This window comes from Yeosuana sp. (assembly GCF_057126245.1).
Genome location: NZ_DBNGMQ010000041.1, coordinates 1 through 47876 on the forward strand (window position 1 = coordinate 1; position 47876 = coordinate 47876).

The following is a 47876-nucleotide window of genomic DNA, read 5'->3' on the forward strand; positions in this document are numbered from 1 at the left end:
TGTTTTTTTGCTTCCTTAATAGCGTCTGCCATTTGTTTTTTACGACTTCCCATAGCTTACTACTTTTTACCTTTATTTTTAGCACCTGCATGTCCACGGAATGAACGTGTTGGTGAAAATTCTCCTAATTTATGACCTACCATATTCTCAGTAACATATACTGGTACGAATTGACGGCCATTATGTACTGCTATTGTTTGTCCAACAAAATCTGGAGTAATCATACTGGCTCTTGACCAAGTCTTGATAACCGTCTTTTTGTTAGCTTCTACGTTTGCGGCTACCTTTTTCTCTAATTTATAATGAACGTAAGGTCCTTTTTTTAATGATCTTGCCATGTCTTATTTCTTTCTACGTTCTACAATATATTTATTACTTGACTTAGTCTTCGAACGGGTTCTGTAACCTTTAGCAGGTATACCGTTTCTAGAACGAGGATGTCCACCTGAAGATTTACCTTCACCACCACCCATCGGGTGATCTACTGGATTCATTACAACTGGTCTAGTCCGTGGTCTTCTTCCTAACCATCTTGTTCTACCTGCTTTACCACCAACTAATAATTGATGATCTGAGTTTGATACCACACCGATAGTAGCCATACAGTCAGCAAGAATCAATCTTGTTTCACCTGAAGGTAATTTAACGGTTGCAAATTTACCATCTCTTGCCATTAACTGAGCAAATGCTCCAGCACTACGAGCCATAACAGCTCCTTGTCCTGGGCGTAACTCTACGCAAGAGACAATAGTTCCTAATGGAATTTCACTTAAAGGCATTGCGTTTCCAATTTCTGGAGCAATACCTTCTTTACCAGATACTACATTTTGTCCAACCTGAAGTCCATTCTGAGCAATAATGTATCTTTTTTCACCATCTTGATAATTCAATAATGCGATAAAAGCGGTTCTGTTTGGATCGTATTGAATTGAAGCAATTTCACCAGGAATACCTGCTTTGTCTCTTTTAAAATCGATAATACGATACTTTTTCTTATGACCCCCACCTATATAGCGCATGGTCATTTTTCCTTGACTGTTTCTACCACCAGACCTTTTGTTCGGAACGAGTAAACTCTTTTCCGGCTTATCAGTAGTAATGGCGTCATAACCATTTACTACTCTAAATCGCTGTCCTGGTGTGATTGGTTTTAATTTTCTTACTGACATCTGTCTTTAATTACATGTTACTGTATAAATCAATCATTTCACCTTCCGCCAGTTGTACAATTGCCTTTTTAACAGCATTTGTTTTACCATGTTGAATACCTGTTTTTGTAAACTTAGTACTTCTATCTGGACGGACATTTATAGTACGAACTTTTTCAACAGAAACCCCATAAGCAGCCTCAACCGCTTTTTTAATTTCTACCTTGTTCGCCTTGGTATTCACTGCGAATGTATAGCAGTTTCTTAACTCGCTATCTGCTGTCGCTTTTTCTGTGATTATAGGTTTAATTAAGATACTCATGGTTTCTATTTACTTAAGTTTGTTTCAATTCCTGCTAAAGCTCCTTCTAAAAGCACTATTTGATTTGCATTTAAAATCTTATAAGTACTTAATTCTGAATTAGTTATAACTTCAGAGCTTTTTAAATTGCGCGATGACAAATATACATTATTATTTGACCCACCCAACACAAACAAAGATTTTTTGTTTTCTAGGTTTAAAGCCTTTAAAACTGCTGTAAAGTTTTTAGTTTTAACAGTATCGAAATTAAAGTCTTCCAATACCACAATTGATTGCTCTCCTGCTTTGATACTTAAAGCCGATTTACGTGCCAATCGCTTCACATTTTTATTAAGTTTAAAGCTGTAATTTCTTGGTCTAGGACCGAACATACGACCACCACCTTTAAATATACCAGACTTAATACTACCTGCTCTAGCCGTACCAGTTCCTTTTTGCTTTTTAATCTTACGAGTACTTCCAGAAATCTCAGCTCTCTCTTTCGATTTGTGAGTCCCTTGACGTTGGTTTGCTAAATATTGTTTAACATCCAAATATACTGCGTGATTATTAGGCTCAATAGCAAACACATCTTTAGAAAGGTCTGCCTTCCTACCTGTGTCTTTTCCGTTTAAATCTAAAACTGCTACTTTCATTATTTTCTAATAATTACATAAGAATTTTTATGCCCAGGTACACAACCTTTAACAACAAGTAGGTTCTTTTCAGCAACTACTTTTAAAACTCTTAAATTTTCAACTTGTACTTTTTCTCCACCCATTCTACCTGCCATTCGCATTCCTTTGAATACTCTTGATGGGTAAGAAGAAGCTCCTACTGAACCAGGTGCTCTTAAACGGTTATGCTGACCATGAGTCGCTTGACCCACACCACCAAAACCATGACGTTTTACAACGCCTTGAAAACCTTTTCCTTTTGATATACCTGATATATCAACAAATTCACCTTCTACAAAGTGCTCAACAGTGATAGCATCACCTAACTTGTACTCCTCCTCAAAACCTTTGAATTCTACGATTTTGCGTTTTACAGAAGTTCCTGCTTTTTTTGCGTGACCTAGATCAGCTTTAGTAGCACTTTTTTCTGTCGCGTCATCGAAACCTAATTGAACAGCTTCATAACCGTCAATTTCTTCAGTTCTGACTTGGGTAACGATACATGGTCCAGCTTCGATTACTGTACATGGCATATTTTTACCATTTTCATCGAAGATGCTGGTCATACCGATTTTTTTTCCAATTAACCCAGACATAATTATTTATTTAATTTATTACTTATTTATTTAAAAAAATTCAGGGTCAAAATACCTTCAACCCTGAATGTATTTTTACCGTTTTTCCTTCGCTCGCAGCTTAGGACATGTTTTCAAGGAAACCTCCTTGAGTTATTACTTATACTTTAATCTCTACTTCAACACCACTTGGCAATTCAAGTTTCATCAAAGCATCTATTGTTTTTGATGAAGAGCTGTAAATATCAAGTAATCTCTTGTATGAACTTAATTGAAATTGTTCTCTAGACTTTTTATTAACGTGAGGAGAACGTAATACAGTGAAAATTTTCTTATGTGTTGGTAAAGGAATTGGACCCGTTACAACAGCACCTGTACTTTTTACAGTTTTTACAATCTTATCTGCTGATTTATCAACTAAGTTATGATCGTAAGACTTTAATTTTATTCTGATTTTTTGACTCATTTCCTTAAATTTTAAGCTTCAATGCCTTTAGCTGCTTTTATTACTTCTTCAGATATATTTGAGGGTGTTTCAGCATAGTGTGAAAATTCCATAGTTGATGTTGCTCTACCAGAAGATAATGTTCTTAATGTTGTTACATAACCAAACATTTCTGATAATGGCACGGTAGCTTTTACAGTTTTCGCACCAGCTCTATCACCCATATCACTTACTTGTCCTCGACGACGGTTTAAGTCGCCTACAATATCACCCATATTTTCTTCAGGTGTAATTACTTCCAATTTCATAATTGGCTCCATAATTACAGCTTTTGCAGCTTTTGCAGCAGCTTTAAAACCTAATTTTGCAGCTAATTCAAATGATAGTTGATCCGAATCCACATCATGATAAGATCCATCATTTAATGTTACTTTCATAGCATCAACTTCGTATCCTGCTAATGGACCATTTACCATTGCCATTTTGAATCCTTTCTCAATTGAAGGGATAAATTCTTTAGGAACGTTACCACCTTTAATCGCAGATACAAATTCTAAACCTACTTTTCCTTCTTCTGCTGGCTCAAGTGTAAATACAATATCTGCAAATTTACCGCGACCACCAGATTGTTTCTTGTAAACTTCTCTATGATCAGCTTTACGCGTAATAGCCTCCTTATATTCTACTTGTGGTTGACCTTGGTTTACCTCAACTTTAAATTCACGTTTAAGACGATCAACAATAATATCTAAGTGAAGCTCACCCATTCCAGAAATAATAGTCTGCCCAGAAGCTTCATCAGTTCTCACAGTAAATGTTGGATCTTCTTCGGCAAGTTTAGATAAAGCCATTCCTAATTTATCAACATCAGCTTTTGTCTTAGGTTCAACCGCAATACCAATTACTGGATCTGGGAAATTCATAGACTCCAAAACAATAGGATGTTTTTCGTCAGACATGGTATCACCAGTCTTAATATCTTTAAATCCAACTGCTGCTCCAATATCTCCAGCCTCAATAAAATCGATAGCATTTTGTTTATTAGAGTGCATTTGGTAGATACGAGAAATACGTTCTTTTTTACCTGAACGATTGTTCAAAATATAAGAACCAGCATCTAAACGACCAGAATACGCTCTAAAGAAAGCTAAACGACCTACAAAAGGATCTGTTGCAATTTTAAAAGCTAAAGCTGCAAAAGGCTCTTTCACATCTGGCTTACGAAGTTCTTCTTTTTCAGTATCTGGATTAATTCCTATAATACCTTCTTTATCCATCGGAGAAGGCAAATAACGACATACAGCATCTAATAAAAACTGAACACCTTTATTTTTAAATGCAGAACCACAAATCATTGGAATGATAGACATATCCATTACAGCAGCTCTAAGTGCAGCATGCACTTCATCTTCTGTAATAGAATCTTCATCTTCCATATATTTTTCTAACAGATTCTCATCATAAGCGGCAACTTCTTCAATAAGTTTACCTCTCAATTCAGCAGCTTCTGCTTTTAATTCCTCAGGAATATCAATAACATCAAATGTAGCACCTTGTGTTTCATCATGCCAAATAATAGCACGGTTTTTCACTAAGTCAACGATACCTTTAAAATCTATCTCATCACCAATGTTCATAACAATTGGCACAGCGTTAGATCCTAACATATCTTTTACCTGTTGGCATACAGCCATAAAGTTCGCACCTTGACGGTCCATTTTATTTACGAAACCAATTCTTGGTACTTTATAGTTATCGGCTAGTCTCCAGTTAGTTTCAGATTGAGGCTCAACACCATCAACCGCACTAAACAAGAATACCAACCCATCTAATACACGCAATGAACGGTTTACTTCAACCGTAAAATCCACGTGACCAGGGGTGTCTATAATATTAAAATGATAGCTATTTGAATCATCAGTAGGCAAACCATTTTCTCTTGGGAATATCCACTCGCAGGTTGTAGCAGCAGACGTAATAGTAATACCACGCTCTTGCTCTTGCTCCATCCAGTCCATAGTTGCAGCACCATCATGCACTTCACCTATTTTATGAGAAACTCCCGTATAATAAAGTACACGCTCTGTTGTTGTTGTTTTACCAGCATCAATATGAGCTGCAATTCCTATATTTCTAGTTAATTTTAAATCTCTTGCCATTTCCTATTAAAATCTAAAGTGAGAGAATGCTTTATTTGCCTCTGCCATTTTATGAGTATCCACTCTTTTCTTAACAGCTGCTCCTTCTTCTTTAGCTGCTGCTAAAATTTCTGAAGCTAAACGTTGTGCCATAGATTTTTCGTTTCTTTTACGAGAATAGCCAATTAGCCATTTCATTGCAGTTGAAACTTTTCTGTCTGGACGAATTTGCATTGGTATTTGGAATGTTGCACCACCAACACGACGACTACGCACTTCTACGTGAGGCATCACATTCGACAACGCATCTTTCCAAGTTTCTAATGCTGTTTTTTCTTCGTCTGTTTTTTTGTCTTCTACAATATCAATTGCATCATAGAATACTTTAAAAGCTACAGACTTTTTACCATCCCACATCATCATATTAACGAAACGAGTTACTAACTGATCGTTAAAACGAGGATCCGGTAAAAGCGGTCTCTTTTTTGCTGCTCTTTTTCTCATGTCTTCTTCTTAAAGTTTTAAATTACTTCTTAGGGCGTTTAGCACCATACTTAGATCTACGTTGTGTTCTACCTGCAACACCTGCTGTGTCTAAAGCTCCACGAACGATGTGATATCTAACTCCTGGCAAATCTTTTACCCTTCCACCTCTAACCAATACTATCGAGTGCTCTTGTAGATTGTGTCCTTCTCCTGGAATGTACGCGTTTACTTCATTACCATTTGTCAACCTTACCCTTGCAACTTTACGCATTGCTGAATTTGGTTTTTTTGGTGTTGTTGTATAAACACGAGTACATACTCCACGTCTTTGAGGACAAGAATCTAAAGCAGCCGATTTACTCTTCTTGGTTATTTTGGCTCTTCCTGTTCTTACTAATTGTGAAATTGTTGGCATATATCTTATATGTTTTTTAAAATACCTCTTATTAGAGGGCTGCAAATGTAGAAATAAAAAAGTATTTTTCAAACCCTAAAAGATTAATTTTCAACAGAATTTAAAAATTAGCTCCCGCGATATATAAATAGTCTCGTATTTACGTTAGTTTTACTAAGCTTTATCCCATAATTTCAGCTGTGAAGAAAACATCATTTTTTATACTTACTTTTTACTTTGCTCTATTTTCTGAAGGAATATGTCAAAATTTAAACCTTAAAATTTATGGCAATACGGATGTTGAAAGCCAAATTATTGACTCCATAGGTTACAAAAAAAATCATGTCGATTACTACCTGCTGTCTTCTGAAATAGATACAATTCAAAAAAAACTATTTAAAGCTGGTTATATTGAAAATGAAGTTTCTAAAATTGAAAAGGAAAGTGACTCCATGTTCTCGGCAATAATTCAATTAAAAAAGAAATATGACAACATATATATATACTATACAAAAAATAGTTTTGATACCACACTACTTAATATAGTTACAAATAAGGTCTTTCCCCATTATTTTGAATTACCTATCGCTCGCATTGAAAGCTCTTTACGCTTTTTAAATACGCGAATAGCTAATAATGGATATCCATTTTCAAAATTAAGCTTGTCAAATATCAGAATTGAGAAAAATGACATTATAAAAGCCGATTTAACTTTGGTGTCTGAAAAAGAAAAAAGAAATATTAATACTATTAGACTAAAAGGGTATGATAAGTTTCCTAAATCGTATTTAAACCATTATTTAAAAATTAAACAGAACCAAGTCTTTAATTTAAGCACTATCAAACAAAAGGCACAACAATTAAATAACTTAAGGTTTGCCAAACAAATAAAATCTCCAGAAGTTTTATTTACAAAAGATTCTACCATATTATATATGTATATAGAAAAATCAAAAAGCAATACCTTCGATGGTTTTTTAGGTTTTGGCACTAACGAACAAACTAATAAGTTAGATTTTAATGGTTATTTAACTCTAAACCTTATTAATAATTTAAATTTCGGCGAGTCTTTTAGTTTAGAATATAAAAGCACTCAAAACAGTCAGAAATTTTTTAAGGCAGATATAAAAATGCCCTACTTTTTAAAAACGCCTATTGGTATAGACTTACAACTCTATCTTTTTAAACAAGATTCTTCATTTAATACCGTAAATCAATCTGTAAAGATTAATTATCAAATCAATTCAAAACACACCATATATACGGGTATCAAATCTACAGAATCAAATAATTTATTAAAGCTTGGTTCAAGCACTGCCATTTCTGATTATAAATCAAACTATTTTTCATTAGGGTATCAATTTACAAATCCTCAATATGACAATTTACTTTTCCCAATAAATTCTAAGTTGTATTTAGAATCTAATTTAGGAAGAAGGAAGAATTCAGATTCATCAGAAAAACAAACACTTTTAAGCATTGAAAGCTTTAAAATTTTTAATCTTAACGATAAAAATAGTATTTATTTAAACGTAAGCGGGTCAAGTTTGCTTTCTGACAGCTTTTTTGAAAATGAACTCTTTAGGTTTGGAGGCATTAACTCCGTAAGAGGGTTTCAGGAAAATAGTATAACAGCGTCGTCTTACGGATTTATTAATTCCGAATACAGATACCAACTAAACCCTAATATATATATACATTCTATTATCGATGTTGCTTCTTTTGAAAATAAAATCACAAATATCAAAGAGAAATTATTTGCCTACGGTTTTGGTTTTGGTATTTTATCTAATGCAGGTTTATTAAAGCTAAATTACGCCAACGGAAAAACAAATAATCAAAATTTTAAATTCTCAAATTCTCAGCTTCATCTTAGTTTTACCTCTAATTTCTAGCGATTTAAATTACAAATCTGATTTTTTTTCAAGGGAAAGGTAAATTTTAACCTAAAATTATTGTTTAATTAACTTTTTATTATGATTTTTGGCATTGACTAATTCAAATAATTATAAAATGAAAACAAAGTTTAGTGGAATTCTAACGCTATTCCTAGCGTTTGTTGTGCAATTAACGTTTGCACAAGAAAAAACTATTTCAGGTATCGTATCAGATAATTCTGGTTTACCATTACCTGGGGTTAACATTGTAGTAAAAGGAACAACTAACGGTACACAATCAGATTTTGATGGAAATTATTCCATTAAAGCAAGTGCAGGTAGCGTTCTTGTTTTTAGCTACATTGGGCAAAAAACCCAAAACATAACAGTAGGAGCGTCCAATACTATTAACGTAGTCCTTTTGGAAGATGCTGCGGTTTTAGATGAAGTAGTAGTTACAGCTCTTGGTATTAGCCGACAAAAGAAATCGCTTACTTACCAAGCAGAAAAGGTAGATAACGATCGCTTAATTGTAGTTGCGCCTACTAGAGCATCTAGCGCACTAGCTGGTAAAGTTGCAGGACTTCAAATTAACGTTCAGAGTAACGGTGTAAATCCAAGTACTCAAATCTTATTAAGAGGTTTACGTTCAATAAGTCAAAACAACTCGGCTTTAATTGTAATAGATGGAGCTATAGCATCTCAAGGTGCTTTTGATGATTTAAACCCAAATGATATTGAGAGTTTAAACGTACTTAAGGGGGCAACAGCTGCCGCTCTTTACGGGTCTCAAGCAGGTAACGGGGCTATTATTGTTGAAACAAAAAGAGGTAAAACTGGTGAGTCTTTTAAAGTAGGTCTTACATCAGCCACAACCATGGAACAAGTTGCTTATATGCCTAGATTCCAAACTGAGTATGGTACAGGATGGCAAGGTGCTTATGACCCTGTTGAAAACACAAACTGGGGACCTCGTTTTGACGGTACGTTAAGACAAATTGGACCTACATTCCCAGAAGGTTATCCATTATCAACGCAAATGGTACCTTATGCTCCAGTAAAAGATAACTTATTAAATTTCTTTGATACTGGTTTTACTTTCCAAAACACACTTTACGCTACTGCTGGTAGTGAAAATAGTAGTTTATATATCTCTGTAGGTGATCAAAAAACAAGTGGTATTGTTCCAGATGACAGGTACAAAAGAAATACATTAAGAGTTAATGCTTCAAAAAAATTAGGTGATTTATCATTGAGTTTTTCATCTAACTATTTAAGAGATAGTCAAAATGTTGTTGGTGGATCAATTGGAGATCAAAACCGACCACTTTATTGGTTTATCTTAAATACGTCTGCAAACATTCCGTTATCTAGTTATAGAGATTGGGATAACCCAGAAAGTTATGCGTATTCAGACAATTATTATAATGCTTATTACCAAAATCCATATTGGGCCATTGGTACTAACAGAAATATAAGTAGATCAAGCAGATTAACTGCAAACATTACTGCTACATACGATATTACTGACAATGTAAACTTCACTACTCGTTTGGGTATCAACACCGGAAATGGTTTTGGAAAAAACTGGAGAGCAGCTCAAACTTATGATTCTGCGTTACAACCAGCACACTCAGATGTGTCATCTTTTGTAACAGACAGAGAAAACTCTTATACCACCTACACGACAGAGGGTATATTTCAAGGTAAGTTTGATTTCTCATCTGATATTACTTTACAGGCTGTTGCAGGTGCAGTAAACACTACTCAAGTATCAAGATCTAGCGCTATAGCTGTAGTTAACTTAAGTATTCCTGATTTTTACGATGTTTCGAACGGAACAGGACAACCTAACGTTGGTGTCAATGAATCAGAAAAAAGAACGTATGGTTTCTTTACGGATTTAAACTTTGGTTTTAAAGAGTTTATATATTTAAACTTCTCAGGAAGGTATGATTTCACTTCTACACTTCCAACTGGAGATAACAGTTATTTCTACCCTGCATTTGGTGCAAACGTGATTTTAACGGAGGCAATTCCTGATCTTAAAAGTGACTTTTTATCGTTCTTGAAAGTTACTGGAAGTAATTCAACAGTATATAATGATTTAGGTCCATATGCAACCAACGAAACTTTTGGTCAATCTGGAGGATTCCCGTTTGGTTCATTAAACGGATTTGCTCAAACGGGTACAGCTGTTGATGCAGGTCTTACAAAAGAAAAAATTAACACAACAGAATTTGGTTTAAACGCCAGATTTTTAAAAAACCGTATTACTTTAGATGCAGCGTACTTTATAACTAAATCTACCGATTTAATTACTTTTACTACACCATCTATTACTTCTGGAGCAAATGCATTCCTTACAAATATTGGTGAAATAGAAGGTACAGGATATGAAATCTCTTTAGGAGGTACTGTATTAAAAACTGATGATTTCTCTTGGGATCTTCAAGTTAACTATACTCATAACGAGCAAACGGTTAATGAAATATCTGAAGGTGTAAATGAAGTAACTGTTACAAGTAATGGTGAAGTTGGAATTTTTGCTACTGTAGGTGAAAATTTCCCACTAATGAAAGCGACCTCATATGTTAGAGATCCTGAAGGAAGAATTGTTGTTGATGGTACTAGTGGTAACCCTTTAGTTGGTGAACTTAAAAACATGGGAACAACAACTCCAGACTATATCATTGGTTTATTCTCTACTATTAATTATAAGGGCTTTAGTTTAACTGCTACTATGGATTATAGAACCGGACATGTTTATTATGAGCAAGGTTCAGATGCCATGGAATTTACTGGTAGATCAATTGAGTCGGTTTCTGCAAACAGACAAGATTTTGTTTTACCTAATTCTGTAATTGAATCCAGTCCTGGGGTATTTGTTCCAAATACAAACGTGCCGATAACAGATGGTAGACAAGACTATTGGACAAATACTTACAATGAGATTAAAGAAAATTATGTTAAAGATGCTACCGCATTCAAAATTAGAGAACTTGCATTAAACTATAGATTCTCTCAAGAATTTCTAGGAAAATCTGCTGTGAAAGCATTAACCGTTGGATTTATAGGTAGAAACCTGTTTACCTGGTTACCTGCTGAAAACAGTTTCTCTGATCCAGAATTTAACAACAGTAACAGTAATGCTATTGGTATTGGTGGTTATTTTCAATCTCCTCCAACTAAATCTTACGGTTTAAGTGTTAACATTGAGTTTTAATTAAAAAAAAGAATTAGAAATGAAAAATATTTTTATAACAGTCAAAATACTAGTAGTCTTTGTATTACTAGGATCTTGTAGCGAAAATTATTTGGATGTAAATACAGACCCAAATAATCCGGTAACAGTTAGCCCAAACCTAATTTTACCAGTGGCTTTAAATTATACGGCCATTATTGAAGAACGTGACCGTGGGCAAAATCACTTAGGAAATATGTTCATGGGTGCATGGAGTCAATCTGATGGATTCTCTTGGTACAATGATGAATTCCTTTATTTAGTAACACCTTCTTTTTATCAACAAATTTTCGACTATACTTACGGAAATGTTTTAAAACAATATAAAGGTTTAGAAACTCTTGAAGGCGAACAATATGGTTACTATAAAGCCATTTCGAAAATAATGCAAGCCATGCATTTTCAAATATTAGTTGATACTTATGGCGATGTGCCATATTCTGAAGCATTATTAAGGGGAGAAAATCCTACTCCAAAATATGACGATGCTCTTGAAATTTATGAAGCTTTAATCGTTCAATTAACAGAGGCTATTGACTTAATTAATGCTGCTGATGATTTCGCCGGATCTGTAGTTCCTGGTAATGATGATGGCATATTTAACGGAGATATGGATGATTGGAAAAAATTTGCCAATACTCTTAAATTAAGAATATTAGTTCGTCAATCTGATATGTCTGGCAGATCTGGTTACATTCAATCAGAGTTTGATGCTATTGCTGCAGAGGGATCTGGGTTTATGAATAGCGATGTTACCATTAATATTGGGTATAACCAAACAGCTAATCAACAAAATCGTAAATGGAATGATTTTGGGCAAGATGTTGCAGGAAGCAACAGACTTACTAACGATGCCACTTGTGCTACACCTTATATATTAAATAAATTAGCTTCTACTAATGATGGTCGATTAGATTTCTTATTTGAGGAGCCAGAAAGTGGTCACTTAGGAGTAATTCAAGGCCTTCAAGATTACGATGTTCCAGTTGTAGATCAATATATTCCTGCTAATGTTTCAAACATCGGACCTGGGATATTAAAGTCTCCTGAACAAAGTTCAGTAATCTATACGGCTGCAGAATCTTATTTTAACAGAGCAGAAGCAGCTTTAAAGGGTTATATTTCAAGTGATCCACAAACCATGTATGAAGCTGGTATTCAAGCATCATTCGACTATTTAGGTGCAGGCGATGCAACTACGTATTACAACCAAAACATTGCTAATGTAAGATGGTCTAGTTCTTCGGATAAACAAGAAGCTATTATAAACCAGAAATATTTAGGGCTTTTAGGTATAAATGCATTACAAAGTTGGTTTGATTATAACCGTACTGGTTTCCCTTCGGATGTTCCAGTATCCATACTATCGCCAAAACCTGATAGACCTGTAAGGTTATATTATCCATCAAGTGAAATCACTTCAAATGGATTAAATTTACCTACTCAACCAGACGCATTTACAAGTAAAATATTTTGGGCAAATTAAAAAAAAAAATTATGAAAAATTATTTTAATAAACTAGTTATTTTCGGGTTCGCTCTGATTATGACTTCTTGTCTTGTTGATGACGAGACGAGATCAGATTTAAACGATCAAGGTCCTCTATTGGCTGGGTTCACTTCAACTAGCCAAACTATCTCAGGAATTTCTAATGGCGATACGTATCCCAATGAAATTAAAATGGAAGTGAAAGGACCAGCAATTGAAGAGTTTCAAGGTGACGTTGCTGTTACAGTAGCTGTAAACACAGCATTGTCTACAGCAATTGAAGGAACACACTTTAGCTTTCCTTCAAAAACAATTACTTTATCTAGATCAAGTAATTACACTGGTAAATTACCTGTCACGTTACTTACAGAAGGTATTGTTGCACCTTTAGATGTAAGCCCAGTACTCTATTTAGATGTAGTTAGTGCTGATGGATCTAATGTAGTTAATAACGGAAAACAAATTAAAATTACGTTTAACTATTTATGTTTCTCGAACCTTGCAGGTACTTATGATGTAGAAATGCACTATATAAATACAGGCGCTGGTATAGATAGATTTATTTATGGTGAAGATGAAATTGTAGAAACTGCACCAGGCGAATACAGAGCACAAAGAGTCGCATATTGGGAGCTTGAAGGTGGCCCAGGCGCTATAGGTGGAACAAATGGATATACGTTCTATGATGTATGTAATGCCATTACAATACCAGCTCAGAATTTAGTGGAATTGTATTCAAATATCGTTGAAGGAGTTATTGGTAATAGCTTTGTTAATCCGGAAACAGGTGTTATTTATTTTGAATATACTGTTTGCTTTGGTGGTGCTTGTAGAGAATTCTTTGTATTCTATACACCTAAATAATTAATTAATATAATACACATATGAAAAATATAAAATTCTTAATATATTCGGCCATAGTAACGTTATTCTTTTTTGGTTGTGACGTTGAATCAGCGAAACAGGATGCTGAGCCGATAGCTGGGACGGACAATTATCCAATCCCATCATTTACAATTACTACTGGCCCTACAACCATTAATGAGTTCGATGAGCCTGAGTTTACTTATACCGTAACATTAGATAGAGCTACAAAACAAAATATTGATTTTAGCTTTGTGCAAACTGGAGGTACAGCAACGCTGCATGATGACTACGACGTAGTTAATGCGACTATTCCTGCTTATGAAACGACTGCAACGATGACTGTAATGATTCATAATGACACTGAAGTTGAAGGTGATGAAACGTTATCTTTAACTATTGAAAGTGGTCCATCATTGGCAAACAAATATCTTGTGAGCCCTTCAGCATCTTATCCAACACTTGATCTTACAATTATAGATTGGGAATTTTGTATCTTTACGTTAGAAACTTCTGATACTTATGGAGATGGATGGAACGGTGGTTATATAGAATTCATCATGGACGGTGTTTCTTCAGAATATAGCGCAGACGATGATGTAGCTGATGTTTATGAAATAGCAGTTACTGATGGCGCAGATTTTTCATTCACGTATGTTTCTGGCGGGGGTGGATTCTGTGGTGGTCCAGGATATGAATGTGAGAACTACTTCAAATTAACTACTCCTGACGGAACAGTTTATGAAGAAGGTTCAACGGACTATTCAGCAGCACCAACAGAAGGTGTTATTGTCGCGGGGACTAACAATTGCCCCTAATATTTTAAATACCTTATTAATACTATAATATGTTAAAAAAGCCACCTTTATTGGTGGCTTTTTTTTATAAACACTACATAATGAAACGCTATTTAATTATACTCATGCAATTTTTGTGTCTAAGTATATTTTCACAAAATACGGTAGGAGTTATTTCGTCAAGTTTAGAGGCTTATAATGGTTATACGTTATTTTATCCATACTTTTCATCATCAACATATCTCATTAATAACTGTGGGCAAATAGTTCATCAATGGCAAAGTGCGTATACCCCGGCAGCCTCCTGCTACCTTCTTGAAAACGGAAATTTACTGCGAACAGGAAAAATTCCTAATTCTTCCATAACGTTCGGTGGTGTTGGAGGTAAAATTGAACTATTTGATTGGGATGGTAATTTGCTTTGGGAATATACATATTCGACCTCTGAATACACACAGCATCATGACATTTTCCCAATGCCAAACGGAAATATTTTAATGCTTGCCGTATCAACGATTAACAGTGTTGATGCCATCGAAATGGGAAGAGATCCTTCAGCAATATTAGAAGGAAAAATATATAACGAACAAATTGTAGAATTACAACCAGTTGGAACCAACCAAGCAAATATAGTTTGGGAATGGAATATACAAGATCACTTAATTCAAGATTTTGATGTATCAAAAAATAATTATGGCATTATTAAAGATCACCCCGAACTTTTAGATATAAATTTTCTAAATAATAATCCCGGAAATGCTAATTGGCTTCACGCCAATTCCATTCATTATAATGCTATTTTAGATCAAATTGTATTAAGCTCTCGACTATTAAGTGAAATTTATATTATCGATCACTCCACGACTACTTCTGAAGCTGCGTCTCACTCAGGTGGTCTGTATGGAAAAGGCGGGGACTTTCTATATAGATGGGGAAACCCCATATCTCATGATTTTGGAAATGAAGCTGATTGTAATTTATTTGATCAACACTATCCGCATTGGATTCCTGATGGATTGAACGATGCTGGAAAGTTAATGATTTTTAATAATGCCGTTACCCCGAGAAGCTCTGCGGTCGATATTATTACGCCAACAACTACAGCGCCTGGTGTTTATACGTTTGACCCAATTTTAGGCTTTGGTCCTTCTGTTTCAGACTGGACTTATGAAGCCCCTAATCCAACAGATTTCTTTTCATCTATTCTTTCCAGTGCACAAAGGTTACCCAATGGCAACACGCTTATATGTGATGGTGACTCTGGATATTTGTTTGAACTTGATCAATCTAACAATATTGTTTGGGAATATGTTAATCCTGACGACGTTAATGGCATCCTATCGCAAGGTGAAATACCTGTTGCTAATTTTCTATTTCGTGCAAAAAAATATGCGCCTGATTTTGCAGCTTTTACCGGAAGAGATTTAACATCTGGAAATCAAATTGAATTAAACCCTAATTCAGATGCTTGTACAACTTTAGGTATTACAGACCTTGCTTTTTCAGATATTAAAATATTTCCTAACCCGTCATCAAATGTCTTTAATATTAACACGACCCTTTCTATTAACAAAATTGAGTTGTATGACTCCTTAGGACAATTGGTAAGGGAGCAAGAAAACACGACCCGTATTGAAGCTCACCACTTAAAAAGCGGCATGTACTTTTTAAAAATTTATTCTGAAAACGCATATGTCTATAAAAAAATTATTAAAAATTAATAATGTCATTTAAAAACCACTCCTTTTAAGAGTGGTTTTTTTATACCTTTACCACATGCAAGAACAAACTCAAATATTTGGAATTAGAGCTATTATAGAAGCTATTAGTTCCAATGAAACCATAGATAAAGTTTTTTTACAAAAAGGGTTAAAAGGTGAACTTTTTACTGAATTAGAAAGCTTGTTAAGAAAAAATGCCATCAATTCATCGTATGTACCGGTTGAAAAACTTAACCGTTTAACCAAAGGAAATCATCAGGGCGCCGTTGCTCAGATTTCACCCATTGAGTTTCATGATATAGAACAACTGGTTTTAAGTGTGATAGAATCTGGCAAAACACCCTTATTCCTTTTGCTAGATCAATTAAGTGATGTTAGAAATTTTGGTGCCATTATTAGAACGGCAGAATGTACGGGCGTAGACGGTATTATTATACAAAAAAAAGGAGGGGCTCCTGTTAATGGCGATACTATTAAAACCAGTGCAGGCGCCGTTTTTAAAGTTCCTATCTGTAAAGTTGATCATATTAAAGATGCCGTTTTTTATATGCAGGCCTCTGGAATTAGAGTTATTGCTGCCACTGAAAAAACAGATAATACATTGTATGACGTATCTTTTAAAGAACCATGTGCTATTATTATGGGTTCTGAAGGCCGAGGTATTAATCCATCCATTTTAAAAGTAGTTGACGATAAAGCGAAACTACCTTTACTTGGAGAGATAGAATCTTTAAATGTTTCCGTTGCTTGTGGTGCCTTTTTATATGAAGTACTTAGGCAACGCCTTTAATCTTTATTCTCTTTGTAATTGTATTTTATTGTAGGCTCCTGCTCCTGCTCTATCTCGGGTTCTCGATGCTCAATAAAATTTCCGTTTTCATCAAAATGCCTTAAAAAAGGATCGTCTTGTTCATTATAATAGTCTTCTTCCCAAATATATTTTTTAGGTTTTGGTATTTTTCTTTTAAAAAATAAGGCAAAAAAGAACCCAGTTATTAATCCTGCTAAATGGCCTTCCCAAGAGATGTTTCCATCTACTGGAAAAATATACCAAATCATGCTTCCGTAAAGAAAAACAACTAATAGCGATAAGGCTATTAACCTATAATATTTCGTAAAAACCCCTTTAAAAAAAATAAAACTTATTAATACATAAATTAATCCGCTGGCACCAATATGGTATGATGGTCTGGCTATACACCAGGTTAAAAATCCGGATATTAAAATCCCGAAAAAGATAATTTTCCAGGCAATTGGCCTATAAAAATAGAACAAAGCCATAGATAGGACCAATAACGGAATGCTATTATGATAAATATGTTGAATATCCCCATGTATAAATGGGCTAAAAATAATACCCCTTAATCCTTTTATCTCTTGTGGATAAATACCGAATTTTGAAAAATTAAACCCAAAACGTACTTCAAACCAGAAGACTATCCATATAAACAGCACAAAAAATAATGGATATGCCACGACTCCCAAGCTGAAATTAAAATGATGATGACTTTTCATGGAAACTAAGATAACAAATAGTAATCCAACTGCGCTCTTAATGCTAAATTGGCAGATATCCCTGCGTGAGTGATTAAAGCGGTATCCTTTTATGAGACACGAATAAAAGATATAGCGGAAAGCACGACCCTTTTTAGGGGCACGCCAAAAAAAAGGCAAAAACATCTTCTTTATGAGAATCTTAAAAGTGAAAAAATTACATTAATTTTACTACTATGAATGAACCTTTAGCGGAACGATTACGACCTAAAACGCTTGATGACTATGTAAGCCAAACCCACTTGGTTGGCAAGAATGGCGCCTTAACGCAGCAAATAAAACAAGGTCTTATTCCGTCTATGATTTTTTGGGGACCACCTGGCACAGGAAAAACAACACTTGCCAATATTATCGCCACCGAATCTGGCAGACCTTTTTACACCTTAAGTGCTATAAATTCGGGCGTTAAAGATATACGAGATGTTATTGATAAGGCAAAGCAAAGTGGTGGATTATTTACCACTAAAAACCCCATTTTGTTTATTGATGAAATTCATCGTTTTAGTAAATCTCAACAAGATTCTTTATTACAGGCTGTTGAAAAAGGTTGGATTACACTTATTGGAGCAACCACAGAGAATCCGAGTTTTGAGGTTATTCCTGCACTTTTATCGCGCTGTCAGGTTTATATACTAAATGCCTTTGATAAAACCGATTTAGAGACCCTTTTAAGGCGTGCAATCAAACAGGACACCTGTTTGTCTGAAAAAAAAATAAAACTTAAAGAGATTAATGCCCTGTTAAAACTTTCTGGCGGCGATGCCCGAAAACTTCTGAACATTTTTGAACTTATTGTAAATTCTGAGGATACAGAAAACATTGTTATTACGGATGACGTTGTTTTAAAAAAAATACAAAACAATACGGTTAGGTATGACAAAACAGGTGAACAGCATTATGATATTGTTTCGGCATTTATCAAGTCCATTAGAGGAAGTGACCCCAACGCTGCTGTTTACTGGCTAGCCAGAATGATTGAAGGTGGTGAGGATGTAAAATTTATTGCAAGACGATTGCTTATCTTAGCCAGTGAGGATATTGGTAATGCCAACCCAACAGCTTTGGTGATTGCCAATAATACATTTCAGGCCGTTACTACCATTGGGTATCCCGAATCAAGAATTATTTTAAGTCAGTGCGCCACCTATTTAGCGTGTTCTGCTAAAAGTAATGCGTCATACATGGCTATAAATAAAGCCCAACAATTGGTTAAAGATACAGGTGATTTATCGGTGCCACTAGATATAAGAAATGCCCCAACAAAATTAATGAAAGAGCTTGGTTATGGTGACCAATACAAGTATTCTCATGATTATGAAAATAATTTTGCAAATCAAGAATTTTTGCCTGATATCATTAAAGGTTCTAAATTATATGATCCAGGAAAAAATTCGAGAGAACAAGCACATCGGGAGTTTTTAAAACAACGCTGGAAGGATAAATATGATTATTAGAGTGCTTTTAAAACTTAATGTTTAAAACATCTTGTTTTAGATAACCGTCTTCATAGTATTCTAAAATCCATTGGTCTCCCTTTTTTTGAATGGTTGCATTTAAATTTTCTACTAAAAACACATTTTCTAAACCTGTTTTTTTAATTCTGTAAACGACTTTCGGAGAACTATCAACTAACTGGTATCCGTTTTCTATTGCTTGTGCATATAAAATATTTGAAATACTTTCGGTTGAAGGAGTAACTACTTTCTTAGGTTCAATTACTGGAGGCTCAACCTTATCTCCTTTTTTAACTTCAGTTTGAACAACTTTAGCTGCTTTTTCTTCTTTTAAGGTTTGTATTTCTTCTTTTAATTTCTGAATCTTAAGTTCAGATTGTTCTTTTACTTTTGCTACTGGCACTTCTTCTTGAACCATAACATTCGCTTTTGGCGAAAATTTATAGTTAAGAGGCGCAAATGATTTAAACGCATTTCTCAATGCTTCATTATAAGCTTTTTGGTATTCTTTTTCTCTACTTTCTCCTTCTTTTGTTTTAAAAACGACCCTATCATTACAATCTTTTAATTCTACAATAAGCTTCGTCTTGAAAAGTCCTCCATCTTTATAAACATCAGATCTTAATGCCAAACATCGATCCTTTAGTAAGTCATTAGGATAATTATCGCCTTCCATTAATGGCAAAAAGCTATACTTTTCAAATAAAAAAACTGTCAACTCATTCAATCTATATTGATTTTCTGAATTTAAAAAATTATACTTTTTAGGAACAATAATATATTTATAATTGTTCAAATTGTTTTGTGAATATAGCCCTGTTACCATAAGAAATGCCAAGGACAGTAAAAAAAATCTAATCTTCATTATTTTTAAATATATAGTTTAACCCTATTTGTAAAGATACACTTTGTGCATTATATACATTATTATATTGAAAAAAATTATCCGCCATTACATACATATTAAACCCCTTAAGATTTGCAGAAATACCTAAACCGAGGTTATAAAACGAGTAAGAATCTAAAGTATAAGAAATTTTAGCTTGTAAGCCATTAAATACCCTTCTATAATAATAAGTTGTTATAGCCAGCTGCGGTTGTTTTGGTCTGTTTATTAAAAATAACTGTCCGCCTACAGCATTTAAATAGCCTACATCTTCTTTAAGGCAGTTACATTCCGTTTCCTTTTTTTTACCAAAAGCATAATTTACAGAAGCATTCAATTTTATAGGTCTCCAGGTTGTGTATTTGGTATTTACGGTATCCGGTTGAAATAAATCTTCAAAATCGTCTTCAATGTCACTCCAGTATTCGTCTGCTGTTTGATTTGTTTCTGTTTCTGGAAAAATAGGGTTAACACCTTCAAAAATCAGATCCCCTTTAACCTTATAAGTTTCTACATCCTTTTTATGAGAAATAAAACCGATATCAAGCAAACTGGCATCTATTGTTAATTGCTTATTGATTTGTTTGGTAAATCCGATATCAAAACCCAAACCCAAATTACCTCCTAACAAGACTCTTTTTTTAAAAGCATCTGTTATTTCTGATGATTCTAAGGCATCGTCGCTGGTTAGAGAGGCTATTCCTGAAGTTCGAACTTCTAAATCTAAATTAAAATAATGATCAAAAAAATTGTTTTGACCCTCAAGCGTATAAAACGATCCTTTATTTTTAGTTGAAGATATATTCATGATACTTGAATAAATTTTTCCTCTAAAACCAATAGTTAAGTCATCTGTTACTTTTTTATTTATGCCAACATGTAATACTGATATTAATTCGGCACTGGCATTGAAATCTCCCGCATTAAAAACTCTTCCTAGGTTATTATAATTTCCTTCGAGGGCTAAAATGCTATAATCTTCAGGAAAGTAAGCTATCATATCAAACTCTTGATATAATCCGAAACTGATGTATTTATCCTTTTCAAAACGATTTCCGTAAGCAAAACCACCTGAAAATATTTCAGTTTGCTCATTTAAAGTGAAAAAATCATTCTTATCCATACTATAAACTGCCTTGCGAAGTTTAGCGTTAAAATCAATACCATTATCTGCAAATAAATCATATACCGTTGCTCCTGAAGACCCAGCATGAAAATGAATATGAGATAATAACGGAATCCCAACATATCCCTTATTCTTAACTATTCCGCCCGGGTTTTGCAAAAGCGACTGCGGAATTTCTGAGAAACCATAGAGTAATTGCTTGTTTTGAGAAAACAAGCTCGCTGAAATAAGACAACACATATAAAAGAAGACTTTTTTCACAGAAAATTATCAATTGTGAAGTAGAACAATCCTTTTGATTTTAAAGTAATGTCTCCCAATGTATTATCATCAATTGGTTCTCCTGACTGCAAGGTTATTGTAAAAACAAGTTTTACAGTACGCTTTAAGGCTACTAAATCATCATCTTCAAAAACCACCAATTGCTCTGTAATAATATCTTGATTATTGATTGATTGGGGCGCTAAAAGCATTATGGAATATTGTGTGTCATCATTACTGTCAATAAAATCTATGTCTAGTTGAAATGCTCTATTTATAGAGTTTATACTTTCAAAAGTAAATGCTGCCTTAGTTAAATCATCAACGGTCAATTTATTATTAAAAATGTCTAAAAGAACAAAATCTTGAGACACAGAAATTTCTCCATTATTATAAAAATTTGTTGCTGGTGCGTTAAAATAAATAATACTTGACTCTAAAACAGGATTAATTTCTAAATCATCTATTTGATTAAAATCAACATCTTTAGTACAAGACATTGATAAAACAAAGAGGCAAATTGAAAGGTTTTTATATGTTAAAAGATTTTTCATCATCATTCTATTTAACGAAAATATTGCCACTATCGTATGATTTATAAATACTTCTTTAGATCGATTAAACTGTCTATTTCCCTTACATTTTCATTATTCACATGGCTATTTACATTAAAAAAAATCGCATCCATACCTATATTACAAGCACCAAGAATATCTGCTTCATAATTATCGCCTATCATTATACTTTGACCTACTTGAGTTTTGGCAATATTTATCGCATAGTTAAAAATTTCAGGATTCGGTTTCTTTACGCCCACTTGCTCTGAGTTGGTTACGGTATTAAAATAGTGCTCAATATTTGAATGCTTCAATTTCTTTTGCTGAACTTCTTCAAAACCATTTGTAATGATATGAAGCTTGTAATTTACATGTAAGTAGTTTAAAACATCAATGGTATGATCAAACAGATGATTAAAAGTTGATAGATGGGTAATATAATCCTCTGAAAGTTTATATATAATGTCTTTGTCTATGGTTTTATGAATGGCTAAAAAAGCATCATTTAATCTTCCAAATCGTAAAGATGCTTTATCTATCTTCTCTTCACGATAAAGTTTCCAATAGTTTAGATTTATTGGTTCATAATGCGATAAAAAATGAGTCATATCGACATCAATATTATTAAGCTTAAAAATCTTTTTAAAAGTGAGCGCTGAATTTTTATCAAAATCCCATAAGGTATGATCTAAATCAAAAAAAACATCGGTTATATTTTCAATTTTCATCTATATATTTATTTTTTTTATTGGTAAGATAGTATTTACCAACCATTATTTGAGTTGATAACCACTTAATTGTTATCACTTATTTCATTTGCAGAATCTAATATTATATTGAACAATTCTTTAAAACCTTTCCATCTAGGAGAATCACTAAAGGTATAATTATGAAAAACTGGAATAAATTCACCATCTACGTTCTTTACTTCATTAATAATTTGCATTAAAACCTGTTTTTTATCTAATTGTGATTTGGTTTTTAATAAAGCGTAATCCATCAAATGATAAGACCATATTTTTAATGGTGTTTGCGTTTCGTAATCTAAATCATAAAATAAAAAGGGTGTACAGGTTCCTGCTCTAAATCCGATTTGATTCACGTATCCCATGGTATAATCTTCCTGTATTTCAAGTTCAATTAGGTTTCTGTAAGATTCTGGTAAATTAAGTTTTGAAAAGGATTGTCTTGAGGCCTTTAAAGACGTGTTTATAATGCTTTCCATTCTTATTTTTTCCTTTTTCAAAATCGCAGGATTATGAAGCGCAAAGTAGGATGCTTTTAAACCTACACTGCAATAATCTGCCACTTGCTTTATGAGCGAAACGAATTTCTTTTTATTAGGATTAATTCCTTTATCATATGTTGAATAATCTCCTATCAAGAAAAAGAATAAGAACTTATGCTTGGTTTGTTTTTGTTTATTAATAATATATTTAAACGTATCATAAGGATCATGATTAAAACCAAAAAGCACCATAAATCTATAATATAATCTTCTTAGTTTAAATTTTGACATATCCTTTAAGATGCCTCCAAAGGTTCTTAAAATTCCTTTTAACTTAAAACTATATGCTGCTGGCACATCAATAATAGGTTTAATACTATAAACTCTTCTTGGAAAATTAAATTTAGGATATTGTTTTTCTAATAAATTTCTAAACTTATATGCCCAAATATCAACAACGGGTTGATGTAAGAACCCATATTTAAAACCAATACTCTCCGTTGCCGAAAACCTACCAAATTCGTCATTTACGTGTGGTAAATACTCCTCATATCTTGATAATAAATAAAAAGAGGCGGCAAAAATATCATAAGGAACTGCACTTTTATCACCATTATAAAAAAAACACTTAGTGTTTTCCCAGTCATGAATATTAATTTCTACATCCGATAGGCCTTGTTCAAATAAAATCTCATGGCTTTTTACAAAAAACTCATTACCAAGTTGTTGTTTTGTGTAGGACATTTTTAAGCTGTCATGAGCTATAAACTCTTCAATACCAGTAGTAAATGAAACCTCAATACCCAAAACTCTGGTACATATGTGTTTAAATACATATCTTAACCTTGGTGTGATTTTATGTGTATAGACTAAAAGCATTTATATAATATTTTCATCGGCAAAACTAAAGTATGCCTTTTCGGTTACAATAATGTGATCTAATACTTTTATATCTAAACTTTCAGAAGCTAGCTTTAGTTTACTAGTAATTTGCTTGTCCGCTTCACTCGGTTTTAAAGTCCCAGACGGGTGGTTGTGCGTAAGTATTAAACCTGTTGCTCCTACTTCTAACGCCTGCTTTAATACAAGTCTTACATCAACTAAGGTACCCGTTATTCCACCTTTACTTAATTGACTTTTAAGAATCACTTTATTGGAGTTATTTAAATAAATAATCCAAAATTCTTCATGTTGCAATTCTCCAATAACAGGTTGCATCAATTCAAAAACAGAAACACTCGATGTTATTTTCTTGTTCTCTAAAGCATCTTCGCCTCTGCGCCTTCGCCCTAATTCTAAAGCGGCTGCAATGGTTATTGCTTTTGCTTCTCCTATGCCTTTAAAGGTCATTAGCTGTTTTATGGAGAGCTTTCCTAATGCACTTAAATTATTATCTACACTTTGTAAAATGCGCTTACACAAATCTACAGCACTTTCATCTCTGTTTCCCGAACTAATTAAAATAGCAACCAATTCTGCATCACTTAAAGCCGCCTTGCCTTTATAAAGCATCTTCTCTCTTGGTTGGTCATCTTGAGACCAGTTTTTAATAGAGAATGAGGTAGATTTTTCTTGCATTTGATAAAGATAAATATTGTAATTTTATAAATCAACAATCATTAATTTAAAATAGCTAACAAGTTGAATTATCCGCCAAAACAACATCAGGATGACAATAAAGATCATATGATAGAAGTGATAAAAACCTATCCATTAGCTACTCTAATTTCAGTAAATAACAACCAACCCTATATAACACATTTACCTTTAATTTACAGAGAAGAAGACGGAAAACTCATTGGACACATTGACAAATTCAACCCACATGCTAAATTACTGAAAGATGAATATCCTATAAACATTATTTTTTCAGGACCGCAGTGTTATATTTCTCCCAGTATTTACAACACAACACAGTTACCAACCTGGAATTATATTAAAGTGCACTTAAAGGGTAGCGTAAAAGCGATTGAAAGTAAAGAAGCGTTGAAAGATTCGCTCATTATCATGACGGCCTTTTTAGAACATCCAGAACATAAATATGTTTTAGAACCAGATAACCCAAGAATGGAAGGTGCTTTAGAATACATAAAAATGTTTGAGATAACTATTTTAGATTGGGAAGGAAAATTCAAGCTGTCTCAAGATAAAAAACCACAAGACATTACAAACGCCAGAGAAGAACTTAAAAGAGCAAATCAAGCTAGTATTTCAAGGTTTTTAGATAGTGTGTTTTAGTTGGAAATAACTTGATTATTAAACACTTAAAAATACAGAAAAATGACGTCATTCAGTAAACACATTCTTATTGCTTTTTCTATTATTCTTTTGATACCATTAAAGAATTTTAGTCAAAATACACAGCACAAAACCTCTTCAAAAGAACGATTAATAGAAGCCGCCAAAGATATTATGGCCACTGCTACGACGTGTGCATTAATCACCGTAAATGATAATCGTCCTATGGTTAGAGTCATGGATCCTTTTCCACCGGAAAGCGATTTCACGGTTTGGTTTGGTACTAATCCAAAAAGCAGAAAAGTAAATCAGATTAAAAAGAATCCCAAGGTAACGTTATACTATTTAGAGAAAGATGCATCGGGTTATGTTGTTATACACGGAATAGCGCAATTAGTTAACGATCAAGCAGAAAAAGAAAAACGATGGAAAGATGAATGGGAAGTATTTTACCCTGATAAATCAGAAAGTTATTTATTGATAAAAGTTTCTCCTGAATGGATGGAAGTTATAAGCTACAAACATGATATTATTGGAGATACTGCAACCTGGAAACCACCTTTTTTAGTATTTGATTCAAAAGATTAAGACGCATTAATTATTTTCAGTTTTAAGTGATACTTAAAACTATCTAATTTGATTTTTTAACATCATTAGATACATGTTTTCCACTTTGACTCTTGCCCAAGGTGTACGCCGTAAAAATTTTAAACTGGACTTTACTGAAGGGTTTTCTGTGAAACACTTTATTTTTATGGTATAACCCATATATTCCCAGCCATAGTGAGACTCTAGGTCTGTAATGATTTTTTCTAAGGTGATACCGTGGAGCGGATTATTAGGTTGAGATTCCATGCACAAGACGTTTAATTTTTAACGCTTTTTCAAAATGATCTAATTTTTCGGTCATAATCCACCACTCTGCTACTTCCATCAACAATTCTGGATGTTTATTCTTATTTGAAAAAAACGCATAAAAAGAAACTCCCACTTCGTCTCCTTTTGCTTCTATTTTTTTATCACAAACTTCTAAAATTCTATCTCTAAGACTTTTTAGCATATCATTTTAACTTCGTCGTTTGTTACGTTTTGGTCTTCTGGAATTATTGCTACCTGTTCGTTTTGAATTTGAATGATTACTAGGTTTATTTCTTCCCGATCGTTGTTGTTTTTTCTCAGGCTCAGTAGAAGCATTTGGGTCTGGCTCAAAACCTTCTATTATTTCAACAGGAAGTTTAATCCCTACTAATTTTTCAATATCGCGTAAATACGTAGTTTCATCGGCACTGACTAAAGAAATAGCTTCACCACTGGCACCTGCTCTTCCTGTTCTACCAATTCTGTGAACATAATCCTCAGAAATATTAGGCAATTCAAAATTAATAACATGTGGTAATAACGGAATATCTAGTCCACGTGCTGCAATATCTGTAGCAACTAAAACCCGTACACTTCCGTTTTTAAATCCAGATAATGCTTTGGTTCTGGCTCCTTGACTTTTGTTTCCATGTATAGCTGCTGCTGAAATATTGGCCGTAACCATTTTTTTACAAAGCTTATTAGCACCATGTTTAGTGCGAGTAAAAACCAACACTTGTTTCCAATTACCCTCTGAAATTAACTTAATGATGAGTCCTGTTTTTAAACTCTTAGCAACGCGATATACTTTTTGGCCAATAGCATCAACCGTTATATTTTCTGGAGTTGCCTCAACTTGAACAGGATGATTTAATATGCCATGAGCCAACTTTCTTATTTCTTTTGAAAATGTAGCCGAAAACATTAAATTCTGTCTTCGTTCGGGCATCATTTTTATCACGCGCTCTATGTCACGGAGAAACCCCATGTCTAGCATACGATCGGCTTCATCTAAAACAAAAATTTCAACACGTTTTAAAGATAACAATCCTTGATTTTGTAAATCAAGCAATCGACCTGGAGTTGCTACCAAAATATCAACACCTTGCCTTATAGTTGCTGCTTGTGGTTTTTGATTTACACCACCAAAAATAACCGCAGACCTGAGATTTAAAAACTCACTGTACTCTTTCACATTGGCATAAACCTGAGCCGCCAATTCGCGTGTTGGTGTTAAAATTAAAGCACGAATAGGTCTGAATTTTTCTTTAGGGTTTTCAGAAAGTATATGTAAAAGTGGTAAGGTAAAACCTGCTGTTTTTCCCGTTCCTGTTTGCGCTGACGCTAAAACATCTTTTCCTTGTAAAATAGGTGGAATCGCTTTTTCTTGAATTGGTGTAGGTGTATCGTATCCTTTTTTGCTAATCGCTTTTAGCAAGGCTTGAGATAAGCCTAATGAATTAAATGACATATAAATAGTTTGTAAATGACCATCTATTTATTAGCGCCATTTTATTTTAAGTTGCAAAGATACGCTTATTTATTTCGATACTAAATAAAGATTGTCTAATATGATAAAACAATATATTTATTTAAAAAACTCTCGATACTGTATCTCTCTAAAATCATAAGTATTGAAGTTAGGATTTTTGTTTTTTAAGTGTTTGTAAAAGGGGGTTTTACTAATAGAAATATTGGCTGCTCCTGAACTTGAAGTTAAGGATACTGTTTTTATAATCCTAGAAGGTATTTCTTCAGTTTTAGCAGATTTCTGCGTTCTACTCGGAATAACAAATTCGTGTAATCGAGGTACTTCGTTTGACACCAATTTCATTTTAATGCCATAAGATTTAATATGTTTCCTAAAAAAATATTCGGGTCCATTTTTACTATTACCGCCAGTAAACAAGAGTGTATCAATATTTGGAAATTTGTTCAAGTAACCCACCAAATCTCTTAATTTTACATTATGCATCCCTAAATCTGAAGCATCTAGTTTTTCGCGTTCACAACTTTCAACAATGTCACAAACGCCCATTTTATGAGTGATTAAAAATTCTTTTCGTTGATCTATAGCCTCGTTAGAATTATCATAACGTAGATTCAATTTATGAATTTTGTCTAAATAAAGCCATAACGAATTGTAATAACTTCCGTAGCAAAAATCAACATCTCTTTCTAAAAGTTCGCCTGTTGAGAACCTTGGTGGTGGAAGCGTCCCAACAATTAATTTTGTTGTATTTTCTTTAATAAAAGGTTTGTATGGATGCTGGTGTTTAAACACGTTTTACTAGGATTTTTCTTAATCTTTTTGTACTTTATACATTCTAAAATTTACAACATTATGGGTAAAGGAGATAAAAAAACAAAACGCGGAAAAATTCATAGAGGAACTTATGGTACAAGAAGACCTCGCATAAAAAAAAGACGCTCTGCTGAAAATAAAATAGATATCGATAACAAGGCAAAAGCTAAATAATGCTAATCGTTGAATCAATTAAAAAACTATAGACTATTTCTAAGTTTTTCAACTTCAACAATAGTTTTTCTATATATTTTCTTATTTTGATTTGTCATGTACTGAGCCTCCTTATGTATTTCGTCTAAAATATCTTTCCCCTCTTGTGTTTTATTTATTTTTATTAAAAACTGCGCCAAAACAAAACGCTCATCATAAAAAGAAAAACGAATATCTATTTCTTTTAAATTGGCTTCAGCTTCTTCCAATTTTCCAATTTTTTCTAAAGCCAAACCATATAAAAATTGAGATCTGGTTTTTTTAAATTCTGAATGATCTATAATTTTTTCAGCATACACAATAACATTTTCATAATCTTCTAAAGCAAAATATGATTTTATAAGTTGTTCAATAACATAAAAATCATTTTGGAAATTCCCCTCAAGCGCACTTAAGTAATGTAAAATAGCCTTGTCATAATTTTCAATTTCCGCATACGCATCAGCTAAATTTATTCTATTTTGATACGTTTCAGAGAACTGTAATTTGGCTTCCAAATCTTTTATCCTCTTAGTTGGGTTAATAATGGAAACCACATTTTCTTGTATTTTCTCTGCATCACGTTTGTTATATACGTTTATAATTAAATAAATAATGCAGCCTATTAGCGGAATAAATAATATGATTAATGCCCAATAGAATGGGTTTTTGTATTTGAATACATGATATAAGCAATAGGCTTGTAGTATAATGATGAAGTAAAAATACATTCAGAATTTGTTAAATGGGGTTTCACAATACTGCCAAAAGTAGGCATTATCTAATAAATACCAATTCGTTGCTGGTAGACATCGAATCACTTAAACCATAACCTCCATAATTAAACCCCTTTATATCATCAATGGTTTCAGCGTCGGTGTCTATAATGTACCGCGACATTAATCCTCTTGCTTCTTTTGCGAAAAACGAGATTATTTTATATTGGCCATTTTTAAAATCTTTAAAAGAGACAGAAACAACGGGCACTTTTAATGATTTTATATCTATAGCTTTAAAGTATTCATTACTGGCAAGATTTAAAAATAATTCATCATCTTCAAGCTCTTCATTTAAAGCTTTCGTAATTGTTTTTTTCCAGAACTCATATAGATTTTTATTTTTACCAATAGGAAATTTTGTGCCCATTTCTAATCGGTACGGTTGAATTAAATCAGTTGGTTTTAACAAGCCATAGAGACCTGAAATAATTCTAACTGTATCCTGAAGTTTATCTAGTTTCTCATTTGGAATAGAATATGCATCTAAACCTTTGTAAACATCACCACTAAAAGCGTAAATAGCTGGTCTTGCATTCTCTTGAGTAAAGGGTAATTGCCACTCTTGATTACGCTCATAATTTAATTGCCCTAAGGCATCAGAAATATTCATAAGTTTTGATAAACCTCTTGCAGATTTCTTTTTAAGCAATGCATTAATGCGTTCAGATTCTTTTAAAAATTGCGCTTCCGTTGCTATAGAATTTGGTAAAAGACTTTCAAAATCCAGAGATTTTGCAGGTGATATAACAAGTTTCATAAATTAATGAGTTTGTATTTTAATACAAATTTACAACTACATCATTAGATTGAAAAATGTACATTACAATTATTTATAATGATATAATAGATTGAAATGATAGTATTAAATTTGTAAAAAGATATTCATTTAACTGCAGATATAAATTATTAAAAAAATCTAAATCATAAAATTAAACGAAACAAGAAACTTCTTTACTAGTATAATTACTCCAACTCTTGATGTTTAGAATAGGTTTTCCATTTTTCTATACATTCAGACATATCGTCTGGAATTGGGGTATTAAAACTCATAAACTTGCTTGTTTTTGGATGTACAAAACCCAAAGTTTTAGCATGCAATGCTTGTCTTGGCAGCACTTTAAAACAATTATCCACAAACTGTTTGTATTTAGTAAACGTGGTTCCTTTTAATATTTTTTCACCACCATAACGTTCGTCATTAAAAAGCGTGTGCCCAATGTGTTTCATATGTACACGTATTTGGTGGGTTCTACCTGTTTCTAACTTACATGACACTAACGTTACATAACCCAACCGTTCTAACACTTTATAATGTGTAATGGCCGGTTTTCCTTTATCAGCTTCATCACCAAAATAAACCGTATTCTGCAATCTGTTTTTTGGGTGACGACCAATATTTCCTTCAATAGTTCCTTCATCGTCTTCTATATTTCCCCAAACCAATGCCACATATTCCCGTTCACTTGTTTTTTCAGCAAATTGAAGTGACAAATGTGCCATAGCATGTTCGGTTTTAGCAATCACTAATAGTCCACTAGTATCTTTGTCTATTCTATGAACTAAACCTGGCCGATTACTAGAATTATTTGGTAAATTATCAAATCTGTGAATAAGTGCATTTATTAGCGTACCTGAATAATTCCCATGCCCTGGATGTACCACCATACCTGCCGGTTTATTCACAACCAAGAGTGTATCATCTTCATAAACTACATCTAATGGGATATCTTCACCAACTAGTAAATTTTCATAAGGTGGATGTGCAAACAACACGCGTATTTTATCATAAGGTTTTACCTTATAATTTGATTTTACGGCAATACCGTTTACAAAAATACTTCCGTTTTTTGCACCTTCCTGAATTTTATTTCTAGTAGCATTCTCAATAAAATTCATTAAATATTTATCTATACGAAGTGGTGTTTGACCTTTATCTACAGTAAATGAATAGTGCTCATACAAATCATCGTTTTCATCTTCTGCCTCATTTGGTATATAGTTTTCCATTTTTAATTTGGTCTTTTTCCATTACCAAGTACCAAATCAATTTTTGATGTTTTTGGTAACATATCACCTGCTTGAATAAGTTTTCCTTTATACATCATTTTTAAAACCATGTCTCTTCCAATATTATTTTCATAGGTAACTTTTCCAACCGAAAAACCTATAGCTTCTAATGTTGGTTTTGCTTGCCTAAACGTACGCTCCTTTAACTCTGGAACACCTATTTTTCTATATCCTGAAGGATTTAAAGTAATATAAATCTTCCTGTCTTCTTTAACTTGAGCACCTGCTTTTGGTTCTTGTTCAATGACAGAAAACCGCGGGTAATTTGGATTGAAATTGGCAGAATCTTGTATTTTAAATACTAAATTATTTTGTTCAAGCTCTATTTTAGCCACATCTATTGATTTTCCTGTAAGGTTTGGAACCGTTTCAAAATCGCCATGATTGGTTGAGACGTTTAACCATTTTAAAAGTATAAAGCATAATACTACAATAGCGACAACGGCTAATATAAGTTGTTTTAAAAATGTTTTACTGTACAAGAATTTAATAACGCTCATGAATAGTCAATAATTTTAACAAAACTAAACAAATTTATGTTTCTAAAATTTAATTATCATAATTTTAGTTATATCATATACGTAATATAAACTCTAAAAAGTTTTTAAAAAGTTGCATTATTTTTTTCGTGTTATTATCGTTTAGAATAAATAAATGATATTTTTACGTAACGCTTTTACCCGTTGTTTATTTGATTTAATAAATCTTAAGTAATCACATGAAAAAAAATATTGCTATCATTATGGGAGGCTATTCTAGCGAATATAAAATCTCTTTAAAAAGTGGAAACGTTGTTTTTGAAACTTTAGACCAATCTAAATACAATCCATATCGCATCCATATTTTTAAAGACAAATGGGTATATGTGGACACTAATGAGAATGAATTTTCTATTGATAAAAATGATTTTTCTATTACCATAAACGAGTCAAAAATTATATTTGATTGTGTTTTTAATGCCATTCATGGGTCTCCTGGTGAAGATGGCTATTTGCAGGCATATTTTAAACTTCTTAATATTCCCCAAACCAGTTGCGACATGTACCAAGCTAGCATAACGTTTAACAAACGTGATTGCCTAAGTATCTTAAAGCCTTATGGTATTAAAGCTGCAGAATCTTTTTATTTGAACCTTGGAGACGTTATTAATAAAGACGCTATTATAAGTAAGGTAGGCTTACCTTGTTTTGTTAAAGCTAATAAAGCTGGTAGTAGTTTTGGTATTTCAAAAGTTTATAAAAAAGAAGATTTACAACAGGCTATAGATGTTGCTTTTAAAGAAGATGATGAAATTATTATTGAATCTTTTTTAGAAGGCATTGAGGTTTCAGTTGGTGTTATTACCTATAAAGGAAAAACCAAAGTGTTACCCATAACAGAGATTGTAAGTGAAAATGATTTTTTCGATTATGAAGCTAAGTATCAAGGAAAATCAAAAGAAATAACACCTGCCAGAATAACGAAAGAGGAAGAAATTAAAGTTACTAACGCAGCAAAACAAGTATATGAAATTTTAAAAATGAAGGGGTTTTCAAGAAGTGAATTTATTTTTAAAAACGGAGAACCTCATTTATTAGAAATGAATACCATTCCTGGTTTAACCAAAGAAAGTATTTTACCGCAGCAAGCAGCTTGTGCAGGAATCAGTTTAAGTGATTTATTTGATAATGCCATTAAAGAAGCTTTAAAATGAGTATTATCAAGGCCATTATTATAATTGAAAATAATATACAACGTGAATTACATCTGGCAATTAAAAAACTGTTGGTTGTAAACAGATGAAATAAAAATTGTAATTTTAAATTATGAAGAAAGCACTTTTTCCAGGATCTTTTGATCCCTTAACTTTAGGTCATGTTGATATTATCAAACGTGGGGTGGATGTTTTTGATGAAATAATTGTCGCGATTGGTATTAATTCTGAAAAGAGTTATATGTTTTCTTTAGAAGAACGCAAACAATTTATTGAAGAGACTTTTAAAAACGAGCCAAAGGTTAAAGTAATTACCTATGAAGGGTTAACCGTTCAGTTTTGTATTGATATAAACGTCCCTTTTATTTTGCGTGGCCTACGTAATCCTGCCGATTTTGAATTTGAAAAAGCCATTGCACATACCAACAGGCATCTTTCTAAAATTGAAACAGTTTTCCTGTTAACTTCGGCTAAAACGTCGTTTATAAGTTCTAGTATTGTTAGAGATGTTATTAGAAACAAAGGTAATTACACCGTTTTAGTTCCTGATAGTGTTAGAGTAAAATAGCTGTTAGCAAAAGTTAAGCTTGTAACTAATCACAGCTTATATTCAGACAATCCTTTAGTAAATGCTTCTGGATTTTCTGCTAAGTGATACCGTGGATCATCAATATCTTCTTCAATAACTTCATGAAACTTTGGATTAGATTTGTAAAGTAATATTTTACAATCTTCACTTAAATGCTTTAATTTAATGGACTTACCTTCAGCTTCATACTTATTTACTAAATTATAAATAGCTTCAATAGCCGAATGATCACTAATTCTAGACTCCACAAAATCAACTTCAACGTTTTGCGGATCATTTTTGACGTCAAACTTATCATTAAATGCTAAAATAGAACCAAAAAACAGAGGTCCCCAAATTTCATAAACCTTTGTGCCATCTTCACGCATTCGTTTACGTGCTCTAATACGTTTTGCATTTTCCCATGAAAATACTAAAGCACTCATAATCACTCCTGAAATAACCGCTATTGCCAAATCAAAAATCACTGTTAAAGAAGATACAGCCACTAACACAATAACATCACTTAATGGAATTTTATTCAATATTCTAAAGCTACTCCAAGCAAACGTACCAATAACTACCATAAACATAACACCAACTAACGCACTAATAGGAACTTGCTCAATAAATCCTGACGCAAATAAGACAAATGCTAACAAAGCTAAAGCTGCTACAACACCAGATAATCTTCCTCTACCTCCTCCTTTTATATTAATAAGAGATTGACCAATCATGGCACATCCACCCATACCACCAAAAAACCCGGTAATAATATTAGCACCACCCTGAGCTAAACACTCTCGGTTTGTATCTCCCCGTGTTTCAGTTAATTCATCAACTAAATTTAATGTCATTAATGATTCAATAAGTCCAATAGCAGCTAAAATCAACGCATATGGAAATATGAATTTTATTGTTTGAAAATTAAAAGGCACTTTACTAAAAATATCCAATTGAAATTGTGGCAAACCGCCTTTTAAACCTTCTCCCCCGCCTTCTCTAATAAAACTTCCAACGGTAGGTACATCTTCTAATTTTCCAAAAATAACTATAGCAGACACCACCAAAATTGCAATTAAGGCTTCCGGTAGTTTTTTAGTGATTTTAGGAAGACCGAACATAATCGCAATCGTTAAACCAACAAGCCCAACCATTGTCCAAAGCTGTGTCCCTTGCATCCAAATAGCTTCTCCGTTTTCATACACCATGAACATTTTTAACTGAGATAAAAATATTACAATGGCCAAACCATTTACAAAACCCATCATAACAGGATGCGGTATTAAACGTATAAACTTACCAAGTTTTAAAACGCCCGCAAGCATTTGAATAACACCCATTAAAATAACAGTAGCAAACAAATAATAAAGTCCGAGATTTTCATTTTCAGCACCCATAGCATTACCCTCGGCAACTAAAGATACCATTACGACAGCCAGAGCACCGGTAGCACCACTAATCATTCCTGGTCTTCCTCCAAAAATAGAGGTTATAAACCCAACCATAAACGCTGCATACAAGCCAACTAACGGATCTACACCTGCTACAAAAGCAAAAGCTACTGCTTCTGGAACTAACGCTAAAGCAACAGTAAGTCCACTTAAAATATCGTTTTTTACGTTTGTTGTTTGTTTCCTAATAAATTCTGTCATGGTCTTTTTTTGAAGGGGCAAATTTACTGTTAATATAGATACTACCAAGACTTTGTCTATATTAATTCTTTAATTTAAGCACTAAAACGCTTGAAACTAAAAACAATATAGATGAGCGTTTTTTAAAAATTAGTATTCTCAATTAGATTGGTCTCGAACAAAATAACCGTTATTAAAAAAGCGCATTTATAACATCCAATGTATAGATTGAAATAAAAAAAGGAGCCTTATTATTATATAAGACTCCTTTAATAAAATTACTATTTCCTTTTTCTAATTTCTTAACTATTATCTTTTTGGTTATGGTTCTATATTCAGATACAAATTGAACCACATACATGCCTAAATTTAATTTACTCGTATCAATAACTTCAGCTCCATATTTTAAATTATTAGCTTCTCCCGACATAATTTGTCTACCTCTAATATCAATAACCTTATAATTCATAGTCTCATCATCCAACAATTGAATTTCTACACTTAATGTATTGATTACAGGGTTAGGGAAGAATTTAGAATCTCCGTTAGACCTTATAAAATCATTCTTAAATGTTTCGTAATCACTATACGAATTAACTAAATCATTTAAGCCCGAAGAATAAGTTGCTCCTTTACCCGTAATAGATTTTGAATTACTCCCTTTACTAAAATATTTATTAAAGAAATAACAGAACCATCTTGATCCTATTACCAAATTAAGAGCTCCTTGTGCATCTAATGAAGCACAAATACGGTTATCTGCGATTAAATTTGCTACATCAAATCCTGAAGTCTTACCTGGTACTACAATACTTAAATCCAATGTCTCCGGATTATAAACTAAACTATGAATTCTGTAAAAACCTCTTTTATTTATCTCAAAAGATGGTGTGTTTGATACATCTAAAATAGTTAGAGTAAATGCATTAGTTAATACAAATAACTATTGATACCCTTTTGGCATAATAGCTGCCTCATTTTCTTGAGCTGTAATAACTGTAGATCCATTATCTAAATAGTTTATTGCTTGAGGTGAATATAAAGTTCCAGAAGTAGCAACCTAATCCAAATTAAAAACAGTCAAAATATGCAAATAGAAGGGTTTTTATCATGAATCCGAAAATTCTTCGCAATAGAACTACAAATCAAAAACCTTGATGAAGAAAATTTTTGATTCTAAAGAAAAATTGATGAGGATTTTACTAAAAAGTAGCATATGCTAAATTAGATTGGCTAGACAAATCAAATAGGAAAAAGCATATTCGCAAATTAAATCAATAACTTAATATTAGCATAAGAGTTTTGGAGTGCTTGCTCAGTCTGTTCTTTATTTAACCACTCAACTTTGGTAATTCCCTCTTCTGCCTGCGCATAAAAATCTCCATTAAAATTAGTTTTCATTTCAAACCAATAGGTGACTTTTATTCTATGTCTTCCGTTACGCTTAAATATATGATATGTTGTTTCTAAAGGTTTTACTATTTCTAAACCATTTACACCTGTTTCTTCAGTGACTTCCCTAATAGCTGTTTCTTCAATGGTTTCTCTTCTTTCGGCTTTTCCTTTTGGTAAATCCCATTTATCGTTTCTGTAAATAAACAAAATATCCCCTCTATTATTATAAACCTTACCGCCTCCAGCAATAACATTTGGCAACTTTTTCAAGAATTTTTTAAGTAATTTATCGCTATCCTTATGAATAAGACGCACCTCTTTTAAAGACGTTGTATTCAACTCTTTAATTACTTTCCCAATATGAACGGTATTAAGTAAGTAATTCTTAAAGTTAGTTTCTTGTTCTACTTTGGTTGTTAAAACAATAGGCTTATCTCCTACAAAAACATTACACATAAATATATTTAAAAATTTTCAATGAAGTAAAAATATCATTTTTAGATACAAATTGGCTATTGTTGAAAAAAATATTTTTAATGATTATCAACAGCCATTAAAATCTAAATTTATATGTAATTTTGTTTTTATGATTTTTAATAAAGAAACTGCCAAAAAAACTGCCGAAGTTTTATTGCAAGTAAATGCTATAAAACTAAGCCCAAAAGAACCGTTTACTTGGGCTTCCGGATGGAAATCACCAATTTATTGTGATAATCGGATTATTTTATCTTTTCCTCAAATTAGAAACTACATTCGAGAAAAAATGGGAAAAGAAATAGAAAAACTTTATGGAAAACCCGATGTTATTGCTGGTGTAGCTACTGGTGCTATTGGTATAGGCATATTGGTTGCAGAATATTTAGGATTACCCTTTATTTATGTTAGACCGGAAGCTAAAGGTCATGGTAGAAAAAACCAAATTGAAGGATATATTGAAAGCGGACAAAGTGTTGTAGTGGTTGAAGATTTAATAAGCACCGGAAAAAGTAGTCTAAATGCTGTAAAAGCGTTGAAGGAAGCAAACATTAATGTAAAAGGAATGGTTGCTATTTTCTCTTATGGTTTTGAAGTAGCTACAGAAAATTTTAAAAAGGAAAACGTGACACTTCACACGTTAAGTAATTATGAAAACTTATTAGAACAAGCTTTAGACACCAAATATATTGCAGAAAAAGAATTAAAAACATTATCAGCTTGGAATTCAAACCCAAGCGAATGGAATGCTATTTGATATAATAGTATTTTCAGAAATTAATAAGAAAACAAAAATGAATTTAGAATCACCTAAAATAAATGTAAGTAAATCACCTCAAGAAGTATTTGATTTTTTATCAGATATTAAAAACTTTGAATCTTTAATGCCTGAGAACATTAGTAAGTTTGAAGTATTAAGTGATGACACCTTCCTATTTGCTTTAAAAGGCATGCCAGAAATTATACTTAAAAAAAAGGAAATTATTCCGCCCAATAAAATTATACTTGGAGCCACAGGTGGGAAATTAGATTTTTCACTTACAGGAAATATTGTAGAAGTTAGTGAAAACACTAGTGAAGTTCAACTTGAGTTTAGTGGTGACTTCAATCCTATGATGGCTATGATGATAAAAGGGCCGATTAGTAAATTTATTGAAACTTTAGCTTCAAGTATACCAAAGTTTATTTAATACAAAAGCGTAATATCTTTTAAATCATAATCCTTAATAATATCATCTTCAATTAAAACCTGAAGATTTCCAGATAAGGACACCTTCTTTATAATTCCAGAAAACACATAACCTTCAGCATCTTTAAACGTTGAGGGTTTATTTTTTCTAAACAGATAAGACTCATATTCCAGTTTTAAAAAATCAAATTCCTCTTTTCTTAAAATCATAAAGTAATATTTTAAATATTTAATTATGGTAAAAAGTACTTCATCAAGATTAAACGTACTTCCAGACAATAGTTTTAATGAAGACGCTTTAGGTAAACCTTTAAAATCTGTTTGATTAACATTTAGGCCAATGCCAATAATAGTTGCTCTTAAACTATTCTGTTTTATAACATTTTCAATCAAAATACCACATATTTTTTTATCTTCTGACAAAATGTCGTTAGGCCACTTGATACTTAATTTTGGCACCAAAAAACTTTGTAATGTTTTAATTATAGCCAAAGAAGTAGCCATACTAATATAAAATGGATGCTCTACATATAGTTTCGAAACATCTTTAAACACACTCATTGTTAAGTTTTTAGAACTTTCTGATTCCCAAATGGTCCCCATTTGCCCTCTACCATTTGTTTGATTCTCCGTCTGCACAATAGTATAATCTTTTAAAATACTATCCCCAGAAAGCTTTCTTAAATAACTGTTTGTAGAATCGGTGGCATTAAGTTTGATTAGATGCATTCTATTGTTATTATACTTGTATAGAATCTTATGATTATTTTAAGGTATAAAGAACCAAAAAAATAATAACTTTGCACAAATTAAATAAAATTAATGGCGAAAAAAAATTTAGGAGCAGACCATCTCATATCTGCGATAATAAATGGTATTGAAGATGTTAAAGGAAATGAAATAAGTATTCTTGATTTAAGAGATATAGAAAATACGGTTTGTGATTACTTTATAATTTGTGAAGGCTCTTCAAATACACAAGTAAATGCCATTTCAAATTCCATACAGAAAAAAGTTAGTAAAGAATTAAAAGATCATCCTTGGCATGTTGAAGGTGAAGATAATGCCGAATGGATATTAATAGATTATGTTAATGTAGTTGTTCATGTGTTTCAAAAACATATTAGAGACTATTATGACATTGAAAGCCTATGGGGTGATGCTAAAACAACAATAATAGAAACGAGTTATTAAAAACGATGGCAAACGACAAAAAAAATATAAAAGACAAAAAGCCAAAATTTAATCCATACTGGATTTATGGAATTGTGATTGCATTTTTCTTAGCAATTCAATTGTTCAGTAGTATTGGCACACAAGAAGGTACTTCAACTAACCCTACACAGTTTTTAAATTTTGTAGCTGATGGTGATGTTGAAAAAGTTGAAATAGTAAATAAACGCGTTGCAAAGGTTTATTTAACAAGAGACGCTGAGCAAAAAGAAATTCACAAAAAGTCTAAACCGAGTACGTTAATCCCGACTGCGACCAAATTACCAAACTACAAGTTTGAGTTTGGGGACTTGCAGATTTTTCAGAATCAATTAAATGAAGTTATTAAAGAAAATAATCTTGATTTAACTCCCGTATACATTACAGAAGACAATTTCTTTGGTGATATTTTAATTAGTATATTACCGTTCATTCTACTCATAGGGGTTTGGATTTTTATTATGCGACGTATGTCTGGTGGTTCCGGTGGTGGCGCTGGTGGCCAAATTTTTAATATCGGAAAATCCAAAGCAAAACTATTTGATCAAAATACAGAAGTTAAAACTACTTTTAAGGATGTTGCTGGTTTAGAAGGGGCTAAAGAAGAAGTTCAAGAAATTGTAGATTTTCTTAAATTCCCTGAAAAATATACTACTCTTGGGGGGAAAATCCCAAAGGGAGCATTACTTGTTGGTCCACCTGGAACAGGAAAAACATTATTAGCCAGGGCTGTAGCTGGCGAAGCTAAAGTGCCTTTCTTTTCATTATCAGGATCAGATTTTGTTGAAATGTTTGTAGGCGTTGGAGCTTCTAGAGTTAGAGATTTATTCAAACAGGCTAAAGAAAAATCACCTTCTATTATTTTTATAGATGAAATTGATGCTATTGGTCGTGCTAGAGGAAAAAATGCTATGTCTGGTAGTAATGACGAGCGTGAAAACACCTTAAATCAACTATTAACAGAAATGGATGGTTTTGGAACCAATACGAACGTTATTGTTGTTGCTGCAACCAACAGAGCTGATATTTTAGATAAAGCGCTAATGCGTGCTGGACGATTTGACAGGCAAATTTTTGTGGACTTACCAGATGTTAGAGAACGTAAAGAAATTTTTGAAGTTCACTTGCGTCCGCTCAAAAAGGCAAAAGATTTAGATCTTGATTTTCTTTCCAAGCAAACACCTGGTTTTTCTGGAGCTGATATTGCGAATGTTTGTAATGAAGCAGCTTTAATTGCTGCAAGAAATGGCAAAAAAGAAGTAGATAAACAAGATTTCTTAGATGCTGTTGATAGAATTATAGGTGGATTAGAAAAGAAAAATAAAATCGTTACGCCTGCAGAAAAGCGCGCGGTTGCTTTTCATGAAGCCGGTCATGCTACTGTGAGTTGGATGCTTGAACATGCCGCTCCATTGGTAAAAGTAACCATTGTACCTCGTGGAAGATCATTAGGAGCTGCCTGGTATTTGCCTGAAGAACGTTTAATAGTTCATCCAGAGCAAATGCTTGATGAAATGTGCGCTGCCTTAGGAGGTAGAGCTGCTGAAAAAGTGATTTTTGATAAAATTTCTACTGGGGCTCTTAGTGATTTAGAAAAAGTAACAAAACAAGCTAGAGCTATGGTTACCGTTTATGGCCTAAGTGATAAAATTGGAAACTTAACGTATTATGATTCTTCGGGTCAAAATGAATATGGATTCACCAAACCTTATAGTGAAAAAACAGCTGAACTCATTGATAAAGAAATTTCCGATTTAATTGAAACACAATATAAACGTGCTATAAAACTACTGGAAGACAATAAAGATAAACTTACAGAATTAGCGAATGTCCTTCTAGAAAAAGAGGTTATTTTTAAAGACAACCTCGAAAAAATATTTGGAAAACGTGGTTTTGACAAAGAAGAAATTGCGACAGTGGTCGAATAAATTTTGATAATTTTCAATACTAATAGTAAAAATCTTAAATTAATCGTATGGTTAGTTTAAGATTTTTTATATTTGAAAAACTCCTAAAAAAACTGAGTTAATAGCATAATCCTAAATGAGTCTATTTAGAAAAATATTTGGTTCAAAATCTATTAAAAAAGAAGAAGAATTAAAGCCTAATGAACGTGGCAAATACATGCCAGAAATTAAATTACCAATAGATGAAAAGTTTACTATAAACTTTAAAGCTAATGGTGGTAAATTTCTCTATTGTGAGGATTTAGATGAAGTATTTCAAAGTTTAGATAATATCATTGAAGAAAATAAATGGGAAGACAAAAAAGCGTTTTTCTTTGACAAACAATTAAAAGATAAATTTAAAAATGCCAATTTGTCTACTTCTGAAAGAGTAAGTGATTCTACTTATTTTATTACAACGTGCGAAAACTTGATTGCAAATGATGGGTCTTTGCTTATTTCATCAAACCAAATTGCTGAAAAAAAACTTACCGAGCTTCCTGTAAATTTTATTGTATTTGCCACCACAAGCCAAATGGTTGAAACCATTGGGGAAGGACTGCGCGGTATTAAATCTAAAAACAAAAAAAGAATACCAACCAATATCACTACGATCAAGCATTTTAAATCTTCAGACGAAAAAGACTTTTTAAGCTACGGTAGTAGTTCAAAAAATTTATATTTGTTACTTCTTGAAGATTTATAATTATAAATGCGCAATTTGCTTGCAAACCCAATAGAACAAATCATTTAAAATGAAAGATATTTTTATTCGCGCCCTTTCTGGTTTGTTTTACATTATAATTTTAATATTATCACTTTATTACCTAGAAACCCTAATTGCCCTATTCTTTGTATTTGGTATGATTTGCTTATTCGAATTTAACAAACTCATTCAGTTAAAAAGTATTATACCTTATTTTATTTTTACTTTATTGTTTATCGTATTTGGATTCTGGCAATTAGAAATAACAACAAATACAGATTTAGATAAAGCCACTCAAATCCTTATGGTAATCACCATATTTGTTCAATTGTTTTTGATTAAAGATTTATTTTCTGAAAAAATAATTCCTTTATTTGCTTCAAAACGGTTTATATTAACAACATTTTACCTTTCAAGTAGCTTTGTATTTTTAATTCTTATTGCTAATTATCATGCAACTTATAATCCATCAATTTTATTAGGTTCATTTATATTAATATGGGTTAACGATAGTTTTGCTTATCTGGTTGGTAAAAATTTTGGAAAGCAAAAATTATTCGAAAAAATTTCTCCTAAAAAAACAGTTGAAGGTTTCTTAGGCGGACTGTTTTTTTCGTGTGTTGCAAGTTATTTTATTGCTACCTTTACGCAGACATTAACCTTTACAAATTGGCTTATATTAAGTATTATTATAAGTGTTTTTGGCACCATAGGAGATCTAATAGAATCAAAATTTAAACGACAAGCGAAGGTTAAAGACAGTGGAATAATCATGCCTGGACATGGGGGATTATTAGACCGTTTAGATAGTATTATTTTTGCTGCACCTTTTATTTATTTATTTTTAAGAATCATACAATATGTTTCATAAAGAAGGCCATAAAATTATTATTATAACATTTATTTTTGTTATTATATCCTTTTTACTTATTGATCGTTTTGTTCATAAAGTTTGGCTTCAAAACACCTTATGGTTTTTATTGTTTGGCTTTTTAGTTTTAATACTGCAGTTTTTCAGAAACCCTAAAAGAATAACAAACCTTAACGATAAGCAAGTAGTTTCACCTGTTGATGGAAAGGTGGTCGTTATTGAAGAAGTATTTGAAAAGGAATATTTCAAAGAAAAAAGAATACAGGTAAGTGTTTTTATGTCACCGTTAAATGTGCATGTAACACGCTATCCTGTTGGCGGAAATATTATTTATAGTAAATATCATCCTGGAAAATATTTAGTAGCGTGGCATCCAAAAGCAAGTGAAGAAAATGAACGAACAACCGTTGTTGTAGAAAACAAAACTTTTGGAAAGGTATTATACAGACAAATAGCTGGAGCAATGGCAAAACGCATTGTAAACTATGCGAAAGTAAACGATCAAGCCCTGCAAGGAAGTGATTCTGGTTTTATAAAGTTTGGTTCAAGAGTTGATTTATTTTTACCTTTAGATGCTAAAATTAAAGTAAATCTTAACCAAAAAGTTCGTGGTGGAGAATGTGTTATTGCTGAAATTAATGACAAGTAAAGACTTAGATATAGAATTTTTAGAAGCTGTAGACCGCGTCAATGCGCATACAGACCCCTTTCCTGCAGATACCCTATTAAAATTATATGCCTATTACAAAAGGGCTACTAATAACGAAGATAGGCCAAGCAGTAAAAAACCTATTATAAATGCTTTTAAAACGAATGCTTTGTTTCAAATAAAAGATATTACCCAAGACGAAGCAAAACAAACCTATATAGATTTGGTAAACACTTATTTTCTATACAGAAAGTAAGAATCTCTTTTATACCAGATAATCTTCACACCTCTAATCTTTAAAAACAGGTGTGTTTTTTAAATTAATAAGTGACTCATTTTTACTATTTACAATTCTTTTAGAACGCAAATATCTATTTAAATTTTCTATATCGAAGTTTACGGCATTTTTATCCACACTGCTTATTCTTACTTTTCCAGAAGCATGTATGAATTCATTATTACCGATCCACATCCCAACATGAACGACTTTTTCGGCTGTTGAATCGGTTGCTTTTCTGCCGAAAAATAATAAGTCGCCAGGAACTAATTGATTAAAATTCTTAACCTCATCAGTCAACTCACCTGTATGCACCTGTTGCGACGCATCCCGGGGAATAACCATTCCGTTTAAAAAATAAACAGTTTTCGTAAAACCACTACAGTCGACTCCTTTAGTTGAAGTGCCTCCCCATAAATAAGGTAGACCCATTAATTTTTTTGATGTGGCAACTAATGATGCTTCCATAGGCTTTGTATGCTCTAACCAATCATCATATAATTGGGCTTCATTTTTGTATACAAACGCTATTCTCCCATCAGGATATTGTACTCTAAAAAACTCATTTTCTTCTCCTGAAAGCACTAAAACTCCTCCGGCAACGATATCTGAAACAACCTGAGATTCTAAATTAGCCTCCGAATACGCACTCCCTGTCATATTAGTGTAAATAATTTTCGGTAACGATTTCCAAGAAGACAAATCCGCAGAAGTAATTGCAACAATGCCGCCATCGTCAACCCATGACACATATTGATCTGGCGTTTGAACTAAAGACCAACTTCCCTTCTTTTTAAGAATAATTACCGGCGTTCCTAATAAGGCTTGTGTAGCTAACTCGGCAGAATGTTTTGGGTTACTTCTTAAATTAGCAACAGAAATGGTAACCAAACCAAATGTCTTACCCTCTAATTCAGCTGAAGGTAATATTTGGATGCTATCGATAAACGTAATGCCTTTTGAAGTTAATTTGTCTTTTAATGTTTTAACAGCTTCCGGTAAATTGCTCTCGCCTTTTATTAGGTGACTTTTATTGTACTTTGTAGCCTCAATATTAAATAATGCCACACGTTTGTCTGGTGCAAATTCAGTTTTAACAGCCAATATTTCATCTCTTAATAAAGCGTCATTTGAAGCGTCATTTTCACATGATGAAAAAATACATAATACTAATATTAATGCATATAATCTGAAAATATTGTTCATTTTAAAACCTATTTATTGTTTGAGGAAACATTATTTAAAAAAAACGAAGCATCTTACTTTATGCTTATCAAACTCGCTTTAAGTGTTTCAATTTTAGCCAAAGCATCAGCTTCTTTTCTCTTTTCGCTAGCCACTACTTGCTCTGGTGCGCCAGTAACAAATCGCTCATTAGACAGTTTTTTTTGAACCGATTTTAGAAATCCTTCTGTATAATTTAACTCATCGGTTAATTTTTTAATTTCAGCTTCAATATCAATAGCGCCTGCCATTGGAATAAAATACTCATTAGATTTTACTCTGTATGTCAATGCGCCTTCAACAGCATTTTTTGTATAATCAATTCCTTCTAAATTACCTAATTTGATTATAACATCATCAAATGTGGTTGTGGCATTTTCATTATTAATTACTGAAAACTGAATAGCATCTTTAAAAGGGATATTTTTTTCTTTTCTAATATTTCTAATTCCTGAAATAACTTCTGAAGCAAAATCGAATTCTAAAATTAAATTCTTATCAAACGCTTTAAATACTGGCCATTTTGAAACTATTAAAGCCTCCTCGGGAGTTCTTTCTGAAATATATTGCCAAATATCTTCTGTTAAAAATGGCATAAACGGATGCAACACTTTTAAGTTATTTTCTAAGATAGAAATCGCTGCTTGATATGTGATTTTATCAATCGGTTTTTGATATTCAGGCTTTATCATCTCTAAAAACCAGGAGCAGAAATCATTCCATATCAACTTATACGTTTCCATTAAAGCATCACTAATACGATATTTACTGTAATGATCTTCAATAGTTAGTAATGTTTCTTGAAACTTAGCTTCAAACCAATCAATCGCTATTTTTGAGGATTTAGGTTGCTCAATATCGGCAACGTCCCAACCTTCAATCAATCTAAACGCATTCCATATTTTATTAGCAAATCCTTTTCCTTGCTGGCATAAAGCTTCATCAAATAACAAATCGTTTCCAGCGGCCGAACTTAACAATAAACCAACTCGAACACCATCGGCGCCAAATTCTTCAATTAACTTTAAAGCATCTGGTGAATTTCCTAAAGATTTACTCATCTTTCGGCGTTGCTTATCACGGACCAAACCTGTAAAATAGACATTTTGGAATGGTTTTTCATCTCGATATTCATAACCAGCAATAATCATTCTGGCTACCCAAAAGAATAAAATATCTGGACCTGTTACTAAATCGTTTGTTGGATAGTAATAGTTTATTTCTTTATTCTCAGGATAACGAATACCATCAAACACACTTATAGGCCATAACCAAGATGAAAACCAGGTGTCTAACGCATCGGTATCTTGACGCAAGTCATTGGTTGTTAGTTGTTGTCTATTGGTTTTTTCTTTGGCTTTTTCAAGTGCTAAATCAATCGTTTCGGCAACTACAAAATCATCTTTTCCATCACCATAGTAATAAGCTGGAATTTGTTGACCCCATAATAATTGTCTAGAAATATTCCAATCACGAATATTTTCCATCCAATGACGATAGGTGTTTTCAAACTTTTTAGGAAATAATTTAACATCACCATCTTCTAAAACTGCTTTAATGGCAGGTTTAACCAAATCTTCCATTTTTAAAAACCACTGATCTGACAATCTTGGCTCTATAACGGCTTTAGTGCGCTCGCTAGTTCCTACTTTATTAATATAATTTTCTGTTTTAACTAAATGACCCTTTTCTTCTAATTCCTTTTGAATTTCCTTTCTAACCACAAAACGATCTTTCCCTTTGTAATGTAAGCCGAAACTGTTTAAAGTAGCGTCTTCATTAAAAATATCAATAACCTCTAAGTTATATTTATCGCCTAAATTCTTATCATTCTCATCATGTGCAGGCGTTACTTTTAAACAACCTGTTCCAAACTCCATATCGACATATTCGTCCTCAATAATAGGAACTACTCTATTACAAATAGGAACAATAGCCTTTTTCCCTTTTAAATGGATGAAACGTTCATCTTTTGGGTTAATACAAATAGCCGTGTCTCCAAAAATAGTTTCAGGACGTGTTGTAGCGATTGTTAGAGAATCGTTACTACCCTCAATTTTATAAGACAGATAATAAAGCAATCCTTGACGCTCTTCGTGAATAACCTCTTCGTCAGATAATGTAGTTTTAGCCTCAGGATCCCAGTTAACCATACGGTAACCACGATAAATTAAGCCTTTGTTAAATAAATCAACAAACACCTTAATAACGGCTTCACTCATGTCATCATCCATGGTGAATTTAGTTCTATCCCAATCACAAGAGCATCCTAGTTTTTTTAATTGTTCAAGAATAACACCACCATACTCATGTGTCCAAGCCCAAGCGTGTTTTAAAAACTCATCTCGTGACAAATCATTTTTGTCAATACCCTGCTC

At 32.7% G+C, this 47876-nt stretch carries 51 protein-coding genes; 21 read left to right on the forward strand and 30 right to left on the reverse strand.

Annotated features, from left to right (window positions below; genetic code table 11):
• Positions 1–59 precede the first annotated feature (59 nt).
• The 9 genes from rpsS to rpsL all read right to left on the reverse strand — a co-directional run bounded on the left by rpsS (position 60) and on the right by rpsL (position 6185).
• On the reverse strand, positions 60–338 hold the full coding sequence (rpsS, locus tag AC15TD_RS04120) for a 30S ribosomal protein S19 (RefSeq protein ID WP_027880209.1): 279 nt from the start codon (positions 336–338) through the stop codon (positions 60–62).
• Positions 339–341: 3 nt separating this feature from the next.
• Entirely contained in the window at positions 342–1169 is an 828-nt protein-coding gene (gene rplB / locus AC15TD_RS04125) for a 50S ribosomal protein L2 (RefSeq protein ID WP_484450869.1), read from the reverse strand.
• A 10-nt stretch (positions 1170–1179) separates the two neighbouring features.
• Positions 1180–1470 carry a 50S ribosomal protein L23 gene (rplW, locus tag AC15TD_RS04130; protein ID WP_019386269.1) on the reverse strand — a complete coding sequence of 97 codons (291 nt, stop codon included), beginning with the start codon at positions 1468–1470 and terminating at the stop codon, positions 1180–1182.
• A 5-nt stretch (positions 1471–1475) separates the two neighbouring features.
• Positions 1476–2105, reverse strand: a complete 630-nt coding sequence (gene rplD, locus AC15TD_RS04135; RefSeq protein ID WP_484450870.1) for a 50S ribosomal protein L4 — start codon at positions 2103–2105, stop codon at positions 1476–1478.
• Positions 2105–2722 carry a 50S ribosomal protein L3 gene (gene rplC / locus AC15TD_RS04140; RefSeq protein ID WP_484450871.1) on the reverse strand — a complete coding sequence of 206 codons (618 nt, stop codon included), beginning with the start codon at positions 2720–2722 and terminating at the stop codon, positions 2105–2107. The genes rplD and rplC overlap by 1 nt, the downstream gene beginning before the upstream one ends.
• A gap of 139 nt (positions 2723–2861) precedes the next feature.
• On the reverse strand, positions 2862–3167 hold the full coding sequence (rpsJ, locus tag AC15TD_RS04145; protein ID WP_007650482.1) for a 30S ribosomal protein S10: 306 nt from the start codon (positions 3165–3167) through the stop codon (positions 2862–2864).
• Between the two features lie 11 nt (positions 3168–3178).
• The gene (gene fusA / locus AC15TD_RS04150) at positions 3179–5305 is read right to left on the reverse strand and encodes an elongation factor G (protein WP_484450872.1); all 2127 of its coding nucleotides are present in this window, start codon (positions 5303–5305) and stop codon (positions 3179–3181) included.
• A 6-nt stretch (positions 5306–5311) separates the two neighbouring features.
• The gene (gene rpsG / locus AC15TD_RS04155) at positions 5312–5788 is read right to left on the reverse strand and encodes a 30S ribosomal protein S7 (protein WP_484450873.1); all 477 of its coding nucleotides are present in this window, start codon (positions 5786–5788) and stop codon (positions 5312–5314) included.
• A 22-nt stretch (positions 5789–5810) separates the two neighbouring features.
• On the reverse strand, positions 5811–6185 hold the full coding sequence (gene rpsL, locus AC15TD_RS04160; RefSeq protein WP_166967703.1) for a 30S ribosomal protein S12: 375 nt from the start codon (positions 6183–6185) through the stop codon (positions 5811–5813).
• Between the two features lie 179 nt (positions 6186–6364).
• On the opposite strand from rpsL, the gene AC15TD_RS04165 reads away from it, so the two are divergent.
• From AC15TD_RS04165 to rlmB, 7 genes are all read left to right on the forward strand, one after another.
• A complete protein-coding gene (locus AC15TD_RS04165) occupies positions 6365–8059 on the forward strand; it encodes a POTRA domain-containing protein (RefSeq protein ID WP_484450874.1) in 1695 nt (564 codons plus the stop codon).
• 118 nt (positions 8060–8177) lie between these two features.
• A complete protein-coding gene (locus tag AC15TD_RS04170; protein WP_484450875.1) occupies positions 8178–11267 on the forward strand; it encodes a SusC/RagA family TonB-linked outer membrane protein in 3090 nt (1029 codons plus the stop codon).
• Between the two features lie 19 nt (positions 11268–11286).
• The gene (locus tag AC15TD_RS04175) at positions 11287–12771 is read left to right on the forward strand and encodes a SusD/RagB family nutrient-binding outer membrane lipoprotein (protein ID WP_484450876.1); all 1485 of its coding nucleotides are present in this window, start codon (positions 11287–11289) and stop codon (positions 12769–12771) included.
• Positions 12772–12782: 11 nt separating this feature from the next.
• Positions 12783–13637 (forward strand): hypothetical protein, encoded by an 855-nt coding sequence (locus AC15TD_RS04180; protein WP_484450877.1) that lies wholly within the window; start codon positions 12783–12785, stop codon positions 13635–13637.
• A 20-nt stretch (positions 13638–13657) separates the two neighbouring features.
• Positions 13658–14455, forward strand: a complete 798-nt coding sequence (locus tag AC15TD_RS04185) for a hypothetical protein (RefSeq protein WP_484450878.1) — start codon at positions 13658–13660, stop codon at positions 14453–14455.
• Between the two features lie 80 nt (positions 14456–14535).
• The gene (locus tag AC15TD_RS04190; RefSeq protein WP_484450879.1) at positions 14536–16155 is read left to right on the forward strand and encodes an aryl-sulfate sulfotransferase; all 1620 of its coding nucleotides are present in this window, start codon (positions 14536–14538) and stop codon (positions 16153–16155) included.
• A 55-nt stretch (positions 16156–16210) separates the two neighbouring features.
• Complete coding sequence (rlmB, locus tag AC15TD_RS04195) at positions 16211–16945, forward strand: 23S rRNA (guanosine(2251)-2'-O)-methyltransferase RlmB (protein ID WP_484450880.1); 735 nt, start codon at positions 16211–16213, stop codon at positions 16943–16945.
• Here the strand turns inward: rlmB and AC15TD_RS04200 are convergent.
• Positions 16942–17670: a rhomboid family intramembrane serine protease gene (locus AC15TD_RS04200; RefSeq protein WP_484450881.1), complete on the reverse strand. Its 729-nt coding sequence runs from the start codon at positions 17668–17670 to the stop codon at positions 16942–16944. The two genes, rlmB and AC15TD_RS04200, sit on opposite strands and share 4 nt — an antisense overlap.
• Positions 17671–17885: 215 nt before the next feature.
• Here AC15TD_RS04200 and AC15TD_RS04205 point away from each other — a divergent pair, with 215 nt between their 5' ends.
• Positions 17886–19163, forward strand: coding sequence for a replication-associated recombination protein A (locus tag AC15TD_RS04205; protein ID WP_484450882.1), 1278 nt, complete (start codon positions 17886–17888; stop codon positions 19161–19163).
• A 7-nt stretch (positions 19164–19170) separates the two neighbouring features.
• On the opposite strand, the gene AC15TD_RS04210 is transcribed toward AC15TD_RS04205, so the two are convergent.
• The 6 genes from AC15TD_RS04210 to radC all read right to left on the reverse strand — a co-directional run bounded on the left by AC15TD_RS04210 (position 19171) and on the right by radC (position 24799).
• Positions 19171–20028 carry a hypothetical protein gene (locus AC15TD_RS04210; protein WP_484450883.1) on the reverse strand — a complete coding sequence of 286 codons (858 nt, stop codon included), beginning with the start codon at positions 20026–20028 and terminating at the stop codon, positions 19171–19173.
• Positions 20018–21415 (reverse strand): DUF5723 family protein, encoded by a 1398-nt coding sequence (locus AC15TD_RS04215; RefSeq protein ID WP_484450884.1) that lies wholly within the window; start codon positions 21413–21415, stop codon positions 20018–20020. The genes AC15TD_RS04210 and AC15TD_RS04215 overlap by 11 nt, the downstream gene beginning before the upstream one ends.
• A 17-nt stretch (positions 21416–21432) precedes the next feature.
• Positions 21433–21990 (reverse strand): hypothetical protein, encoded by a 558-nt coding sequence (locus AC15TD_RS04220; RefSeq protein ID WP_484450885.1) that lies wholly within the window; start codon positions 21988–21990, stop codon positions 21433–21435.
• Positions 21991–22031: 41 nt separating this feature from the next.
• A complete protein-coding gene (locus tag AC15TD_RS04225) occupies positions 22032–22721 on the reverse strand; it encodes a YjjG family noncanonical pyrimidine nucleotidase (protein WP_484450886.1) in 690 nt (229 codons plus the stop codon).
• 65 nt (positions 22722–22786) lie between these two features.
• A complete protein-coding gene (locus AC15TD_RS04230; RefSeq protein ID WP_484450887.1) occupies positions 22787–24100 on the reverse strand; it encodes a polysaccharide deacetylase family protein in 1314 nt (437 codons plus the stop codon).
• Positions 24101–24799 carry a RadC family protein gene (gene radC / locus AC15TD_RS04235; protein ID WP_484450888.1) on the reverse strand — a complete coding sequence of 233 codons (699 nt, stop codon included), beginning with the start codon at positions 24797–24799 and terminating at the stop codon, positions 24101–24103.
• 63 nt (positions 24800–24862) lie between these two features.
• Here radC and AC15TD_RS04240 point away from each other — a divergent pair, with 63 nt between their 5' ends.
• Both AC15TD_RS04240 and AC15TD_RS04245 read left to right on the forward strand, forming a co-directional pair.
• Positions 24863–25459, forward strand: coding sequence for an FMN-binding negative transcriptional regulator (locus AC15TD_RS04240; protein ID WP_484450889.1), 597 nt, complete (start codon positions 24863–24865; stop codon positions 25457–25459).
• Between the two features lie 42 nt (positions 25460–25501).
• Positions 25502–26047: a pyridoxamine 5'-phosphate oxidase family protein gene (locus tag AC15TD_RS04245; protein ID WP_484450890.1), complete on the forward strand. Its 546-nt coding sequence runs from the start codon at positions 25502–25504 to the stop codon at positions 26045–26047.
• Between the two features lie 39 nt (positions 26048–26086).
• On the opposite strand, the gene AC15TD_RS04250 is transcribed toward AC15TD_RS04245, so the two are convergent.
• The 4 genes from AC15TD_RS04250 to AC15TD_RS04265 all read right to left on the reverse strand — a co-directional run bounded on the left by AC15TD_RS04250 (position 26087) and on the right by AC15TD_RS04265 (position 28601).
• Positions 26087–26314 carry a VF530 family protein gene (locus AC15TD_RS04250; protein WP_484450891.1) on the reverse strand — a complete coding sequence of 76 codons (228 nt, stop codon included), beginning with the start codon at positions 26312–26314 and terminating at the stop codon, positions 26087–26089.
• The gene (locus AC15TD_RS04255; RefSeq protein WP_484450892.1) at positions 26298–26519 is read right to left on the reverse strand and encodes a DUF6500 family protein; all 222 of its coding nucleotides are present in this window, start codon (positions 26517–26519) and stop codon (positions 26298–26300) included. The genes AC15TD_RS04250 and AC15TD_RS04255 overlap by 17 nt, the downstream gene beginning before the upstream one ends.
• A gap of 6 nt (positions 26520–26525) precedes the next feature.
• Positions 26526–27788, reverse strand: coding sequence for a DEAD/DEAH box helicase (locus tag AC15TD_RS04260; protein ID WP_484450893.1), 1263 nt, complete (start codon positions 27786–27788; stop codon positions 26526–26528).
• A gap of 117 nt (positions 27789–27905) precedes the next feature.
• Positions 27906–28601 carry a uracil-DNA glycosylase family protein gene (locus AC15TD_RS04265; RefSeq protein WP_484450894.1) on the reverse strand — a complete coding sequence of 232 codons (696 nt, stop codon included), beginning with the start codon at positions 28599–28601 and terminating at the stop codon, positions 27906–27908.
• A gap of 60 nt (positions 28602–28661) precedes the next feature.
• Here AC15TD_RS04265 and AC15TD_RS04270 point away from each other — a divergent pair, with 60 nt between their 5' ends.
• Entirely contained in the window at positions 28662–28796 is a 135-nt protein-coding gene (locus AC15TD_RS04270) for a 30S ribosomal protein THX (protein WP_484450895.1), read from the forward strand.
• A 26-nt stretch (positions 28797–28822) separates the two neighbouring features.
• Here the strand turns inward: AC15TD_RS04270 and AC15TD_RS04275 are convergent, their stop codons facing one another.
• From AC15TD_RS04275 to AC15TD_RS04290, 4 genes are all read right to left on the reverse strand, one after another.
• Positions 28823–29545, reverse strand: a complete 723-nt coding sequence (locus AC15TD_RS04275; protein ID WP_484450896.1) for a hypothetical protein — start codon at positions 29543–29545, stop codon at positions 28823–28825.
• Between the two features lie 46 nt (positions 29546–29591).
• Positions 29592–30350, reverse strand: coding sequence for a peroxide stress protein YaaA (gene yaaA, locus AC15TD_RS04280; protein WP_484450897.1), 759 nt, complete (start codon positions 30348–30350; stop codon positions 29592–29594).
• A gap of 206 nt (positions 30351–30556) precedes the next feature.
• Complete coding sequence (locus AC15TD_RS04285) at positions 30557–31600, reverse strand: RluA family pseudouridine synthase (protein WP_484450898.1); 1044 nt, start codon at positions 31598–31600, stop codon at positions 30557–30559.
• 2 nt (positions 31601–31602) lie between these two features.
• Complete coding sequence (locus AC15TD_RS04290) at positions 31603–32160, reverse strand: PASTA domain-containing protein (RefSeq protein WP_484450899.1); 558 nt, start codon at positions 32158–32160, stop codon at positions 31603–31605.
• Between the two features lie 218 nt (positions 32161–32378).
• Between AC15TD_RS04290 and AC15TD_RS04295 the strand changes: the two genes are divergently transcribed.
• Both AC15TD_RS04295 and coaD read left to right on the forward strand, forming a co-directional pair.
• On the forward strand, positions 32379–33353 hold the full coding sequence (locus AC15TD_RS04295; RefSeq protein ID WP_484450900.1) for a D-alanine--D-alanine ligase: 975 nt from the start codon (positions 32379–32381) through the stop codon (positions 33351–33353).
• Between the two features lie 112 nt (positions 33354–33465).
• On the forward strand, positions 33466–33921 hold the full coding sequence (coaD, locus tag AC15TD_RS04300; protein WP_484450901.1) for a pantetheine-phosphate adenylyltransferase: 456 nt from the start codon (positions 33466–33468) through the stop codon (positions 33919–33921).
• 29 nt (positions 33922–33950) lie between these two features.
• Here the strand turns inward: coaD and AC15TD_RS04305 are convergent, their stop codons facing one another.
• The 3 genes from AC15TD_RS04305 to AC15TD_RS04315 form a co-directional block, all read right to left on the reverse strand.
• Positions 33951–35576 (reverse strand): SulP family inorganic anion transporter, encoded by a 1626-nt coding sequence (locus tag AC15TD_RS04305; RefSeq protein ID WP_484450902.1) that lies wholly within the window; start codon positions 35574–35576, stop codon positions 33951–33953.
• A 172-nt stretch (positions 35577–35748) separates the two neighbouring features.
• The gene (locus tag AC15TD_RS04310; protein WP_484450903.1) at positions 35749–36378 is read right to left on the reverse strand and encodes a T9SS type A sorting domain-containing protein; all 630 of its coding nucleotides are present in this window, start codon (positions 36376–36378) and stop codon (positions 35749–35751) included.
• A 446-nt stretch (positions 36379–36824) separates the two neighbouring features.
• Positions 36825–37406: an NUDIX hydrolase gene (locus tag AC15TD_RS04315; RefSeq protein WP_484450904.1), complete on the reverse strand. Its 582-nt coding sequence runs from the start codon at positions 37404–37406 to the stop codon at positions 36825–36827.
• 130 nt (positions 37407–37536) lie between these two features.
• On the opposite strand from AC15TD_RS04315, the gene pyrE reads away from it, so the two are divergent.
• Both pyrE and AC15TD_RS04325 read left to right on the forward strand, forming a co-directional pair.
• Positions 37537–38181 carry an orotate phosphoribosyltransferase gene (pyrE, locus tag AC15TD_RS04320; RefSeq protein WP_484450905.1) on the forward strand — a complete coding sequence of 215 codons (645 nt, stop codon included), beginning with the start codon at positions 37537–37539 and terminating at the stop codon, positions 38179–38181.
• Positions 38182–38218: 37 nt separating this feature from the next.
• Positions 38219–38614, forward strand: coding sequence for an SRPBCC family protein (locus AC15TD_RS04325; RefSeq protein WP_484450906.1), 396 nt, complete (start codon positions 38219–38221; stop codon positions 38612–38614).
• Here the strand turns inward: AC15TD_RS04325 and AC15TD_RS04330 are convergent.
• Positions 38611–39342 (reverse strand): biotin--[acetyl-CoA-carboxylase] ligase, encoded by a 732-nt coding sequence (locus AC15TD_RS04330; protein ID WP_484450907.1) that lies wholly within the window; start codon positions 39340–39342, stop codon positions 38611–38613. The genes AC15TD_RS04325 and AC15TD_RS04330 overlap by 4 nt on opposite strands.
• A 93-nt stretch (positions 39343–39435) precedes the next feature.
• Here AC15TD_RS04330 and rsfS point away from each other — a divergent pair, with 93 nt between their 5' ends.
• The 6 genes from rsfS (at position 39436) to AC15TD_RS04360 (ending at position 44253) form a co-directional block, all read left to right on the forward strand.
• Complete coding sequence (rsfS, locus tag AC15TD_RS04335) at positions 39436–39807, forward strand: ribosome silencing factor (RefSeq protein ID WP_484450908.1); 372 nt, start codon at positions 39436–39438, stop codon at positions 39805–39807.
• A gap of 5 nt (positions 39808–39812) precedes the next feature.
• The gene (ftsH, locus tag AC15TD_RS04340; protein WP_484450909.1) at positions 39813–41753 is read left to right on the forward strand and encodes an ATP-dependent zinc metalloprotease FtsH; all 1941 of its coding nucleotides are present in this window, start codon (positions 39813–39815) and stop codon (positions 41751–41753) included.
• A gap of 115 nt (positions 41754–41868) precedes the next feature.
• Positions 41869–42477, forward strand: coding sequence for an LUD domain-containing protein (locus tag AC15TD_RS04345; RefSeq protein ID WP_484450910.1), 609 nt, complete (start codon positions 41869–41871; stop codon positions 42475–42477).
• A 49-nt stretch (positions 42478–42526) separates the two neighbouring features.
• Positions 42527–43348, forward strand: a complete 822-nt coding sequence (locus AC15TD_RS04350) for a phosphatidate cytidylyltransferase (RefSeq protein ID WP_484450911.1) — start codon at positions 42527–42529, stop codon at positions 43346–43348.
• Positions 43338–43997, forward strand: a complete 660-nt coding sequence (locus AC15TD_RS04355) for a phosphatidylserine decarboxylase family protein (protein ID WP_484450912.1) — start codon at positions 43338–43340, stop codon at positions 43995–43997. The genes AC15TD_RS04350 and AC15TD_RS04355 overlap by 11 nt, the downstream gene beginning before the upstream one ends.
• Entirely contained in the window at positions 43987–44253 is a 267-nt protein-coding gene (locus AC15TD_RS04360; RefSeq protein ID WP_484450913.1) for an acyl-CoA-binding protein, read from the forward strand. The genes AC15TD_RS04355 and AC15TD_RS04360 overlap by 11 nt, the downstream gene beginning before the upstream one ends.
• Positions 44254–44286: 33 nt before the next feature.
• Here AC15TD_RS04360 and AC15TD_RS04365 read toward each other — a convergent pair whose 3' ends face one another.
• Positions 44287–45480: a C40 family peptidase gene (locus AC15TD_RS04365; RefSeq protein ID WP_484450914.1), complete on the reverse strand. Its 1194-nt coding sequence runs from the start codon at positions 45478–45480 to the stop codon at positions 44287–44289.
• A 53-nt stretch (positions 45481–45533) separates the two neighbouring features.
• Positions 45534–47876 (reverse strand): valine--tRNA ligase (locus AC15TD_RS04370; RefSeq protein ID WP_484450915.1); only part of this gene is annotated, 2343 nt, incomplete at its 5' end.

Coding starts and splice junctions, on each gene's coding strand:
- AC15TD_RS04175 (WP_484450876.1), top strand. CDS start 11,287: ATGAAAAATATTTTTATAACAGTCAAAATACTAGTAGTCTTTGTATTA.
- AC15TD_RS04295 (WP_484450900.1), top strand. CDS start 32,379: ATGAAAAAAAATATTGCTATCATTATGGGAGGCTATTCTAGCGAATAT.
- AC15TD_RS04275 (WP_484450896.1), bottom strand. CDS start 29,545: ATGTATTTTTACTTCATCATTATACTACAAGCCTATTGCTTATATCAT.
- AC15TD_RS04215 (WP_484450884.1), bottom strand. CDS start 21,415: ATGTGTTGTCTTATTTCAGCGAGCTTGTTTTCTCAAAACAAGCAATTA.
- AC15TD_RS04290 (WP_484450899.1), bottom strand. CDS start 32,160: ATGAGCGTTATTAAATTCTTGTACAGTAAAACATTTTTAAAACAACTT.
- fusA (WP_484450872.1), bottom strand. CDS start 5,305: ATGGCAAGAGATTTAAAATTAACTAGAAATATAGGAATTGCAGCTCAT.
- AC15TD_RS04270 (WP_484450895.1), top strand. CDS start 28,662: ATGGGTAAAGGAGATAAAAAAACAAAACGCGGAAAAATTCATAGAGGA.
- AC15TD_RS04245 (WP_484450890.1), top strand. CDS start 25,502: ATGACGTCATTCAGTAAACACATTCTTATTGCTTTTTCTATTATTCTT.
- AC15TD_RS04220 (WP_484450885.1), bottom strand. CDS start 21,990: ATGAAAAATCTTTTAACATATAAAAACCTTTCAATTTGCCTCTTTGTT.
- AC15TD_RS04190 (WP_484450879.1), top strand. CDS start 14,536: ATGAAACGCTATTTAATTATACTCATGCAATTTTTGTGTCTAAGTATA.
- AC15TD_RS04365 (WP_484450914.1), bottom strand. CDS start 45,480: ATGAACAATATTTTCAGATTATATGCATTAATATTAGTATTATGTATT.
- rplB (WP_484450869.1), bottom strand. CDS start 1,169: ATGTCAGTAAGAAAATTAAAACCAATCACACCAGGACAGCGATTTAGA.
- rplW (WP_019386269.1), bottom strand. CDS start 1,470: ATGAGTATCTTAATTAAACCTATAATCACAGAAAAAGCGACAGCAGAT.
- AC15TD_RS04210 (WP_484450883.1), bottom strand. CDS start 20,028: ATGAAGATTAGATTTTTTTTACTGTCCTTGGCATTTCTTATGGTAACA.
- AC15TD_RS04285 (WP_484450898.1), bottom strand. CDS start 31,600: ATGGAAAACTATATACCAAATGAGGCAGAAGATGAAAACGATGATTTG.
- AC15TD_RS04180 (WP_484450877.1), top strand. CDS start 12,783: ATGAAAAATTATTTTAATAAACTAGTTATTTTCGGGTTCGCTCTGATT.
- rlmB (WP_484450880.1), top strand. CDS start 16,211: ATGCAAGAACAAACTCAAATATTTGGAATTAGAGCTATTATAGAAGCT.
- AC15TD_RS04325 (WP_484450906.1), top strand. CDS start 38,219: ATGAATTTAGAATCACCTAAAATAAATGTAAGTAAATCACCTCAAGAA.
- pyrE (WP_484450905.1), top strand. CDS start 37,537: ATGATTTTTAATAAAGAAACTGCCAAAAAAACTGCCGAAGTTTTATTG.
- AC15TD_RS04315 (WP_484450904.1), bottom strand. CDS start 37,406: ATGTGTAATGTTTTTGTAGGAGATAAGCCTATTGTTTTAACAACCAAA.
- AC15TD_RS04170 (WP_484450875.1), top strand. CDS start 8,178: ATGAAAACAAAGTTTAGTGGAATTCTAACGCTATTCCTAGCGTTTGTT.
- yaaA (WP_484450897.1), bottom strand. CDS start 30,350: ATGAAACTTGTTATATCACCTGCAAAATCTCTGGATTTTGAAAGTCTT.
- rpsG (WP_484450873.1), bottom strand. CDS start 5,788: ATGAGAAAAAGAGCAGCAAAAAAGAGACCGCTTTTACCGGATCCTCGT.
- rplC (WP_484450871.1), bottom strand. CDS start 2,722: ATGTCTGGGTTAATTGGAAAAAAAATCGGTATGACCAGCATCTTCGAT.
- AC15TD_RS04250 (WP_484450891.1), bottom strand. CDS start 26,314: ATGGAATCTCAACCTAATAATCCGCTCCACGGTATCACCTTAGAAAAA.
- AC15TD_RS04345 (WP_484450910.1), top strand. CDS start 41,869: ATGAGTCTATTTAGAAAAATATTTGGTTCAAAATCTATTAAAAAAGAA.
- rsfS (WP_484450908.1), top strand. CDS start 39,436: ATGGCGAAAAAAAATTTAGGAGCAGACCATCTCATATCTGCGATAATA.
- AC15TD_RS04185 (WP_484450878.1), top strand. CDS start 13,658: ATGAAAAATATAAAATTCTTAATATATTCGGCCATAGTAACGTTATTC.
- AC15TD_RS04305 (WP_484450902.1), bottom strand. CDS start 35,576: ATGACAGAATTTATTAGGAAACAAACAACAAACGTAAAAAACGATATT.
- AC15TD_RS04205 (WP_484450882.1), top strand. CDS start 17,886: ATGAATGAACCTTTAGCGGAACGATTACGACCTAAAACGCTTGATGAC.
- AC15TD_RS04355 (WP_484450912.1), top strand. CDS start 43,338: ATGTTTCATAAAGAAGGCCATAAAATTATTATTATAACATTTATTTTT.
- AC15TD_RS04225 (WP_484450886.1), bottom strand. CDS start 22,721: ATGAAAATTGAAAATATAACCGATGTTTTTTTTGATTTAGATCATACC.
- AC15TD_RS04350 (WP_484450911.1), top strand. CDS start 42,527: ATGAAAGATATTTTTATTCGCGCCCTTTCTGGTTTGTTTTACATTATA.
- AC15TD_RS04260 (WP_484450893.1), bottom strand. CDS start 27,788: ATGTCATTTAATTCATTAGGCTTATCTCAAGCCTTGCTAAAAGCGATT.
- AC15TD_RS04200 (WP_484450881.1), bottom strand. CDS start 17,670: ATGAAAAGTCATCATCATTTTAATTTCAGCTTGGGAGTCGTGGCATAT.
- rpsJ (WP_007650482.1), bottom strand. CDS start 3,167: ATGAGTCAAAAAATCAGAATAAAATTAAAGTCTTACGATCATAACTTA.
- rplD (WP_484450870.1), bottom strand. CDS start 2,105: ATGAAAGTAGCAGTTTTAGATTTAAACGGAAAAGACACAGGTAGGAAG.
- AC15TD_RS04330 (WP_484450907.1), bottom strand. CDS start 39,342: ATGCATCTAATCAAACTTAATGCCACCGATTCTACAAACAGTTATTTA.
- AC15TD_RS04230 (WP_484450887.1), bottom strand. CDS start 24,100: ATGCTTTTAGTCTATACACATAAAATCACACCAAGGTTAAGATATGTA.
- AC15TD_RS04360 (WP_484450913.1), top strand. CDS start 43,987: ATGACAAGTAAAGACTTAGATATAGAATTTTTAGAAGCTGTAGACCGC.
- ftsH (WP_484450909.1), top strand. CDS start 39,813: ATGGCAAACGACAAAAAAAATATAAAAGACAAAAAGCCAAAATTTAAT.
- rpsL (WP_166967703.1), bottom strand. CDS start 6,185: ATGCCAACAATTTCACAATTAGTAAGAACAGGAAGAGCCAAAATAACC.
- rpsS (WP_027880209.1), bottom strand. CDS start 338: ATGGCAAGATCATTAAAAAAAGGACCTTACGTTCATTATAAATTAGAG.
- radC (WP_484450888.1), bottom strand. CDS start 24,799: ATGCAAGAAAAATCTACCTCATTCTCTATTAAAAACTGGTCTCAAGAT.
- coaD (WP_484450901.1), top strand. CDS start 33,466: ATGAAGAAAGCACTTTTTCCAGGATCTTTTGATCCCTTAACTTTAGGT.
- AC15TD_RS04255 (WP_484450892.1), bottom strand. CDS start 26,519: ATGCTAAAAAGTCTTAGAGATAGAATTTTAGAAGTTTGTGATAAAAAA.